We start from the raw sequence: 57,671 nt of genomic DNA, 5'->3' as shown, positions 1-57,671 counted from the left end.
CCGGCCGGGGCATTCCCGAAATGCCCGCAAAGCCCGGCGATTTGTACCTCAATTACGGTTCGCCCACTACGATCTACAACGGCATGGTCGCCCCGCTGGTTCCCTTCGGCGTCCGAGGCGCGCTCTGGTATCAGGGCGAATCCAATGGCTCCGAAGGCGTTGAATATTTCTACAAGATGAAGGCGCTCATCGAGGGATGGCGCACCGTCTTCGAGCAGCCCGCCGACTTCCCGCAGTATTTCTATTTCGTGCAGCTCGCCAACTTTCAGCAGCCGGTCGACTACCCCGCCGGCGGCGACGGATGGGCACGCATCCGGGAGGCCCAGCGACAGACGCTTACGCTGCCCAACACCGGCATGGCCGTCATCATCGACATCGGTGAAGCCAACGACATCCACCCCAAGGACAAACAGGACGTCGGCGATCGGCTCGCACGATGGGCCCTGCGCGACGTGTACAAGAAGGACGTCGTCGTCAGCGGCCCGCTGTATCGATCGATGAAAATCGAAGAGGGCAAAATCCGCATCGACTTCGACCACGTCGGCGCCGGTCTGATCGTCGGCGAAAAACACGGCCTGGAACCGACCAAGGAAATCACGGACGGCCAGCTCAAGCGCTTCGCCATCGCCGGCGAGGACAAGAAGTGGGTCTGGGCCAATGCGAAGATCGACGGTTCGAGCGTCCTCGTCTGGTCCGATCAGGTCGCCAAACCCGTCGCGGTGCGCTACGCCTATTCGATGAACCCCGAAGGCGCGAACCTCTACAATATAGAAGGCCTGCCCGCCTCGCCGTTCCGCACGGACGGCTGGTGAACATCAACCTTCGGAGCAACCGCCATGTTGAAAATATCAGCCGTTTTCTCGATGGTTTTGATCATCGCCATGTTGACCGTCGTGCGCGGCGATGTGGCGAAAATTCCCTCGCAGGAAGTGCCCGAGCGCGTCTTTGACGCCGGCAGCTTCTGGTATCAACCGCTTCCCAAGGACGCGCCGATCGACCCCAAGTCCGATGCGTACACGGCTGACATTCTTCGCCAGATCAAAAAGTATTACGGCACGACGACGATCAACATCAAAGAGTATTGCAGTCCGGTGTACATCGTCGGGCCGGAGGTGAAGACGGTGCGCGTTGAGCAGTGGGACGCGCAGAACAATGGATACATCGACAAGGCGCTGATCGAACAGTGGGCGGCGGTGCCGATTCCCGATTACGCACTGCCGTCGGCGGGGACGGACATGGAGATGACAATCTATCAGCCGTCGACGGACACGATGTGGGAATTCTGGAAGGCGCGGAAGATCGAGGGGAAGTGGCAGGCGGCATGGGGCGGGCGGATGGAGCACGTCTCCAAGAGCGACGGCATCTGGAAACATCCGCACGGCACGACGGCGACGGGACTGCCTTTCATGGGCGGACAGATCACGCCCGAGGAACTCGCCCGCGGCGAGATAAGGCACGTCATGGGCATCGCGCTCGTCGACACCGAGACATGGAAGATTCACCCCTGGCCTGCCAACCGGTCCGACGGCTACAACCCCGACAACGTCCCCAACCGCATCGCCGAGGGCACGCGTTTTCGGCTCGACCCGAGCATCGACGTCGATGCGCTGCCGATGCACCCGATGGGCAAAATCATCGCCAAGGCCGCCCAGCAGTACGGCTTCGTCGTCTGGGACAAGGCCGGGTCGATCAGTCTGCGTGCCAATAACGCTCTGGCATACACGCAGATCGGGCAGCCCGATCCGTACCCGGCCCTGTTCGGCGACACGCCCATTTATTTCATCCTCAAGGGCTTTCCATGGGACAAGCTCCAGTTCCTCCCGCCCGAGTACGGCAAGCCGCAGGACAAATGAAGCCGCTTGCGGCTTAGCACTTGCCTTTGAGACGGATGGCGTGGAATAATGTCTCCGTGATCGCAGGTGCAATCATGAGGCGGAGCGTCCGCCTCGCACCGGCGCGAAACCGGAATATTGCCGCAAGGAGTTTTCGTATGCTGCGTTCGCTTATGGCGGTCGTCGGGCTGTTGTGCATTGTCGGTATGGTGCACGCCGAAGACGGCAAGATGTCGATGGAGAACATCATGAAGAAGCTGCACAAGGGCAAGACCTCCGTCGCCGCCCGTGCGGTCAAGGGCGAGGCATCGGCCGAGGAACTCGCCACGCTCACCGCGGCGTACAAGGCGATGGCCGACATGAAGCCGCCCAAGGGCGACGTCGCCGACTGGAAGAAGCGCGTCGCCGCCGTGCAGACCGCGCTCGCCTCCGCCGCCCCCGGCAAGCCCAGCGAAGCGCTCAAGACGGCGATTGACTGCAAGGGCTGCCACGAAGCGCACCGCGAAGACTGATCGCATCACGATTCGATCTTCAAGGCGGGGTGACTTCAGTCACCCCGCTTTTCATTTGGACGCGCACCGCACAACAGCGGACCGATGCCGCCGCCCGAATGTCATGCGAACAGGCGGGTCGGATCAGATGTCTCCGACCAGTATTCTCGGAACGTACGGACATTCGAAGCGGGGGCGCCGAAAACGTGTGTGAACAGATGGGCCACGTCGTCGGGTTTTGGATCGACGATCACGATTTGCGGCGGAGCATGTCGTTTCAAAAATGCCTGCATGATCAGCTCATTGCTGCGCAGATCGGTTCTCGGAAATGAATAGCCGATGATGATCAGCCGGTCGCATCGCGTCAGCGCCGTTTCGGCAAGGCGCCACAGTTGCTCAAAGAGCGAGCCGAATAATGCATATTGTTTTTGCTTGACCGGCGGAATGATCAACGGCATGGATGTCAGGCCGCGAGCATCCGCTGTGCCGCGCGGCATCCAGGGAAATCGCGGCTTGGCACGCACGAATACATAACCCTCGCGCGCCGGTTTGCCGGGATCGCCCATGATGTTCGGCGGATAATATCCATACGAATACGGCTCGTATCCGGGCATGTAGCGCCCGTCATAGGTCGCATACGGCTGATCGGAGCATTCGTAGACATAGAACGTGCTCGGGTCGGCACGCTGCGTGAGCGTGATCGCGCCGTTTTGGTCGTTCGTGGGCGCGCTGGTGATCCAATTCGAGGATCCATGAAGCTTGAGAATAGGAATGTCACCAAGGTGTTCGCATGCCGGACTCACCCATCCGTTGCGAAAGACGCCGCGCGGCGTCACGCCATAGCCGGTATCAACGCACCACCGATGAACCTCGGCCAGTGCGCGATCCATGAGCGTGTCCCAGTTGAATGTGATGATCCGATCACCTTCCTGAACACATCGCGCCAGACGCATGTGCGTTTCGGAAATCGGGCCGTTCTGAATCTCATTGATGACACTCGCGAAAAGAAAGATCAGTTCAGAGTAGGCCTTCCAGTGTTCGTAGAGATTCTCATGAAGTTCGGGCGTCATCGATTCGCGGGGCATCTCCAATAATTGCAGCATCGTCTGCTCAATCATGGAATGAAATTCTTCAATATCGAAATCCGCATGGACAAAATCAATCGGCTCAATGCCCAGCCGCGCATGCGCGACATTGAGAATATTGCCGACAAGAACCCACGGATTCTCGGAGATTTTGAGTCGGTTGTACGTCTGGAAAAAATCACGCGCCAGCGGCATCCGGACACCGGTGGGGGAGGCGCTGTAGCTTTTTGAACAGCCGGCGCCAAGGAGAAGAACATTCATCGCAGTCTCACTTGCAGTCAAACCATGTCGGGCCCCATGCCGTCTGCACTTTCAGCGGGACGATCAACTTCATGGCGTTGGACATCTCCTCTGATACCATCGCCGCATGTCCGGGCGCGTCCGGGCCGTCGAGTTGGAAGAGGACTTCATCGTGGATTTGCACGAGCATTTTCAGCGGGCGATGCTCGCGTTCGATGCGCTGATGCAGATTCACCATCGCCATCTTGATCAGGTCCGCCGCGGAACCCTGCACGACCGTGTTGATCGCGATGCGCCGTCCGAACGCGGCGAGGTTCGGGTTGTTCGATTTCACTTCGGGGATCGGACGGCGGCGCTTGCAGATGGTTTCGACATACCCCTTCAGTTCCGCCTCCGCGACGCAGTCGGCGAGGAACTGGTTGATCTTGGGGTAGCGGTTCTTGTAGTCGTGAATGATCTTCTTGGCGACGTCGACGCTTGATCCCGCCGTGCCGGCGGGGAGACGGCGGGCGAGACCGAAGGGCGTGATGCCGTAGACGATGCCGAAGTTGACCATCTTCGCCACGCCGCGCTGCTCGCTGGTGACTTCTTCGACCGGGACGCCGAACACTTCGGCGGCGACGACCTTGTGAATGTCCATGTCATTCTCAAAGGCACTGATCAACGTCCGGTCCTGCGAGAGATGCGCCAGCAGGCGCAATTCGATCTGCGAGTAGTCGGCCGCGAGAAGCACCGACCCCGGCGGCGCGACGAAGGCCTTGCGAATCTGCCGGCCCAGGTCCGTGCGGATCGGAATGTTCTGCAGATTCGGATCGCTGCTCGACAACCGGCCCGTGGCGGCGACGACCTGATTGAAACTCGCGTGAATCCGATGTGTCTGCGGATTGATCGCATCGGCGAGAGACTGCAAATACGTCCCGCGCAGTTTCGTGAGCATGCGGTATTCGAGGATGAGTTCCGCCACGACCGACCCCGGCGGCGGCTGCTCGTCGGCGATGCGGGCCAGCACCTCGCTGTCCGTCGAAGGCCCCGTCTTGCGACGCTTGACGACCTTGCATCCGAGCTTGTTGAAAAGCACATCGGCAAGCTGCTTGGGCGAATCGGGATTAAAGTCGACGCCCGCCGTTTTGAGAATCTGATCGTGCAGTTCCGCGATGCGCTCATCGACCGTGACCTTCTGACGCGCCAGCTCATCGGGGTCGCACTGAATCCCGTTGTATTCGAGCTCCGCCAGCACTTCGACGAGCGGCATCTCCAGCTTCTCAAACAATTCCGTGATGCCCATGATCTTGATCTGCCGGGCGAACAACTGGCGCAGACGCAGGGCGATGTCGGCATCCTCCGCGCCGTAGGGGCAGACGGTGGACGCGGGCAGATCGACCATCGATCGCTGATGCTTCCCAGAACCGATCAGGTCGGTGATGGGGATCATCGTGTAGTTGAGAAACGCCAGGGCGAGGTTGTCGAGTTTGTGCGACGAGCGCGTGGCGTCGATGAGGTAGCTGGCGACGATGGTGTCGAAGCTTTTGGCCATGTTGAGCCGCACGCCCGCCCGGCGCAGGACGATCATGTCGTACTTGAGGTTCTGTCCGACCTTCTCGATCGCGGGGTCTTCGAGAATGGGCTTGATCGCCGCGATGACGGTGGGCTCGTCCAGATGTTCGGACGGATTGGCGGAGCGGACGGGGATGTACACGCCCTGTTCATTCGCCCATGAAAGGCACACGCCGACCATCTTGGCGCGCATCGGATCGAGCTGATCGGTTTCGGTGTCGACGCTGAGCGTTTGGACGGTCTTGAGCGTGGCGACGAGTTCATCAAGCTGCTCGCGCGTGGCGATCAGATCGTAATGGGCGAGCGTTTTGGGGGTGGACGGTGTGTGCTCTTCGTTGTGCAGCGCGGCGAAGAGATTGTCGGCGGGGAGGATTTCGGCGGCGGGTTTTTGCGGCGTGGTTTTGACGGGCGCGGCGGGAGGAGAAGATGCTAAGCCGCAAGCGGCTTCGAGTTCAGTGATGTGACGCGTGAAGCCCAGTTGTTTGAACATGGGGCGGAGGACATCGACGGGCGGGGGGCCGACGCGGGCGTCTTCGAGACTGAAGTCCACGGGGACATCGTGCTTGAGCGTGACAAGCTCGATGTTGAGGGGCAGGCGGTCGCGTGCGGCTTCGATGTTCTCCTTGAGTTTGCCGGAGAGGTCGTCGGTATGGGCGAGGAGGTTGTTGAGCGAGCCGTACTGGCTGATGAGTTTGGCGGCGGTCTTGGGTCCGACGCCGTGGACACCGGGGATGTTATCGACGTTGTCGCCCATGAGGGCGAGCATGTCGATGACCTGTGCGGGCGCGATGCCGAGGTTTGCATGAAGCGCCGCCACGTCGATCGTCTCGTCCTTGTGAATGTCATAGAGCGAGACGCGATCGGAAAGAAGCTGCTGAAGGTCCTTGTCGCGCGAGACGATGCGGATGCGCAGATTCGGATCGGCGGTGAGGCGGGTCACGAGCGTGGCGATCGTGTCGTCGGCCTCCACGCCTTCGATGCCCAGCACGGGGATGCGCCAGAGCTGACAGATTTCGACGATGCGCTGGACCTGCGGCTCCAGGTCCTCCGGCGGGGCGTCGCGATTGGCCTTGTACTGCGGGTCAAGCTGGGAGCGGAACGTGCCCTGATCGCCGGAGGCGTCGATGGCGACGACCACGTAATCGGGGTGACAATCGCGGAAAAGCTTCAGGAGCATGCCGACGAAGCCGAAGGTGGCGTTGGTGGGTTCGCCGGTGACGGGGGAGTTGAGTCCGCCGCGGATGGCGTGGTAGGCGCGGAAAATCTGCGCGTGGCCATCGATGAGATATAATGTCGGACCCGCACCTGAAACTTTTTCTGGAGACTGGCTCATGCGGATCAGATTGTATCAACTGGCGTGTGTGTGTCTGGCGATGGGATTTGTCGGCGCGCTGGCGCTGGCGGCCCAGATGCAGATCAAGGTCGGCGAGAAGGCCCCGGCCTTCACGCTGCCCAATCAGGATGACAAGGAGACGAGCTTGTCCGACTACGCGGGCAAGTGGGTCGTGCTCTACTTCTATCCGAAGGACGACACGCCCGGCTGCACTACTGAAGCGTGCGGGTTCACCGACGGGATCAAGGACCTCGAAGGCCTCAAGGCCGTCGTGCTCGGATGCAGCCCCGACTCGCCCGAGTCGCATCGCAAGTTCATCGAGAAGTACAAGCTCAAGTTCACGCTGCTGAGCGATCCGGACCGCAAGGTCATGGAGCCGTACGGCGGATCGGTGAGCGGTCACACCGTGCGTTCGACCGTGCTGATCAACCCCGACGGCGTGGTGGCGTATCACTGGCCGAAGGTGAACCCCAAGGGTCACATGGAAGAGGTCAAGGCCAAGCTCGAAGAGCTTCAGAAGTAACCTCGCCGCCGAATCCGATGCTCACGACCCGCTCGATCGCCGAGCGGGTTTTTTCATGGCGCGATCCGATCGAAGGGCACGGGGTCGATCTTCGACCAGTCATCGATGCCGATGATCGGCAGGGCGAAGTCGAAGGCGGCGCACCAGCGGGGCGTATCGGCGGCGCGGAAAACATCGTAGATCAGCCGGGCCTTGCCGGGGGCGGACACGGTGCCGGGCACATTTTCGCGCAGGCCCAGTCGCACGCCTTCTCCGACGTAATCGGCATGGCGATGGTAGATGAACGCATCGATGCCGGGCGTGCGGCTGATGCGATACCAGGCATAGGCGAAACCGGCGGCTTGAAGCTTTTCGCCATCGGGAGCATCGAGGCAGTTGAGTCCCTGCTCACTGAGAATGATGCGGCGGGGCTGGCCATCATAGAGCATCCGCGGCTGACGGAAATAAGCGGGCAACACCTCGATGTTGCGAAACGTGATGCGCGGCGTGTCGAAGCGAAGCGCCGCCGACCGATCGTTCCACGTCCGAGGATTCGTCAGGTCTTCCGGGTACGGGTGAAACGCGATGGCCCACGGAAAGTCGCCCTCGCCGGCGATCCGGTCGCGCAGATGATCGACGAAATAGCGCCCGCTCATGCATCGCTGCGGCGCGTCGGGGTCGTTCATGCGGGTCCAATTGTGGTCGAGCGAGATGTAGACGCGCAGATCGGGATGCACGCTTCGGGCCGCCAGATCGACGAGGCGCAGCGTGCGGGCGTAGTCGGCGATGAAGTCGTCTGGCTCGACGAGGCCCATGTTGCACCATTGCCAGTGCGACTGCACTTCATTGCCGATGATGAAACCGTCGATGAGCCCGTGCGCCCGATCCGGCTGCGTGTAGCGATCGGCGAGGAATCCGACGACGCCACGGAAGACGGCGGCGCCGCGGGGTGTGACGGTATTGAAGGCCCCGATGCGATTGGGCGCGGCGGCGGGATCGGTGCGCGGGTGAATCGTCGGATTGTTCGGGTCGGCCTGCCGCGGCAGATAGTTGAGCAGAATCAGCGTGACGCGCATGTTGAACTGCGTCATGCGGGCGACTTGCGCATCGAGTCGGGCGACCGCCGCCATGTTGATCGGCACGGACTGGCCATCGATAGGGACCATCGTGTCGGACCGGCCGGAGTGATCGTAAAGAGACCCGAGATCGACGTTCACCGCGGCGTGCTGAACGCCCAGCGCGGCGGCGTCATCGATGTCGACGATGCACTGAAGCCCTTTGATCGACGTCGACTCGATGAACGGCGTCTGGTGCCGCGACAAGCTGGAAAGATCCGTCACAAAATGCGGCGCCCCGATGGGCTGAGCAGCGGCGGCGTCGATGAGCGTGAACCGCATGAACAGACGATCCGGCGTCTCGGGGGCGGCGCGGCGAGGCGTCGTGATCGGCGCGGCGCCGAGACGACCTGCCCAGATGACCTGGCCCGCGGCGGCGTCCGTGACGGGTGCGGCCAGCAATTGCACATCGCGATCCGCCGGGCCGGCGAGCGTGATCGTGATCGTGTCATCCGAGGCGGCGATCCGCTGGATCTGCCCGGCGGCGACGGCGGCGAACACAACCACGCACGCCAGGCACTTGATTGACAGCAGCGATCGGGACAAGATGGCGCTCCGGCTGCGGGATGAGCAGCTCAGGCCCGCGGCGAAACCGCCCACAGACCAGGAGTGACATGCTATGCTCGACATCGGCGACAAAGCGCCCGCGTTCACGCTGCCCGATCAGGACGGCAACAAGATCAAACTCAGCGATCTGGCCGGTCAATGGGTCGTGCTCTATTTCTACCCCAAGGACGACACGCCCGGCTGCACGGTGCAGGCGTGCGAATTCACCGAGGGAATCAAGGATTTCCAGAAGCTCGACGCCCGCGTGCTCGGCTGCTCGGCCGACAGCCCCGAGTCGCATCGCAAGTTCATCGCCAAGCACAAGCTCAAGATCACGCTCTTGAGCGATGAAGATCACAAGGTGATGGAAAAGTACCAGGCGTGGGGCGAGAAGAACATGTACGGCAGGATTTCGATGGGCGTGATCCGTTCCACCGTGATCATCGACCCCAAGGGCCGCATCGCCCATCGCTGGCGGAAGGTCAGCGCGAAGGGACACGCCGCGAAGGCGGCGGAGAAGCTCGCGGAGTTGAAGAGCGCGTGACCGGAATGAAAATGGCGAAGCGGCGACGTGTTTTTCACGCGCCGCTTCGCCCCCACCGTTGAGCGGGTGCGTCGAGGGCTTGTTGAGCGATGCGCGGCGGCGGTCGGTCAGACGCGGCCGTAGAGGTATTCATGCATGTACTGAATGGTGACTTCGCCGTCGCGAATGGCGAAGGCGTTGAGGTCGCCGATCGAGAGCATGGCGTGAATGGACCCGTCCTCGTTGACGACGGGCAGATGGCGGATGCGCTGATTGCGCATGATGGCGCGGACGTCGTCGACGGGGTTGTCGGGCGTGCAGCAGACGACCTTGTCGGTCATGACCTGCCGCACGGTGGTTTGCGCGGGGTCGCGCTGCTCGGCGACGACGCGGCGGAGGACATCGCGCTCCGTGAACATGCCGACGACCTGATTGTCGTCCTCAACGACCACCGCCCCGATCTTGTGCCGGTTCATGAGCTGCGTCGCGGCGAGCACCGTCATGTTCGGGCGCACCGTGTACACAACCGAGGGCTTGCCGGTGAGCACTTCGCTGACCATGGGCATGGGAGAATCCTTTCGAGTTGAGTCGCGTGTTCGGTCACCCATATTGGCCGGCACACCTGGGCCAACGCACACACAAATGAACTGATACGTCTGACTCTAACGGGCGGGGGGAACTTCGGCAATATTGTGAAAAAGATATCGAAGTGCGGGCGGAGGGCCGATGCGATGCGATGGGAAACCTTGTTTTTTGGGCCTGACCGTGTATCGTGGCAGCGAAACACGACTTGGGGACCGACATGAGCGACAACGGCGGCAGCAAGGAAGCATGGGGATCACGCATCGGCGTCATCCTGGCGGTGACCGGCAGCGCGGTCGGACTGGGCAATTTCCTGCGCTTTCCCGGCAAGGCGGCCCAATACGAAGGCGGGGCGTTCATGATCCCGTACTTCATCGCGCTGCTTTTGCTGGGTCTGCCCATTGCCTGGGCGGAATGGACGCTCGGCCGCTACGGGGGGCGCAAGGGGTTCAATTCGCTGCCGGGCATCTTCCGCGCCGTCTGGCCGAAGAATCGCGTCGCGCCATATCTGGGGGCGTTCGCCGTGCTGATCCCCGTGGCGATCTACATGTATTACGTGTACATCGAAGCATGGTGCCTCGGGTACGCGGTGCGCTTCGCCACGGGCGAGATGAACCTCGGCACTGACCCGGCAAAATATGGCGCGGTGTTCGACGACTTCGTCGGTAAACTTGCCGATGGTTCCGCCTTCACTTACGCCGGCGGATTCCTTCACTCGGCCTTCTTCTATCTGCTCATCTGCTTCACGCTCAACTTTTTTCTGATCTACCGCGGGCTCAGTAAAGGCATCGAATGGTTCTGCCGATGGGCGATGCCGGCCCTGATCGTCTGTGCGCTGATCGTCCTTGTCCGTGTGCTCACGCTCGGCACGCCCAACCCCGAACATCCCGACCGTAGCGTCGCCAACGGCCTTGGCTATATGTGGAATCCGACCGTCGAAGCGTCCTGGCTTGCCCCGGCGGACAAGGGGCTTGAAGCACTGATCAAGTCCTACGACGAAGCGCTGCATCCGGCTCCGAAGTCGGAGAATGGCACGCCCGCCGAGCCCGCGCCGAAATTTGATCCTTCGACCACGCCCGAACACATCGCCGAACGGGCCGGTTGGTCGCTCGAACGGCGGGATCTTCTGACCGCCGCGCTCGCGGACACGGGCTGGGGTACGCATGGTGAGCACGAATATGCCAACCCTGATTCACGCCTCATTCTGACGGTCAACGAAACCGGCGGCGCGACGATCGTCGGCGTGCGCAACAAGACGTTCCTCGAATCGCTCCTCAACGCCAAAATGTGGCTCGAAGCGGCGGGGCAGATCTTCTTCTCGCTCTCCGTCGGCTTCGGCATCATCGCCTGTTACGCCAGCTATCTCAAGAAAGACGACGACATCGCACTGTCATCCCTGACGAGTTGCGCGGGCAACGAGTTCTGCGAAGTCGCGCTGGGCGGGCTCATTACGATCCCCGCCGCGTTCGTCTTCCTCGGCGCCGCCGGCACGACCGGAGGAACGTTCGGCCTCGGGTTCAATACTTTGCCGCTCATCTTCGCCACGATGCCGATGGGTCAGTTCATCGGCGTGGTCTTCTTCTTTCTGCTCTTCCTCGCCGCCGTGACCAGTTCGCTGTCGATGCTTCAGCCCGCCATCGCGCTTTTTGAAGAAGGGCTCGGTATCGAACGCAAAGCGTCCGTCGCGCTCCTCGGCATCATCACTGCGATCGGGTCGGGCTTCGTGGTCTATTTTTCCAAAGGTCGAGTCGCGCTCGAAACGATTGACTTCTGGGTCGGCTCATTCAGTCTGTACGTACTGGCGACGATCGAGGTATTCCTGTTTGGATGGGTGATGGGCATTGAGAAGGGCTATGAGGAACTGAGCCGCGGCTCGGAGATTCGCGTGCCACGGCTGATCATGCCGCTGATCAAGTATATTTCGCCGGTCTATTTGCTGGTTGTCTTTGCCGCATGGACCTATCAGTCCGCCGGGGGGGCGATACACGACGTAACTTCCAACTATGCGGCGGGCCTGAGCGTCGGCTTCATCGGCGTGCTGCTGATTTTTTTCGTGATTCTCGTGGCGCGATCCGTACGGCGGTGGGACAAGGCCGAGGCCGCAGCTAAGGAGACCAACTCATGACTCCCGGTGGCTGGCTCATCATGATTCTCTCCGTCGGATTCGTCACGACGCTCTTTATATGGTGCGTGTGGAAAGTGCTCGCGACGCCTGAAGCATCCAAGCGGGTGCACGACCTGGGCGAAACGGACACCGGCGATCTGCACGACTGACTGAGCGGCCCGCCGCGCTTGAGCGGGGCGGGGCCTTCAATCACTTCATCACAAACCGCGGGTAGCCGAGCTTCTGGCGCAGCAGGATTTGAATCTTGCGCAGAAGGTCATGCGTCGCCACGTCGTCGCGCTTGGCGGTCAGCGAGCCGGTGGCGACGGCGATGCCGAGTTTGTCATCGAACTTTTCGCTGGCGTCCAGGAGCCGGACGGACGTGTCGCGCACGGAGGCGCGGAAGGTTCCGCCGCCGGGCTTGTTGTTGGGGAAGAGGAAGCCCGCGCCGCTGTACACGCCGGCGGCGTCGCCGTTGAAGATGATGTAGTTGATGGTGGCGTTGGTGGAGCGTTCGTCGATGGGCGTGCGGCCGGCGCGGGGGCGCCAGTACATGCGGACGTGCACCGCCTGCGTCGGACTGGCCGGGTCGCCTTCGATGAGCAAGACGTCGAGGTTGTTTTTGTCGTCGAGGGCGTAGACGCCCGTCGTGAAATTGCCGGCGATCTCGGTGCGCGGTTCGAGACTGGAGCGGACGGCCAGCTTCCCGCCGCCGGCGCAGCCGGTGAGCATGCCCGCCAGCAGAACGATCACACACACCCGGCCGATCGACAGTTTCATGCACCCGCCTCGCGATTCGAATTGGACGCCGCCGTGACGCCGGGGCGGGGACCGGTGGCCGTGGTGATCGGCGGCATCGTCGTCGAAGCCGATGACTCCGACGCCGCGCCGCGCTTCAGGCCGAGCAAACTCAACGCATCACGCTCCACGATCGCCCGCAGCTTCTCACGCGGCACGGCCGGCAGGGCCGTGCCCTGTGCGAACTGGTTGATCGAGTAAATCGTCTCGACGACCTGTTGCGGCGACTGCTGCGGAAAGTCGGAGCCGAACAGCACGCGGTCGATGACGTCCATCTGATGCGCCTGCAGGAGCACCTGATAAAGCTGCCACGGCCGGGCCGCCACATCCGACACTTCCGCGTATACGTACCGATGTTTGCCCACCAGCGCCAGCGCCTGGTCCGTCCACGGATGCCCGCAGTGCGCGATGAGCAGGCGAAGCTGCGGAAAACTCCGCGCGACTTCGTCGAGCAGATACGGCTGGGCGTACTCCATGCGCGTGTCGCGCGTGTAGAAGCTGCCCTGATGCACGATGATCGGAAGCCCCAATGACTGAGCGCGGTCGTAAAGCTTCATCGCCCGGCTGTGGGTGGGGTGAAAGCCCTGGGCGGCGGGACTGATGACGATCCCGCTGAGCTTCAGCGCGCCCAGTTGATCCATCTGATCGGACCAGGCCGGGTCGAGCGGGTCGATGCCCGCGAAACCGATCAGCTTGTCGCGCTGCGTGTTGACGTAATGGCTGATGAGCGAAGGGGGGACGTCCGCTTCGAGGAGCACGCTGCGGAACCCGAGGACGAAGGCGACATTGACCGGGGCCATCGCCGCTTCATGCGCGGCGGTTCCGGCGTCGAGCCGCTCGTTGGGCACGGGAAAGCGCTGACGCAGCTTGGCGCTGATCTGCGGGCCGAGCTGATCGACGCTCTGCCACAGGTGCGTGTGGGTATCGACAATCATGCGCACATCGTAGCCGAACCATCGCGCGACGTGAAGCGCGCTCGTCCCGTTTAGCGAAGCCGCTCGCGGCGTGCCCCGCTCTTGTCAACCCCCGTCGAGATGACGAATCCGTTCCTCCAGAACCTTGCGCTGCTCCGCGGTGATCTGGCGCTTCGGATCGAGGTACAAGCCGTCGCTGAGTTCGATGGCCCGCCGGTACTGCGCCGCCGCGTCGGTCTTGTCGTTGGCCGCCCACGCCAGATCGCCCGCCAGCAGATGGCCGCTGATGTTGTAGGGATCGACGCTCAGCATCCGCTTCGCCGCGTCGATGGCTTTGGCCAGTTCGCCCGCATCGCCGGTCATGCGCCATGCCTGATGATGAATCAGCGCGATGTGGCGATGGAGCTGCGAGGCCATCTGTCCGATCGCCATCGCCTGCGTGAGCACATCGACGGCGCGCTTCAGGGCGGCGTCGCGCGATTTTGCATCGCCCGCCTGATGGGCATCGATGGCCGTCTCCAGTTCCAGGTCGCTGATGTCGATCGCGCGGCGTGCATCAGGCGGATAAACCAGCGGGGATTGCAATTCCGCGATGACCATCGGGCGATAGCGGTCGAGCCGATTGTATTTGGCGCCGGTGCGGAGCATCTGAGCCGCCTCGTGCAGATGCGACTGGTTGACGATCAGCGGCACGGTGGCGATGCTCGCGACGGCCGCCAGCACGGCAACGCCGGCGATGGCGATGATCCCGGCGGTTCGCCGACGCGCAGCGCCGGGCGCGGAATCGACCGGCGCGGCGGCGAGGCCCAGCAGGGCGAACATCGTCGGCGCGGCCATTGTGTTCGTGAGCGTCATTTCGATCTGGCTGTGCAGCGCCATCGCCAGCGCGCCGGCGAAGAGGCCAAGCCGGGCGAGCGGCGTGTCGAGACAGTCGCGCGTGCTCAGACCGGCGGTCACCGCGATGAACCCGACCATCGTCGCCGCCCACAGCAGCGAGGTGTCGATCCAATAGCGCATCCACTCGACCGCGTACTGCGACCCGAAGGCGAGCACCCCCGCCCCGACGGCGGCGTAGATCAGCACGTGCTTGGCCGTCTCGCCGGTCGGCTCGGGCGCGATCGACTTCGACGCCGCGGCGCCCATGTAAGCGAGCATCCACAGCAGCATCAGCGACCAGGCCCATCCGCCGACGCCCAGCGTGGCGATCCACGCGACGAACACATTGTGCGGGTCGGTGACGTCTTCGGGGCTGATGGGGTTCTTGTCGATGACGTAGGCGTCCTGAAAATCGCCCGGCCCGACGCCGCGCACGGGATGATCGACGATCATGCGGCCCGCGCCCTGCCAATAGTGATAGCGGAACAGCAGCGACCGCTCGCCGCTCGCCGACTCGGGCGGCCCGATCGCGCCGCGCCCGATCACCGCCACGATCCCCAGCAGCACCACACCGACCGCCATCGCGCCCCATATCCACGGCGCGATCTTTATCCATCGTGTCCCCAACCCCAGCGCCGCCGCCGAGGCGACGATCAGCGCGAGGATAGCGCCCTTGGAGAAGGTGAGCATCAGCGTCACGCCCCCGAGCAGGGCCGCGCCGGCGATGAGATAACCGGCCGGCGATTTGCGATCACGCTTCAGCAAGGCGAATGACGCTCCCGCCCCGAGCAGCGTCAGGGCGGCCATCACCGACCCGAACACGTTGGAGAACCCGAAGCGGCCCGTGGCCTCAAGCTGATTGAGCCGCTCTTCGTATTGCCGCTGCTCGCTGGAGCCCTCGGCCCATCCGCGCTCGCGCAGGTATATGTCCTTGTGCTGCTGATAGTCCTCGACGGTCTGGGCATGCTCGACGGTGACCTGATAGAGCGCTTCGCCGGCCAGCGGAAGCGTCAGACCGATCATCGCCGCGAACATCAGCCGGCGAAGCAACGCATTGGCGGCAAGATGCATCGCGGCGAGGCCCAACGCCGTCGCGCCGATCCAGTTCCCGGCGATGCGCAGCGACTCGGCGTCGTGCGAGCCCTGTAACAGGGCGAACACGACGCCGACGATCCAGAGCGCGACCAGCGTGCAGCGCAGACGATGACCGCGCCACACATGACTGACCAGCGTGAGCGCGAGCAACAGCACGGCGAGCAGGTCGCAGATCGCCGCGCCCGTCGGCCCGACTTCGACGCTCAATTCCGATTGCAGTCGCGGGTCCGTCATCCAATCCGTTTGCGGGCTGAACATGACGATGCAGTGCACCGCCGCCAGGCAGATGAGGCCGACCGTTGCGACCAGCCCGAGCCACGGCAGGCGGTCGGGCGAAGCGGGCGCCTCGGCGGCGGCGGGGGGGGCGTCGGTCATGGCTTGTTTCCCGTGCGTTCAAGCAGGGCGAGCACGAGCAGGATCGCGGCGGTCTGCGCGACGATCAGCGCCGCTTGCCATGACGCCACGCGCCCGATCATCACGCCGCCGAGTCCCGTCGCCAGCGTGCACGCCCAGACGACCATCACAGCGGCCGGCCGCGTCAGGCCCTTGCGGACGAGTCGATGGGAAAAGTGCTGCGTGTCGCCGACGAAGGGGCTCTTGCCCTGCGCGATGCGGAGGATCGTGACGGAAAGGAAGTCGTAGAGCGGAATCGCCAGCACGATCGCCGGCGTGAACACCGCCCACCACGCCGAGCCGAGCTGCGGGTCATAATACGTGACGCGCACGGCGCTGATGCCCATGAGGAAACCGACGACGAGCGACCCGCCGTCGCCCATGAAGATCTTCGCCGGCGGGAAGTTGAACACGAGGAAGCCCAGCAGCGCCCCGATGAGCAGCGCCAGCACGGCGGCGACGAACCACTGCCCGCTGATGAGCGCGGCGGCGAGCAGGATGGCGGCGCAGATCGTAGCCACGCCGGCGGACAGGCCGTCCATGTTGTCCAGGAAATTGAAGGCGTTGGTGATGACGATGAGCCAGACGATGGTGGCGAGAATGCTGGGCACCGGGCCGAGCAGTTCGAGCAGGCGGACGTCGAAAAAGATCGCCATCGTCGCCGCCGCGCCGGCCTGAATGCCGAGCTTGAGGAACGGCCCGAGATTCTTGCGGTCGTCGACAAGGCCCGTGATGTGCAGCACGGCCAGACAGGCCACCAGCGCGCCCGCCATCATCGTGCGATTCCCGATTCCCGGCAGATGTTTGACCAGCGCGGGCGCGATTTCGTCCCATACGCCGATCGGCACGACATGCACCAGCACCAACCCCGCCACGATCGGCCCGACCACGCCCCAGAACACCGCCACGCCCCCCGTCGCCGGAATCGGCGTCGTATGCAGCTTCCGCTCGCCCGGTGCGTCCATCTGCCCCAACTTCACGCCGACTTTCCGCATCACCCCCGTCAGCGGACAGGCGATGATGAAAGCGAGCACAATAAGTGAAAGGCAGATCACGATCATAAAGTGAGCGAACCTCGTGCGGAGCGTTCGGTCGACGCGTCGAAGCCGGGGCGCTCGCGTTGGTCTTTATCGCTGATTTGACGTATTTTCACAACCATATGTCCGAGTCGGCGACGCTTATCACGGCGGCGGTGGCGGCGGAGGTCGGGCCGCTGGTGAGGCGGCTGCGGCTGCGGCGCGACCGGTCGCTGCTGCGCGGCACGTTGACCTTTGTCGGTACGCATGATGGGCGGCGCGTGATCGTCGTGGTGACGGGGATCGGGCCGGACCGGGCGGGCAAGGTCACGCGGCGGATGATCCAGCTTGTCAGCCCGGCGGCGGTGCTGATCACGGGCACCGCCGGGGCGGCCAACCCGAATCTGCACACGGGCCACGTCATCGAGCCGGCCCAGATCATCGACGCCGCCCGCAATGTTCGGCTCCACCCGACGCTGCCGGGCCAATCCCGCGGCGTTCTGCGGACCAGCGATCTACTCATCGAGTCACCGGACGAAAAAGCCCGGCTGTTTGCCGATGGCGTCGACGCCATCGACATGGAATCGGCGGCGATCGCGGAAGTGTGCGATCACTTTGAAGTGCCCTGGCGATGTGCACGAGCCATCTTCGACGAAGCGGGCGAGCTGCTGCCCGGTTGGCTGATGGGGATGACGGGGCGCGACGGGCGCGTGAGCGTGCGCGGGGCGATGTGGAGCATCATGACCCGGCCGCATCAGATCGGGCGGCTCATGCGGCTGGGCAAACAGGCCCGACGGGCGGCGGAGGCGGCGGCGGAGCGGATCGCGGCGTTGCTCTAGCGGGCCGGCTTTGCGGAGCGAATGGCCCGGCGATATGCTGATCCGCGTTCGGTTTCGGGGAGGTGGCAAGATATGGATGAATCCATCAGCGATCCCGTTGGCGGCGATGTACGCGGGTCGATCGGAAAAGCCCTGGCGCGCCTTCCGCTGACTCAGTTCATTCTGACGGCGGCGCACGAGCATCGCATGCGCGCGGTGCTTGTCAGTTGGGTGCAGCAGGTGACGTTCGAGCCGCCGATGCTGATGCTGGCCATCGACAAGACGCTGGCGGTCGGGCCGTTCCTGCATGAAAGCCGCGGATTCGCGCTCAATCAGATTGCCGAGACGGATCGGCTGCTCCAGCGGAAATTCCGTTACGATACCGTCATCAAGCAGGACGGATTCGAGACGCTCGACCTCGTCCGCAAGCCGCGCGGCTCGCCGGTGCTCACGCGGGCGGCGGCGTACTTCGACTGCGAATTGGTACGGCACATCGACATCGAAGGCGATCACGATCTGTACATCGGCCGCATCCTCGACGCCGGCGTACTCAACGACGGCCCGTCGCTGATTCATCCGCGCCGGGACGGATTCGAATATTGAAGTCGCTCGAAGTTTCCCGCCGCCGGCCCGATCGCTCATGACGCAACACCGCTACAAGCTCACCATCGCCTACGACGGCACGGCGTTTCACGGTTGGCAGGCGCAGGACGCGCCGACCGGGTCGCTGCGGACCGTGCAGGCCGTCGTGCGCGAAGCGATCATGCACACGATCGGGCAGCCGGTGCATGTGCAGGGCGCCTCGCGCACGGATGCGGGCGTGCATGCATTGGGGAAGGTCGCGCACTTCGATGCGGACACGCGCATTCCCGTCGAGCGGTTGGCGATGGCGCTCAACAGCCGCCTGCCCGAAGACGTCGAGGTGCGCGACGCGTGCATCGTGCACGACACGTTCGATGCGACGAGCGACGCCATCGACAAACAGTACCGCTACCGCCTGTTCACCTCGCAGCATCGGCCGCTGTGGCTCCGGTCGGTGGTGTATCACTGCTGGACGCCGCTGTCGATCGAGGCGATGCGTGCGGCGGCCGCGCTGCTCGTCGGCGAGCACGATTTCGCCGCCTTCGCCGCCGCGGGGCACAACCGCGTCTCGACCGTCCGCCGGGTGCACGCCTGCACCGTCGAGCCGGCCGATCAGGAACTGCACATCGTCGTGTCGGGCAGCGGATTTCTCTACAACATGGTGCGGATCATCGCCGGGACGCTGGTGGAGGTCGGCCGGGGACGCTTCGAGCCGGGGCGAATTCTGACGATGCTCGCCGAGGCCCGGCGCGAACTGGCCGGCCCGACGCTCGGGCCGCAGGGTCTTTGCCTGGAATGGATTAAGTATCCCCCTTACGCGCCCTTGACACACACGGGCGGCGGCCTATGATTATCGTCCCTCGCCCGACCGAGGCCCCACATGGGGGTGTAGCTCAATTGGTTAGAGCACCGGACTGTCGATCCGGAGGTTGCGGGTTCGATCCCCGTCGCCCTCGCTTCACTGAAGCACCATCAAACACCGCATCACGCGGTGTTTTTTGTTGCGCCGCAGGCGCTTGCGCTTCTGCGCCTCGTGCACGTCCATGCCCACGCTGCTTCGCACCGGTTCGCATCGAGCGCGTGGAATCGTGCCCGTACTGTGGGTGCTGCTGTGGTGTCTGTAACCCCTTGAATTCGGCCACGGCGTTCGTGCCTGTTGCCGCCATCGGAATCGCCGGCAACGACTCCATCGCTCGACGCACTTGCTCCTGAGTTGAGCGGTGATAGTGCCGTTTGAGGATGCGTTCGCTGGAGTGGCCGGTGATCTTCGTAGCAATGCTTAGGGCAACACCTGCCTGGTCAAGCCAAGTACCCGTGGTCGTACGCTGAGCATGGAAGTCCACCCGCCGGCCCTGAGCGTCTACGTCCTTCAGGTAATCGCTGTCGGCTCGCCTGGCCCTCTCCTCGGGCGAGTTGCCCTCTGCGATCCAAGCTCTGCGGGCCTCGGCCAGGTCCGCACGGAACATGTCAGCCGTCTCGTCTTGTCGTGGAACGACAAACGCGGGTGCCGCCGGCAGCTTGCCAGCCAAATGGGTCTTTAGCAGATTAACGGTTGCTGCCCGGAGCGGGATGCTTTGGGATTTGCGGCTCTTTGTGTTGGCCTTTGGGCGAACCGTGACAGCGGGTTGATCCTCTAACTCAAAGTCGCCGGCGGCCAGACGCTCGATGGCACTGCGGCGCAGGCCCGTTTCGATTGTGAACCGATACAACAGGGCACGATCAGGGCCGGTCAAACGCCAGCGAATCTCATCAGGGTGATCGTGACCCGTTCGGCGGTGGTGTGCCACGCCCTTGCGAGTCCGTCCCACCATCTGCTCACCAATCTCTGCGGCAGCGATGAGGCAAGCTACCTCGTCGGGCTCAAGCGCCCTGCGGTACTCAACGTCTGGGACTGCAAGCTTGCGCACCGCTGCGACCGGGTTCGACCTGGCGCGACACTCCCGCACCATCCACGTAGCGAACGTATGTAGTGCCGTGCGATACTTGTTTCGGCGGGCGATCTGGAAGCCTTGCTCCTCCTGGAGCTTGGCCAACCCACGTTCGATCGCATCAGGCGTTGCCTGCTGCCAATTGCCAATACCTGCCGCCGTCACGAGCAGTCGAACCATCGCGACCGTCTCGGAGGCACTGCGCTCAGCATTGCGCCGGCGCTGGTGCTTATCGAAATCCTTAATCTGTTCCGCGATCGGGCGGCGAGCCTCGTTCGCGTATGCGTCGGCGTCAGGATCGATCAGCCCAGCCGGCGTACCTGTGGGAGGGGGTGTGGGAGCGGGCGAGCTGGCTGGAGATCCTGGGGCGGTACATGGTGGCGGTGCGGAACAAGAAGAAGCAGATCGAGAAGGTGATCTTCCCGCGGTATCACCAGCTCGACGCGACGCGGAAGCTCCAGGCGGTGGTGCTGGCCGACGGCCCGGGCGGGCGGTACTTGATCCAGCACTCGGCCGGGTCGGGCAAGACGAACTCGATCGCATGGTCGGCCCACTTCCTGGCGGACCTGCACGACGCCGAGCACGCGAAGCTGTTCGATTCGGTGCTGGTCGTGTCGGACCGCAACCTGATCGACACGCAGTTGCAGGAGGCGATCTTCGACTTCGAGCGGACGACGGGTGTGGTCGCGACGATCAAGGGCGAGGGCGGGTCCAAGAGCGGGGAACTGGCCGAGGCGCTGTCGGGGGATAAGAAGATCGTGGTGTGCACGATCCAGACGTTCCCGTTCGCTCTGGAGAAGGTGCGGGAGCTGGCGGCGACGCAGGGCAAGCGGTTCGCGGTGATCGCCGACGAGGCGCACAGCTCGCAATCGGGCGAGGCGGCGGCGAGTCTGAAGGCGGTGCTGTCGCCGGCGGAGCTCGAGGCGCTCAAGGACGGGGGTGAGGTGAGCACGGAGGACCTGCTGGCAGCGCAGATGGCGGGGCGGGCAGACGAGCGGGGTGTGACATTCGTGGCGTTCACGGCGACGCCGAAGACGAAGACGATTGAGCTGTTCGGCACCCGGCCGGACCCGACGCGGAAGCCGGCCAAGGACAACGTTCCGGCGCCGTTCGACGTGTACTCCATGCGGCAGGCGATCGAGGAGGGGTTCATCCTCGACGTGCTCCAGAACTACACGACTTACGCCTTGGCGTTCAAGCTGGCGAACGAGGGGCGGGAGATCGATGAGCGAGAGGTAGAACGAAACAAGGCGCTCAAGAAGATCATGGGGTGGGTGAAGCTGCACCCGTACAACATCGCGCAGAAGGTGGAGGTGGTGGTCGAGCATTTCCGCGAGTTTGTCGGCCCTCTGCTGGAGGGCAAGGGCAAGGCGATGGTGGTTGTGGGGAGCCGGCAGGAGGCGGTGCGGTGGAAGCTGGCGATCGACAAGTACATTAAGGAGCGCGGGTACAGAATCGGCACGCTGGTGGCGTTCTCGGGCGAGGTCAATGACAAGGAATCAGGCCCCGATCCGTTCAGCGAGAAGTCGCCGACGACGAACGCGAACCTGCGAGGGCGGAGCATCCGCGAGGCATTCGATACGGACGAGTACCAGATCCTGCTGGTCGCCAACAAGTTTCAGACGGGGTTTGATCAGCCGCTGTTGTGCGGGATGTACGTGGATAAGCGGCTGGCGGGGGTTCAGGCGGTGCAGACGCTGTCGCGGCTCAACCGGGCGTACGACGGCTAGGACACGACGTATGTGCTGGACTTTGTGAATAGCGCAGACGATGTGCTCGCGGCATTTAAGACGTACTACGAGACCGCGGAGCTGGCGGGCGTGTCGGACCCGAATCTGGTGCTGGACCTGCGGGCGAAGTTGGATGCGGCGGGGCACTATGACGATTTCGAGGTCGAGCGGGTGGTGGCCGTTGAGATAAAGCCCGGCGCCAAGCAGTCCGAACTGGTCGCGGCGCTAGAGCCCGTCGTGGACCGGCTGCTCAAACGATACAAGGCGGCCCAGGAGAATCTGGTCGCCGCCAGGGCGAAGAAGGACGAGGAAGCGACCAAGGAGGCGGAGGCAGAGCTGAACGCCTTGGTGCTGTTCAAGTCTGACATGGGTGCCTTCGTGCGGCTGTACACCTATCTGTCGCAGATCTTCGACTTCGGCAACACGGAGATCGAGAAGCGGTCGATGTTCTTCAAACGGCTGATCCCGCTGCTGGACTTCGGGCGGGAACGGGAAGGGATCGACCTGTCGAAGGTCGTGCTCACGCATCACAACCTGAAGAACCGCGGCAAGCGGTCGATGGTGCTGGGTGACGGCGAGGCGGAGCCGTTGCAGCCCATCACCGAGAGCGGCGGGGGGCAGGTACAGGAGAAGCAGAAGGCACTGCTCAACGAGATCATCCAGAAAGTCAACGAACTCTTCGAGGGTGAACTGACGGACCAGGACAAGCTGGTCTACGTCAACGACGTGATCAAGGGCAAGCTCATGGAGTCCAAGACGCTCAAGCAGCAGGCGGTAAACAATTCGAAGGAGCAGTTCGCCAATTCACCTGACCTGAAGAATGAGCTTATGAATGCGATTATCGCGGCACTTGATGCACATACGGCCATGAGTTCACAGGCCCTGGATTCAGAGAAAGTCCGCGATGGCTTGCGGGACGTACTTCTGGGCCCGGCGAAGCTTTACGAGGCCTTGCGCGAGCAGGCCGGCGACGATGCATTTGCGGTGTAGTATATGCTTCTTGAATAGGCATAGGAACTTCATAGTCGCGCCCATCGCAAGATCAAGCAGCTTGGAGAAATTGTGACACGGTAGGAACTGTTGGATGGCTGAAGGCATACGAATAATTTGTAGCGGGTGTGGCAAGACCATAGAAGCGTGGTCCGACGGCAATCCATATTACCTCGATGACAACGGACATAAGAAGTACGCATACCACCCAGATAATGAAGGATTGGCTCGGTGCATCGGCAATGATTTTCCACATATATGCCTTGCTTGTGGTGCAGAGTTCGTGATTGATTCGCGAGCGCCGATCGACAATTGTCAAAGGTGTGGTGCAGCGGCAGTCATAGTTACATTCGCCTTGGTTGGACGCCAGTGCCCGTACTGCAAAGCGGGCAAGTTTAAAATCGACCCGGACTATTTTGTTGTCTCGTGAAATGCTTCATTATCGGAAAGAGCTCGTAACCAAGAATCATTTATGGGTCAGATTATCTCATATCATCTGGTTCGGTTTTTGTCGCCAATTCTGCTATAATTATGGCGTGGAAACTCCTTTGGCCGGGCCACCAACAATTGACGATTTGCATGCTGTGACCGAAGTCGTGTACGAGTCGCTGGTGCCGTTGCTGTTTATCCGCATCAGGGGCTTGGGAAGATACTTAGTCGGCCCTGATCGCCGATCACATCTGATCACTGATCGAGAGTCGGAGTCGCTGGGCGGACCAATTCGGACAATTGATCGCAACGAGTTTGAGCGCCGACACGCCCTTCGATCATCCGGTGACAGAGAAGGCAACGTGGCACTGCTTGCGGCTCTGCGAGAGATTCGATCGGCGCTGCCGCTTCCGCAACCAACCGACTTGGCGAATGTCCAGGAAAGCGTGCTCGACGCAGCTCACGCGATCCTCCGTCGCGAGCGGTATGAACGTGAAGTGTTCAATAGGGCACGATATACATGAACGGCTTCTCTCAAACCGCGTTTGTTTCTGATGCCATCGGCATCGCAGTCAAAGCCCACGCCGGCGCCGTCGACAAAGCCGGATCACCATATATACTCCATCCCTTGCGTGTCATGCTCGCCCAGCAGGACGACAACGCACGAATTGCCGGCGTGCTCCACGATGTGGTCGAGGATACCGATGTTTCGTTCGATGACTTGGCCGCCGCGGGGATCCCGCCGGCGGTGCTTGACGCATTGCGTCTACTCACGCACGACGGTACACCCTACGAGCAATACATCGAGCGATTGAAATCGAATCCCATCGCCCGCGCGGTGAAGTTGGCTGATCTACAAGACAACATGGATGTTCGCCGGCTGCCGGAAGTCACTGAGCGTGATGCCAAACGACTGACGAAGTACATCAAGGCCTGGCGATTGTTAATGAGCTGATGCTTCATCCACTGGTACAGAAGTGCTGTGCGGCGAGCCTGTCGCCTCCAGGTGGGAGCAGATGGATAGCGTGTGGGGTTCCGTTGCGTCCTCTCGGATAAAAAACCGTCGAAAGTGCATTTGCAGCGAGTGTTCTTCCGGTGGCATGTATCGGTGGAGCTACTAATCATTTCAGCCGGTTAAGCTTTCAGGCCGCGATATTGACAGGCGACCAGCACGAGGCCTTTAGCGATGGTCGGATACGGTTACCTGATCGCTCTGATCGGACAGGTGCGTTATATCGATCTTGGCGTTCGTGAAGGCGCGGAGCAGATCGATCTGCGTCAGTGCGTGCCGACTGAGCGGACCGCTGCGGAAGCGGCTGATCCCTCCGGTGTGGGCCGCCAGAACCATGGGCAATAAAAGCTGGTCCGCCAGGTGTCTTCCAACCGGCGCTTGGGAAGCCATGTAGCGGCGCATTTCCCTCACCGTGCTTTCCGCGACGGACTCTGCCGGTACGCCTTCCATGCCGAACCCCGTGAACATTTCCGTGACCTGGCCGCATTCCAATTCGAGGATCAGCACATTGCCCGGCCCGTGCGAGTCCTTGACGAATTCGTATCGCATGCAGGTTTCGTCCCATCCCGTCAGCCGGCCCACGACCTTCAGCTCCCGGTTGGCGATGTGCCCCGGCAGATTGGCGACAAGCACCCGCGCCATGCGATTCGTCACCGGGCCGCGCTCCAGCATTTCGATGGGCTTCAGCTGCGCGCTGGGCGTGATCCGGACCGTCATCCGTCCGCCCCCCGCCGGGTAGAATCCGTGCCGCTCCAAATTCACCTCAACCCGCGGCCCCATTTGCTCGATGGCCGGCACGAACACCTTCGCCAGAAAATCGAACGTCGGCGCCATCGGATTGTGCGTTCCGCCTTCGAGCGTCAGTTCGCTGACCCCCTCCGCCGTCAAAAGCGCCGGCAGCACCGTCTGAAGCACCAGCGTCGCGCTGCCCGCCGTGCCGACCGCGAACTCGTACCGTCCCGCCGTCACCGCGCCCGGCATAAACGAAATCGCCGTCGATCCCACTTCGTCGCCCGTCACCTGCGCCCCGCACACCCGCGCCGCCGCCCGCACCGCCGTCAAATGCTGCCGCATCAGCCCCGGCTTCCCCCGCCCCGCACGAATCTTCTCCACGCGCACCCCCACCCCCAGTGCCGCAGCCATCCCCACCGCCGAACGCAACACCTGACCCCCGCCTTCACCAATGGAACCGTCAATCGTCAGCATGTGTCGTCCCATATGACGTCATGATCTCTGGTCCGGTCATCGGGCGAATGTCATTGATGCCGACCACCGTGTCCATAGTACAACTCGTTACACCGACTGAATGGTCCCAAGGCTGGACGAACGACGTTGTATCAATCGGGCGTACGAATTCGACGCGCTCGGGTGCGGTACCGTTAATTATCTTGAGAAACGCAATCACATTCTTGATGGACATGCCGATGAGATCTAGGCGCGCAGCAAGCGAAAGCGGATGCCAGTTTAATCCATGCGATTTAATCCTGAAATTTGGGTCACGCTTCGGAAGCGTTGACCCGCTGGGTGGTTCCGCTTGATAAAAAGAAGTGCCGTAGCTGCTACCTCCGATTAACTGCATTTTGTCCTGTGAACATGCAATACCGGGATTCTCTTCGATTCCGACTGCAATTGCGAAACCTCCTGAACCAACTCGAAATCCATGCTTGATGCTGTTGTACTCAGCAATTTGAATCGGATCGAGAAAATCATGAGCGAACCGCTCCCAAAGTGAACCAAATTCGCTTTTGGTCTCAGCGGTGCGGACGGGATTATCGTACTTCGCAGCAATTACCTTGGATGCAATTGACACCCAAGTAGTTTCCGGCAGGCCAAGGCGGTTATGAAGTGGGACACCGCGTGAGTGAATACGTTCGACGCAATCGCGCAACTCCGAGTTCTGATACTTTTGTAACCACGCAGGAATGCATCGCGGGGCCTGTATTGTTGCGCAGAGGAGAGCGAAAAGTGTTTCTAAGCCATGAAAATATGCGGCACGAATCGATATTGCTGCCCGGCGATCGTGTTCCCCTCCGAGTAACTCTCCATGTGCCTGAGCGACATATCTGAAGTAATCGACATCCACACGGTCAAGATATTGACGATTGCGATCATCGAGATCCCACTCCCAAACGCAATATGGAGTATCAGCAACGACAAATGGATATGCTTTCATATGTGGTCCCATCAATCATCCGCCTTGTCGGCGTCTTTGATGACGAAGCGGGCTTTGAGGCGGGCGACTTCGGTGGCGAGGCCGGCGGTTTTGACGCTGCGCAGGACCTCGTTGAAATCCTTGTAGGCATCGGGGGCTTCGTCGAGGGGGTATTGGCGGCAGTTGGTGAGGATGTCGTGGTCGGTGAAGGATTGATCGACGGCCTGCTGGTTGAGGACGCGCTTGGCGTTGCGGCGGCCGAGGACGCGGCCGGCGCCGTGGTTGACGGAGTAGAGCGACGCGGCGGCGCCGGGGTCGGCGACCATGACGGCGGAACCGGCCTGCGGGTTGCCCGGCAGGAGGATCGGGTGGCCGGTCTGGGCGAAGGGCGTGCCGGCGAGGGCGTGGTGAGCGGCGGGGAAGGCGCGCGTCGCGCCCTTACGCATGACCCACATGACGCGATTATCGACGACCTCCTTACGGGCGATATTGTGGCTGATGAAATACACGAGGCGGCCGGTGACACCCGGAAGGACTTCCTGGAACGCTTCGAGCACGAGGGCGTTGATGAGCATGTGATTGACGGTGGCGAAGTTCGCGCCCATGGCCATGTCGTCCAGGTACGCATCCGCTTCGTCCGTCCCGAGCGGCGCGTAGACCAGCTCGCGGTCCGAACCGGGGAACGGCGTCGCCCACATCTCGAACTTCTCCTGCAGCGAGCGGAACTGGCCCATCGCCAGATTGTGCCCGAAGCCGCGCGAACCGCAGTGCGAGAGGAACGCCACATGCCCGTCGCGCAGGCCGAACACTTCGGCGACGTGACGCTCGCCGGGTTCGACATGCACGATTTCGCATTCGCCGAAGTGATTGCCCCCGCCGTAGGAGCCGAGCTGACGCATCTTGTCGGCGAAGTTCGGGAAGCGGCCGGTCGAGATCATTTGATCGAGTCGATTGGCAAGCGCATCGGTGGTGTCATCGTGGCCGACATGGGCTGCGTCTTCGCAGCGCTGAGGCCAGTCGGCGGGAATGCCCAGCTCGTCGCACACGAGCGGCGAAGCGCCCTCGACGGCGACGATGCGGCCGAGCTCGGAGCTGACGCGGCGGGACTTGGTCGCATGACGCTGCCCCTTGCCGGCGCCGGTTGGCACGCGCTCGCAGATCGCGTCGATCAGAGCGCGGCGGGTGCGTCGATCGTTGATCGCATCGGCAGGCGCATCAAGCTGAAGCAGCGACATGGAGCACTTGATGTCGACGCCGACGGGGCCGGGGTAGATGTGCGATGCGGACGCCATGGTGCACCCGACCGGCGCGCCGTAGCCGCAGTGCGCATCGGGGTTGAGCACGAACGCATCGACGCCGGGGGCGCGGCTCGAGTTGACCGCCTGCTGAAGGCAAAGGTCGTCGAACGTGCGGCGGATCGCCTCGGTGCCGATGACGGGGATGGGCTTGTGCTTGCCGCCGGCGACGGGCAGCAGGGCGGTCGCTTCACCGGTCGGCACGAGTTGATGATGCGTCGGCTGAGTGCTCATGGTGCTGTTCTACCCGATCAAAAGGAAAGTGAAAATCAGACGGCGACAAGGGATTACCGAAACATTCCGATGCTCTGCCACTGAGCTACCGGCCTATTGGGCTCGGGCGGGAATCGAACCCGCGTCCACGGATCCATGTAGTTCCTGCGGCATTCGCCGTCGTGTGACGCCGGCGCCCGGTGCGTCGGCGGATTGAGCGAAAAAGGTGTGACGACAAGAGTCGATGAAACGCCTGCTCTACCGTTGAGCTACGGCCCCTTGAATGGGACCGACGGGATTCGAACCCGCAACCTGGATGGTGTGATCATGTAGTTTCATCTGCATTCGTCACACAGTTCCGTGCGGCCGGGGACAATTGTGAGCGAGAGTTCCGCTTTCGCGGGTGGATTCGAACCACCATTTGACCATGTACTCTCGCCGGCATTCCCCGGCCGCGCCTGCTGTCGATCAGCGACGAGTGATGTCGCGACATTGTTGACTGAGCTACGGTCGCGCTCTTGCGAGCACGCCGCCGGGTCTCGAACCCGGGACCTCCCCTTGCGGGGCGCTCTCCCATGGAGTCGCGTCGGCATTCGCCGATCGTTTTCAAAGGAGCCGACAAGGGGATGGCGGTGACATGTATGAGGTCGATCATGTAGTCAGCGCCGCATTCGGCTCCAAGTGCGGACGGCGCGGTCAGGCGTCGTCCGCGAAGTTGTTCAGACGTTGCGTGCATCAGATCGAGACCGCCTCGATCTGATTGACCCAGTAGCCAGTCGAAGCGTCGCCGCTCGACACGGCCGCGATGAGGTCGAAGACCTGATCGCTGAAGCCGGCGACGTTGAAGATGTCGTCGCGCTCCTGGGCCTGCGTGGTCGTGTACGGCTGAATGTCGATGCAGATCATCTTCGCCTGCGGATTACGCTGCTTGAAGATGCTCCACTCGTGCATCGTCGCCGTCGCCGACCCGCCCCAGTGCCCGTAGTGCGGGCTGTCCATCCACGACTCGTTGTCCGAGACGTAGATGACCAGATCGCCGCGGGCCTTGCGGGCATTGAGCAGGGCGAGCGGAGCCGAGCAGTTCGTTCCGCCGCACGGCAGCGACGTGAGCTTCCGGGCGTTGGTCATGATCGAATCGCGCGGGTTGAGCCCGACGTCTTCGGGCGCAATCGCCTTCGCCTCGAACGGCACGACCATCGCCGCCGGATTCGTCCGCAGCATCGCCGCCGCCACCAGCGCCGCGATGTCCACGCAGCGCACCGCGCTGGTCGACCCGTGTCGATGACCCGTAATCGGCGACTGCATCGACCCGGAAACGTCCGGGAAGACGAAGACCCGACCGTCCACACACGGCACGTTGGCGACGGCGATCTCCATCGCATCCTGCAGCGCCGCGCTGATGTCCCACGGCAGCAAACCCTGCGTCATGTTGAACGCGATCATCAACTGGTACGGCAGGACGCGCGACCGGGCGATGAGCTGCGGGTCGCGCAGCCGATCCGACACGATGCGGACGAGTTCGCCGTCCTCAAACACGCCATGCCGAGCGAACGTGTTGAGGTTCATTCGCGTCATCTGCCACGGCGCCAGTCGCGCGATGCCCTTCCACTCCCAAGTGTCGAGCCCCAGCGCGGTGAGCATCTGGAACGGGACGTCGGGCGTGTCGAGCTCGCGGCGATCGTCGGCCCGCTTGTACGCCTCGTAACGGCGGACAATTTCCGGAAGGGCATCGGTGTTGTACTCGCGGCCGAGCAGGTAGCCGTAGAGCGCTTCGCGCGCCGTGGACTTGGGCTTGGGATGGACCATCTTCAAGACGTCCGCCATCGACGGATCGTTGTCGATCGAGCCGACGAACAGTTGCTCGTCCGTTCGCGCGTCGAGCCACTGCACGATCAGGCGCTTGGGCAGCGAGCCGAGCGACTTGCGCCCGACCACGCCGCTGCGGATGATCTGCACGAAGTTGCGAAGCATCTTCGGCGAGTCGATCACGCGATCGAAGATCTCCGCCAGCAGGCCCGGCGACCGCACCGAAAGCGCCGCCGCCAGCAGTGCCGGCAGATCCTTCATGTGGTTCCGCTCACGCGTGAACAGCGCCACGCGAGCGATGAACTCCGGCTCGACCTTGGCGCACAGCGCCATGACGCGATCAAGCTGTACGTCCGCCGACGCGTAGAACGTGTCGTTGAGGCAACCCGTCGCGGCGTAGACCGCCAGGGCGTGGCGGGGGTCCGAACGGTACGCCGGCCCGCCCGCTTCGTTGACCGCGTTGGTCTTGGGAAGAAGCCGGCCGATCGTCGACTTGAACAGGTTCTTGTTGGCCATGACGGTTGCTCCTTGCGTTCGTCCGAGCGTCATCGCTCGTGATGCAACACTTAAAGCATGCGCCGTGCCAGCACACCAGGTCGGATGGGCACAGAAATATATCTATCTTTTCAAAAATGCTTTGTGATAAATATGTGAATAGGGTGTGTCACTGAACGAGTCCTTTGTGACGTCATAATTGTATAAAGTTGGATATAAGATTATACTTTATGATATGACCAAGCGTGTTGTCATCGGGTTTCTCGGGACGCAGTTGGATGCGGGTCCGGAGCGGGCGGAGCGATGGTCCAAGTGGCGGCCGAGCGTGTCCATTTGCCAACATGAGGAGTTGCTCATCGATCGCTTTGAACTGCTCTATGAGCAGAAGTTCGAGCGGATGATGCGCATGGTGGTCGCGGACATCGAAGCGGTTTCACCGGAGACGCGGGTCGTGCCGCGCCTCATCGACACGGGGGATCCATGGGACTTTGAGCGGGTGTATGCAGCCCTGCTCGACTTTGCTCAGGCCTATCCGTTCGAGCCCGATGCGGAGGAATACCTCGTTCACATCACCACCGGGACGCACGTGGCGCAGATCTGTCTTTTTCTGCTCACAGAATCGCGTCATCTGCCCGGGAAATTGATCCAGACCTCGCCGCCGCGGCGTCGGGGTCAACACAATGTGCCGGGCGAATATGCGGTCATCGATCTGGATCTGTCGCGATACGACCGGATTGCACAGCGATTCGCGCGCGAGCAGCGCGAGGGATTGTCATCCCTCAAGTCCGGCATCGATACCCGCAACTCGGCTTTCAACGCGCTCGTCGAGCAGATCGAGCACGTGGCGGCTCACTCGGCGGCGCCGGTCCTTTTGACGGGCCCAACGGGGGCTGGCAAATCGCAGATGGCCCGGCGGATATTCGAACTCAAGAAGCGGCGGCATCAATTGGCGGGTCCGTTCATCGAAGTCAACTGCGCCACGCTGCGCGGCGACACCGCCATGAGCACGCTCTTCGGTCACAAGCGCGGCGCATTCACCGGCGCCACCGCAGATCGCCCCGGCCTGCTTCGCGCCGCCAACGGCGGATTGTTGTTCCTCGACGAAATCGGCGAACTCGGCGTCGACGAACAGGCGATGCTCCTGCGTGCGTTGGAAGAGCGAAGGTTCCTGCCTGTGGGCAGCGATCGCGAAGTCGAGAGCAGCTTTCAACTCATCGCCGGCACCAATCGCGATCTGTCGGAGCGCGTGCGCGACGGACACTTTCGCGAAGACTTGCTGGCTCGAATCAATCTCTGGACTTTTCGCATGCCGGCGCTGATCGACCGGCGGGAGGACATCGAGCCGAATGTTCGTTTCGAGCTCGACCGATTTGCTGAGTCGGCTGGTTCGCTCGTGGCGTTCAGTCGAGAGGCGCATCATCATTTCATGAAGTTCGCCATGTCAAACGAAGCCGCATGGTCGGGCAACTTCCGCGATCTGAATGCGGCGATCACACGTATGGCGACGCTCGCCTCGGGGGGACGCATCACCCAAAAGAATGTTGACGACGAGATCGAGCGGCTTCGTGCGGCGTGGCGGCCGGTCATGCCGACGAACGCAGCCGACGCAATCGTCACTGAAGCGCTCGGCCCCGATCGCGCCGCTGATTTGGACCCGTTTGATCGGGTGCAACTGGCGGAGGTGCTGCGCGTCTGCCAGCACAGTCGTTCGCTCGCTGAGGCCGGGCGGGAATTGTTCGCTGTTTCTCGACAACGTCGGCGCAGCGTGAACGATGCGGATCGCGTGCGAAAATACTTGTTGAAATTCGGGCTCTCAGGCGACGGCATCACGCGATAGCTCAATGCGGCGATCAACTTCGCCCACACGCTGATTCATATCTACGACCCGTTCAAATTAGCGGACGTGGCACGTGGCGTGCGAAACAGACCGCAGGATGTATCTTTGCATTGCCGTGCCGCCACGTGCCTGGGATTGACCGCCGCAACTGGATGTGAATGTCAGTTCTGCGGCGCATCGGCACAGCGATCGATCATGATCGTTTTGAATCACGGCTTTGGTTGATTCGCACCATCCTGCACGCATTTGTCTAAGAATGCGCGAAGTTCGCCGGAGGGGATGGCGAAGCCGGTCCCCTCAAGGCTGGTTTTCATCACGGCAATGCCGATCACGAGGCCGTGTTCGTCAAAGACGGGTCCTCCGCTAGAGCCGGGATTCATGGCGGCGTTGGTCTGCACGTATGGTCGGTTCTTGATCATGCGACGCGAACTGGAGACGACGCCTGTGGTCAGCGTGTGATCGAGTATCTGGTCGCCGGCTCCCGGATTGCTGATCAGCGTCACCGCAGCGCCGAGTCCGGCGGGGGCGGCAGGGCCGATCGCGACCGTTGCCATTAAACCATCTGGCTTGATCTCAAGCAGCGCCAGATCGGCCTCGTCATCCAGATACACCATCTTCGACTTGGCCTCTCGGAAGTCGCGGTTGGGATCGTCGGTCCTGAGTCGATACAGTACCTTCGCTGCGCCTGAGCGTGGCACAACATGGGCACATGTCAGAACCAGTCCTTGGCCGACAACGCATCCGGTGCCGCTGTCGTCGTCTGTCTTGATCACGACGACCGCATTCTTGTATCGCTCCGCGATGACGGCGGGAGTCATCACTTCCGCAGCCGGCTGCCGATCGATCGCTGAGATCTGGTCACGCGTCACCGTCGGATGCGGAGTTTGCGGCTTGGGCTGTGGAACGACGGCAACGGGCGCATCGACTGCTTCGATTTTGATTGGCATGACGCGCAGATGATCGGGCTCGTTGGGCCCGACTTGGGTAACCTGACCGCGCAGGACAACGTGCGAACCATCCGGCGTGAACGCCGCCTGAAAACCTGAAAATCCGGCGGGCACTTCAACGTCATGCTTGACGGTGTTGCCGCTGGCGAGGTCAATCACTTTAAGCGTGCGCAGCTCTGTCAAAGCCACGGCCAGATCGCGCGTCGGATGCACATCAATTCGCATCGGCGTGTACCCGGCGTTCTGGAGCACAATTGAGAAGTGCGGCGTCATCTTGGTTGGGTCAAAACACGCCAGCTTCGTTTGAATACGGGCGAATCCGCCTGTCAGCACTGCACATACCAGATAGCGATCATCGTGTGTGAGATACAAACCGTTCAGAACGCGCCCCATGCAGTCTGCGTGATCGACCATGTTCAGTCGGGGTCCCCGCACTTCATATTTGAATAGCACGGAGTCTCCGCTGGTGACCGGCGACACGCGAGCCATTCCGCCGCCGACGCCCTCGGCGACGATCTCTGTGATTTTCAGATCGTCGTGAACGGCGTAGAGAATCTGGCCCGTTGAGTCGATCGCCAGATACTTGCCGAACGCGCCTTCGATCGGGTTCAGCTGCCCCGTGGATTCGTCAAAGAGGTAGATCGCACACACGCCCGCCTGACCTGTCACCGAAGCCACCTCGAGCGCGACATATGTTCGGCTAAGCGCTGGATTCAAAGCCATATCCATGACGCGACAGTCGGGCAAGTCCGCATGTTTGACGACCTTGAGCGTCTGCCGATCGACGACATCAATGCGAGCAGCCCCGAGACAGATAAGTTGATCGCCGCGTTGCGCGACGCGCATATAGCGGTAGGGCAGAACCAGATCCTCGAGCTTCTTCACGCCATCCGGGGAAGTGACCGTGAGTCGAGGCCCCTGTGAAATCAACATCGCATCGCGCTTCGGAGTCGATGCGACGGACCAGTCGGCGCCGAGGATCGGATAGCGGACAACATGTTCGTCGCCGGGCTGCTGGGCCACTTCAGCCGGTCGCTCGAAGGGCTCCGTCACCAGATGCAAGACTCGCTTTGTCACGGAACCGACGACGAACACATGCAATTTCCCGCCGCGGTGCACGGCGATTGGACCGCAATACACGTTGTTCAACGAATCACCGCGCCATGACTCGGTCACATTCATCGCGGGATAGCGGACCGACCGATCGGCGAGCGTCAACGCGGGAAGGCCGAGGCTGATCGCGCCCAAGTTTTCCGGCCCGAGCGTGTAGGCCATCGGCTCCGTCGCATCGGGCATGACGGTGCGTTTGAACGAATCGGCGACGGGGATCAACTTCCCCCCAACACTCAGCCGTTGGCCGATATACCAATGTGATCCGACACCTGCGAAGCAGGGCGGCATCAATTGCTGACTGAAGACGGGGCTGAGTTTTGGACTCGCGGAATCCGTCAGTGCCGGCAGATCGATCGTGATGATTTTGCCATCTCGCGGACCGGGAGCTGTTTGGACCGCTGCCATCAGACCATCGGTGCTGATTTCCAGCGCGCCGTCGGCTGCGACATCCAATGGTGCGATTGCGCCAGCTTGCGTATTGAAACGCAACCAGCGAAATCCGGTGCCATGGGTGGCGCTGACAAAGATCGTATTCTTCGCGTGATTCTCATCGGCGGCACTGAGATAGAAGGGATGCCCATTCGGCACATTGTAAGCATTACTGACGCGCCAATGGTCGCCCCGGCGATCGCATACAACGATCCGTCCCGGATCGTACTGCGCGACACACAGTCGGCCCTCGAAATAACGCATGCTGCGCGGCATCGGAACGTCGAGCGTAGCGTCAATTTTTGATTGCGCGATGTCCCAAATGGTGACTCGATCTTGTGCCTCGTGCGCCACAAAGAGCCAACGTCCATCCGGCGACGCGGCGATGGTCGTCGCGGACGACTCGATCGGCAGCGGTTCCAATGCAATGGCGTTTTCCGGCGTCGGCGCCAGCCAAAGCTGCTCGCCCTCACCCGCGGAAGCCTGCCGCAATTGACCTCGCTCCATATATGTGACGACGAGGCGTGATTTTGTGCTCATCGCACGCGAATGACCTGCGCTGATGCTCTGATTGACGAATACACCGATCGGCTCGGGCGTCTTGCTCGTGGTCGCGCGCTCTAGTTCAACTCGCCATCGATCGATGAACGATTGAGTCACATCGCCCCACGTGCGATCGTATCCGTAGCGTGCTTCGAGAATGGTGATGCCACGAAAAGCGTGGCCGGGCTCGCTGCTGAAACGTACCAGATCAGCGGGCGCCTGCGGCAAAATCATGACATAATCGGGCAATGTGAAAGTTTGTGTATCGACGTGGCCGTCAAATCGAGTCTGAATCGACAGCGTCGCATGGGCCGTTGGCGGGACAAATTCATTCGTCAGTTCGTGCGCTTCGATCGGGAACGCCATGCCGAATCGACCCGCCCGGTCTCGCACCGCTTCCGTGGCGTCGACTACACGGCCGTCGATGGTCAGATTGGCGGCAACCACTTCGAGCTTCGCTGTGGTGCTGTTGGCGGCTGTAGAGGCGACCGTGGTCATCTGCTGCTTGGAAATGTCCTGCCCGGGCTGAATCGGCGAGGCGACTTCAACCGACGGTCCGATCTTACGCGGCGCCGGCTGCAGCGGTCGACGGTCCGGCCCGGCCCAGGTCCAATCGGGCTGAGTCCTTTCATTGATCGCTTTGGCGATCAGCGCCTGCGCCCGCGCGTCATCGGGGTCGATCAAGGCGATCAGGTCGTTGAGGTAGCCTGCAGCCTGCCGAGCGGCATCGCTGTTCTGCGCGAGCAACTTGTCCCGCGCGTCACTGAGGGTTGTGTCGATTTCCTTGAGGCCGCCGTCTCTCAGAGGCTCGCGTGGTTCGAGTCTCCGCTGCGCTACGAACAATGCGTTTGTTAGAGTTGCCTCGCGATGTCCCGGCACCAGGTGGAGCGCCATCCCGATCGCCTCCGCGGCAACGCGAGCATCCTGATCTGACTGCATCTCCAAAGCATGATTCACCCATCGCATCAGTGCATCCGCTGCTGAATTCCGCTGCGTCTCGGGCAGCAAACCGGAGTAGTCCCGGGCGGCATAATCGATCTGCGGCTCGGCGTAACGTACCGCGAGGCGCAGCGACGGATCAATCAGCGATGCGACGGTTCCGTGATCGACGTGAAGTTGCGACGCATCGAATGTGAGTCGATCCAACTCGATCGGCCCAAAATCTCGTGCGCCGGCCGGGGCCCACGTCAGTTCAACATCACGCGTTCTCTGCGGCTTAAATATTTCAATCGGCACTAGCCCAGGCTTGAGTTCGACATTGAGTTCGCTGATGTTGGGGCCGCGTTTGAAATCACCGACCGCATCGCCGACGCGGATCACGCCGCCTTTGACACGGAAGTGGTGCATCCCTGCATCACGAATCTCCACTTTGCCGCGCAGACAGACATTGCGAAGTTCGGTCAGCGCCGTCTTTCCGTCTGCGTCGAAAGTGCCGTATTGCCGTATCGCCGGTGCGCCATTGATGAACGTGCGATTCGTCATCTCTTCCTTCGGGTTCACCGGTTCCAGTTGGCTCGTATACTCGTCGACGATCAATCCATAACGCCGTGCATCCGCAGGTCCCGCATTCGTGGGCCGCATCGCCGCCTCGAAGCTGCGAACCGTGGCGAACGCAACATTGAGTCCCGTGTCTTTGCCGTAGCCAACCGCGAAGTAGGCCGGTCGCGCCGGGTCGGCCGCCGGGTCGAGATCCGCAACAACTTCTTTGCCGTTGACCAGCACTGTGATCTTGTCGCCGGTGCGCGTCACGGTGATCGGTTCATACGACGAATACGGACCGCGCGCGACCCACGCGATAACGTGCGGCTTCGGCGTGTCGAGTCCGCTCATGAGGCCGAATCCCGCGGCTCCCCGAATCTCCGCTTGAATACGGAAGTCGCCGACGATGGGTGTGCGCCAATTGATCAGCCGGCCGTAGGGATGAGCCCCTTCGATCCAGACGGCCCCGTCGACCACGCCGCCGTCGGCAAGCGCCAGAGGCATCACATGGGTTCCCCACCCGTGCGAAATCGCGGTGTAGACCCACCAGTCGTCGGGGTTGATCGGATTTTTCCCTTCGTCGCTCGCTGACACATCCTGCTGCAGGCTGCCGCTTGTCACCGGCCAGAAAACCACATAGCGATCAAGGCGCAATCGCTCAATGTTGTAAAGCGCGTCCAGATCATCCGGCGACATCGCAAGACGCATCCGGTAGGCGAGCGCCGCCAAGAGGCGCTCCGCATCAGTCGATGATGCCGCCCATCGTTTCGCCAGAGGGATGAGAGCGTCCATGTTCGCGCGAGCGGTCGCCTCATCAATGGGCTCGGGCATTTCGCCGTGACGCAGTTGCCAGCCGAGAATCAATGCATCGCGATCTTCAGGCAACATCTGAAAGATCGCCGCTCGCAAGCTGTTGATGATGTCGCGTTCGCGATTCTTAATGAGCGAATTGGGAAGCAAATGATTCCGCAAGACGGTTACGATCGCCGCGGCAAGCGTCTTGCGGTCCGAATCATTCACACTCGCGAAATCGATCGGAAGAGGTCGAAGCGTGGGACTAGGATCGCCGAAGCTGCGCAGTCGGGTCGCGTCGACGACTTTGCGTTTGCCCTCGCGACTATCCGCATGGGCGGCGAAACCGAAGGGTTCTTTTGTGACCAGATCCGCCAGCGCAATCGGTGCGGCGGTGCGGTACATACGTTGCGCCGGGATTGGTTCGATCCGAGTCTCGCCCGGCAGTATCCATGTACCGACGACCATTCCTTTGCCCGGCGCCTTGGTCCACTCCAGTTTGATCATCCCCGGCGTCAATTCGGCGTCGACGTGCGTCACGCCTTGTGCCGTTGTCGACGACTTGGCGGACACGACATGCTCGCCGCTCACGACCAGCTTGTTGTCATCGGCGACAAATTGATACGTGCCTGCCTTGTCGATCCGGACCCATGACGTCACGACGATCTGACGCTCCGCTGATGCGGGTCGAAATCGTCCGTCGACTCCAAACTCGGCGATGTATTGATCCAGCGGCGGACCGCGGTCGCCGTTGGCGACAAGCGTCGGATCTGGATATTCATCAATCGTCACGCCATGTACGAATCCGTTCGCGCCTTCTCCGGCCAATCCGGTTGCGTGGACCACCTGAAAATTCTCCATGGAGATCCGATGCTCGCTCGACTTGAACGCAAGGCGCAACGGGCGCGTCAAATCGGTAAGCGCGAAGATATTGATCGGGCGATCATTGGATGTCACCGATAGCAGATTGTTCGCGCGGCGGATGATGATGTCGTAGCGACCATTCTTCGCCCGCTCTGGGGAAGCTTCCGAATCGTTCGAACTGCCGGCGTTCGAATCAAGGAAGAAGACTAGGCCGCACGGCGTGCGCAAGGTGAAGCGCACTTCAAAATCGCCGACAAATGGGTGCTCGCCGAAGATCAGCCACTGCTTGGCCGATGATTGCCGAAATTTCACATCGAGACGATTGCCCACCAGCTCGAAATCACCTTTGGTCAATGGTCGGACCTGATTGCCCTCGCGGATGAACCAATATTCGGCCGCCATTGCCGGCGGTGTTGCGACTTGCGGGTTGGCCACTTGGTTCGCGCCGGCATCCTCGCCCGGCGCCGCAGGCGGCATTGCACGCTCCGGTACGGGCGGCGCCCAGTTCTCTTGTGCAAAGTGTCCGTCTCGTCGAAGCGACTCGATCATGACGATCACATCGTCGCTCGGATCCTCCAGCAGCACGGTCAAATCCAGTAGGTAGGCCGCCAGATCGCGATCCGCATCGGCCTTGGACTCTGTCATCGCTTTGGCCTTGCCGATCAGGAACATCGTCAATTGGCGTGCACTGGCATTGCCGCCAACGCGCTGCGGCTTGAGTCCGCGAGCCATCTTTGTATGCGTCAGAAGCGCCTGCTGATTATTCGGATCGAGCCGCATCGCCATCGAAAGCAGCCGTCCCGCAATGGCGGCTTCATGTGGATCATTCGGGTCCAACTGATCCGCAGCGAAGTGCACCATCGCCTTAACGATCTCAATACGATCGGACGGCGTCATCGACAACTTGGCGACGTCAAACAGACGGCGACCCGGATCGGGCAGTTTGTAGGGCAAGTCGGTTGCATTGGACACGCCCACGAGCAACCCAACGAAAAGCAAAATGACGGGAAATCGTTTCATGGATTGAAATGATGATCGAGGATATGGATGTCGTCGAGGTCGACGGACACGCTGATCGCGATGCCGGGACGCGATTCGAAGAATCCGCCGAAAGTAATGTGACTGATTCTGGCGTCGATGGTAATCTCGTCACGGACGCTAATCGTTTTCCATGCCTGCAAGTCGTCCGTACCGAAGATTGCCCTCACCTTTTGAATGCATGCATCGTACGGACGCCCTTTGATCGTATCGATCTCGAATGAGCGGTCGGTGCGCTTGAAGCTCAAATCATTAGGCCTTAGATCGGCACCGTATGCTTCGTTCGGCGGCGGTTTGACCAGTCGCTGGTTAGATTTGAAGAAGTTGTGAGCCGGGCCTGAAGTGACCGTGAAAGTCGCCTTGATGCGAAGCTCACCACTTTGACAAAGCGTGTCGAAATAGCGGCCGACCGCGTCGCGAACCGCCGGCGTATAGGCCTTCACATTGCCTCGATCAGCGCGGATCGGCAGCGCCGAGTCGGGAATCAACGCCGACAGGTCACCGAGCGAACGTACGATCTGAATCTTTGGCGCGGCCGCCGGCTTGGGCGCCGCCTCAGCCGGCAATCCCGCTGCCGCCGCCACAGCCTGAAGGTCGGCCAGCTGCTTCTGCATCGCCTCAACCTTCTCCCGCAGTGCGGCCGCTTCCTCCTCGAGCTGCTTGTTTTCCTCTTCGATCTTTTCCGGTGCGTTTGCCTTTGCCTTCGCTTCCTGCAGCCGCCGTAGCGCCTCTTCGGACGAAATCTGGGCCAGAGAGTTCGGGCTGATCAGCCCAAGCAGAGCAACGCACGACAACACGGCGGAGGGGATGGTCAATGATCGCGCCATGGCTTATTTCTTCGCCTCGTGTTTGACGATGTGGATGTTGTTCAGCTCGATATTCAGGTCGATCACCACTTCGGCGCCGGCTTGCCGAAAGTAGTTGACGGATACTTTGCTGATTTCGCATTCGAGGGTGACCGTATCATGGTCCCTGACCTTGCGCCATTCGGGCAATCGATCCGCCGCAATAATCCCACGCACGTACCCAATGCGTATATCGCGCGGCTTTACATGATACGAATCAACTTGGGGCGATCCGGAGGAGAAGCGATATTCGACATCAGTCGGTAGAAGCATCACAAAATAGCGGTCCAGGAATTCCTTACCACTGGCATCACGATCAGTGGAGGGTGTGCTTGCTATCGTAAATGCGGACTCAAGCCGCAGGAGGTTGTTCTGCGCCATCGCGTCAAAGTGCTGTGTGACCAAATCGCAGTTGACGATCGAGTATGCTTGTGCGTTATTGCGGTTCTTCGGATCGGGCAGCGCGGAATCTGGAACGAGGGGTGAAAGCTCGCGCAGTGATTTGAGCGTGCGGACCGTCGCGTCACCTTCAAGCGCCGGTCCGGCAGGGGCCACCGCTTGCCCAGCCGGCGCACCCATGGCAAGTATGCGGGCCCGTAGACTTTCCAGTTGCTTTTCGAGTGCGTCAGCTTGGCGCTTCAGATCGTGTACTTCTCGCTTAAGTCGTTCGTTCGCCGCCTCTGGACTTTCCGGTAATTCGGCGGTGACCTTTGCTTCCTGCAATCGGCGCTGTGCCTCTGCCGGTGAAAGTTGTGCGATCGAGATGTTGGCCGTCGAGACGACAACGATCACGAATACCAAGGACTTCCACATAGCCCGGATCTCCAAAGTGCAACACTCTTGGTTATGGTATCCGACAATTGCCGCTTTGCTTAGCCTCGAGTGCAACAGTTGCCGAGGTTGCTTCGACATTCGTCTTCCCACTTTGCCTACGTTTGGCTCAGGATACACAAGTATTGTTGGCTTAATGAAATACAATGAAAGTTTGATTGAGATTTGGGATGGTCTGATTAGCGAGACCATAAGAGTGCCCCGAAGCCTTCCAATTACAAATCTTCTGATGGCAAGTTGTTGTGCGCGTCATTTTGGTCTCGTGGCGGAACGTGTTCAAGAATGATTCTCTTGATTGGGGTTGGTTCTGTCGGTTCTTGGTTCTGCTGAAACATTCCCAGATGCAATCCAATGAGTTTGAGGGCGGCGATGCTGTCGCGCATTCGTATGTGAACGCCGCCATCCTTTGATTTGGAGATGCCGGAAACAGCCGCGCGCTGATTCGGCGTTAGAGTTTCAGTATCTTTAATGATCATCTCGCCGTTTCGCACCTCGACAAAGTTGCCAAAGTCTGCGAACGCGATTGCCTCCAGCCGCTTGATTACCTGATCCGCATCAATCTTTACCTGCTTCGAGCGTTCTTGAATTGCCCGATCGATCTCGGCCTTGATTGCAGGTTTTTGCAGGTTCTCAGCTCCGATCCGATGGGCGGTACGGGTGCTGTAGCCAGCGCGCATTGCCGCTTGGGTCGCATTAAGGTCGATGAGGAATTCGTTGACGAACTGGCGTTGTTTTGCGGTCAGTCGATAATCGAGAGAAGATTTATTCATGGTGACTGCTCCGTGATGGTAAGAATTGCGTCCCGCTTCACGGGTGACATGGCAAGCAAGTTTTCGAGGTGTGCGATGATCGTGGCACGTTCTCCTTGCGGTAGACACGTAAGCGAGTCTATCAGCGTTCGTAGATCTGGAGAAATCTGCTGCTCACTGTGGGCAAGGCTGTTGACGCACATGGCGTTATCATCCGTAAGTCTATTGCCATCAGATTCTCATGTGTGGGTATCGCCGGACTGTCGATCCGGAGGTTGCGGGTTCGATCCCCGTCGCCCTCGCTTGTAAAAGCACCGTCAAACGCCGCGAATCGCGGCGTTTTTCGTTGCGCGACGGCTTGCGCAAAGACCTTACGCGAAGTCCAGACCGCTCATCGTTCCCGTGCCCGTTGAGAACCGGTCCGCCTCGATGCCCAGGTGCTGAAGGCATGACACGAACAGATTGCACAAGGGTGGCGACTTTTCGGGGTCGAACGCCAGATGCTGCCCGTGCTTGAATCGCCCGCCGGCGAAGACGATCGGCAGGTTCGTGTTGTTGTGGCTCGAGGCGTTGCCAAGGTTCGAGCCCATCACGATCGCCGTCTGATCCAAAAGCGTGTGCTCGCCTTCCTGCACGCTCTCGAGCTTCTTCAATAGCTCGCCGAACAGACGGAATTCCTCGTGCTCGATGATGGCGAGTTTGCTGATCTTGGTTTCGTCCTTGCCATGATGGCTCAGATTGTGCCACCCGTCGTCGACGCCCTGAAGGTTGACGACTTCGTTGCCGCCGGACCCGCCGAAGGTGATCAACCGCGTCGAATCCGTGCGGAACGCCAGATAGATCAGATGGTACATCAGCTCCATGCGCCCGGTCATGTTCTCGCGCGCTTCGATGTCCGTCGGCGGGGCTTCGTCAACTTTGGGTTTGGGCATGTTCGCCCACTGCTCCGCTTTGACAAGCCGCTGCTCCAGCTCGCGCACGCTGGTGAAGTATTCATCGAGCGTGTGCTGATCGCTGCGGCCGATTTTGTTCGTGATCGACTTCGTCTGCGCCTGCACGAGGTCCATGACGCTTTGCCCATCCTTGATCCGCTGCATCTGACGCGCCTTCTGCTCGCGCGTCCCTTCCAGAAACAGCCGGGCGAACACGGACGAGGGATGCTCGTCCGACGGAATGCGCACCCCGGCCCGGGTGTACGAGAGCGGCGTGCTTCCCGTCGAAAGCGACAGCGATGCGACACGCGTCTTGTGACCGATCAATTCCGCCGCATATTGGTCGACGGAGATCGTGTTCTTGAAGCTCGGCTGGCTCGGGTGAATCGCGCCGGTCAGGAAGCTCTGATCCGCCGAGTGCCCGCCGTCCACATCCGGATGCATCAGCCCGCTCATCACCGTGAACTTGCCGCGCAGTTCCTGAAGCGGTTCCAGATACGGCGTCACCTCGTAATCCTTGCCCGCCGTCTTGGGAAACAGAAACGGCGTATGAATCCCCAGCGGCGCACAAATCGCCACGAACCGACGCACATCCCCCGTCACGCCGTCCGCCCCGCGCGCTAGCGCCCCCAGCCCCGGCGTCATCGCCTCGAGCATCGGCAGCGCCATCGCCACGCCCGTGCTGCGCAGAAAGGTTCGTCGGTCCATGCGAAGTCGTGACATATATGTTGCTCCAATGCGTTGCGATTCAAGTCGGGACTACGGACGCGTGAACAAGTCGCTGTGCACGACGCCGTGAATCATCGAGCGGAGGCCCAGATTGTTTTTCCCGGCGTACTCGACGACGCCGTCGATCGCCGGGCGGTCCAGCACGCCGACCGGACGGCCGGTGCCGTACACGAGGAGCTTCTGCGCCAGCGAGCGCGCGACCTGCATCTTGTCGTCCATCATGCACGTGCGGAATTCCTGGAACGTCGTGAAGCTCCGCCCATCGCTCATCTCCGCATCCGTCTGCACGGGTTTGCCGATCTTGTACGACTTGCCCACGTTTTTGCCCTCGCCCAGCGAGCGGTAGCTGTCGCGCTCCAGCCCGATCGGGTCGAAGTGCTCCAGCGCGAACCCGGGCGGGTCGATGCGGGCGTGACAGCGGGCGCACGAGGGGTTGGCCCGGTGCTTGTCGAGCTGCTCGCGGATCGTCGTCGCGCCGCGGATGTCCGGTTCGATCGCCGGAACACCGGCCGGCGGAGGCGGCGGGGGCTGACCGAGCATGCGATCGAGAATCCACACGCCGCGCAAGACCGGCGACGTGTTCGTCCCGTTGGCGGTCACCTTCAGCACGCTCGCCTGCGCCATCACGCCGCCGCGCGCGCTGTCCGCCGGCAGCTTGACGATCTGAAACTTCTCGTTGCCCTTGACGCCGTCGATCTTGTAGTGACCGGCCATGCGCTCATTGAGCACGGCGAAGTCCGAGTCGATGAAATTCGTCACGCTCAGATCATTTTCGAGAATATGCCGGAAAAACCCGCGGGTTTCGCCCAGCATGGAGGTTTCGAGGAGGTCGTCGAACTCGGGGTAGAGCTTGGCGTCGGGCGTGGTGAACTTGATCTGGGCCAGGTCGAGCCATTGGTCGGTGAAGTGCGTGACGAACTGCTGGCTGCGCGGGTCTTTGAGCATGCGCTCCACCTGCTGATCGCGCACCGCCGGATCGCGCAGCTTGCCCGTCGCCGCCAGTTGCATCAATTCGTCATCCGGCATCGAGGACCAGAGGAAATACGAGAGCCGGGAGGCGAGCGTGTAGTCGTCGACGCGGGTGTCGCTGTTGATCAGAAGGAACTGCGGCGAGCAGAGCACGGCCGTGATCCCCGCACGCATGGCCTGCTCGAACGTCCGTCCATTGTCGAGCAGATTGTCCACGAGCGCGACATAGGGTTCAATCCCCGCCGCATCGACCGGGCGACGGAACGCCTTGGGGATGAACGCCGATAGAATCCGCTGCGCATCTTCCTTCGGATGCTCCGAGTTGACCTCATGCCGGCGGACATTCTTGCGGTAGCGCATCCAAAGGTGATCCGTCTCGATCATGGGCAGGTCGCCGAAGAGCGCCTTCTGCGCTTTGCTCGGGAAGTCCTGATCGAGCGGGCCTTCGGTTTCGACCCATTTGACGGCGATGCCGGGCTTGGGGTCCTTCGACCAGCCGGGCACTTCGGGGTAGATCCACGGCACCAGGTGCATCGAGTCGCCTTCCTTCATGCGCGTGGTGAATTCGATGATACGCGGTTCCTGCGAAGTGCCGGTGACGTCGAACATGCCGACGAAGCGGTTCTCGCCCGGGCCGAACAACGGGCCGACGAATACCGCGAGGACCGGCGTGTGATCGGGCGACTGGTAGGGCCAGATGGCGATGCGGCAGTGGTAGACGCCCGTCTCATGCGGGTGCGCGTCATCGATGCGAATCGGCGGCCAGCCGGGGCGGAACTTCACGAACGACCCGTCGACCTCCATGACACCGGCGCGTTTTTCCTCGATCGACTTCTTGTTTTCCTTTTCCTCAATGGTGATGGAGCGGCGGGTGGCGACGGGTTCGGGTTCGATGCGACGGATCACGCCGTCGAACGCCGCGTCGGCGGCCTCCATGTACCGTTCGAGCAGCACGCTGGAGATGCTCAGCCCGTCCGACACGTTGTCGAATCCCTGCACGCTCGAATCCTCGGGCAGCAGCGCGGCGAGCGGCGTGTCGATGCCGAGCAGGTCATGCACCGTGTTCTCATATTCGAGCCGGTTCATGCGACGGACCGCCAGCGGATGCTCCGATGCGGTCTTCCACATCGTCTTGCCGATCCAGCACACGACCGTATCGATCGCCGCGGCGTCGGGGCGGGCTTCCTTCTTGGGCGGCATATCGCCGTGATCGATCATCTGCGCGATCTTGGTCCATGTCTCGCGCAGCTCCGGGTCAGCAAAGTTGTCCGAGAGCGTGTCGAGGCGCACATCGCCCTTCTGCTTGTCGGGCCCGTGGCACTTGACGCAGTGATCGTCGAAAAATTTTGCGATGGAGGCGTCGACGGCGGCGCGCGCGACGGAGGCGCAGCCGATGACGCAGAGAAAAAGCAGCGGGGCGAAGCGATTGAATTTCATGGCGGCGGGTATTCCTGGCAAGGCCCTATACTGTATCGCCGATCCGCGCGGAATCCAAAGGATTTCTCGCGTTATGTCGACGACGCACGTTCCGGGACAACGCTCTGGGCGACCCCCTATTGCGAAGGTGACGTTCATGAAGTTTCCGGCCGGTTTTTGGCTTATCGCGGGTTTGTTCACGCTGTTCATTTTTCTCGCCGCCCGTCCCGCCGCCGCCGACCCGATCTGGATCGAAGGCGAACAGCCGACGCATGCGGACGTGCTCACCAACGGGTGGTACGACGATGTGAAAAAGGAAGGCATGTCGGGCAATGACTGGCTGACGCATTACGGTGATCGGCCCGGCACGGCGACGTACGACTTTCAGGTCGCCAAGCCCGGACCGTACACGTTCTGGTGGCGCGGCAACGTGCTGCTCGCGGCGGTCGACTACCGGCTCGGCGGCGGCGAATGGACGCCGATCCAGTTCACCGACAAGCGCGGCGAATACATGATCAGCCCCAAACCCGACCACCGATCCCTCGCATGGGTCAAAGTCGGCACGGTGACATTGCCCCAAGGCCCCAACCGCATCACCTTCAAGTTCCACAGCAAAATCTCCAACCACGGCGGCATCGACTGCTTCCTCTTCGACGATAGCGGCTTCGTCCCTTCCGGCGCGACCAGGCCGACCGCGACACAGGCGCCCGCCGGTCCGGCGGATTGGTTCCCCGTCGTGTATGACACCGATGCGTTTTCCGAAAAATCCGTCATCGACATGAGCGCAACCATCGACGCTCCCGCCGGTCAGCACGGCTTTCTCAAAACCGCCGGCGAGCATCTGCTATTCGAGCACGACACGGAGCCGACGAAGTTCTGGGGCTGCGGTGCGAATCTGAATTTCGGCCACATGAGCCGCGACCAGCTCACGCAACGCATCCGCTACCTCCGCAAGTACGGCGTCAACATGGTGCGCGAACATCCCGTGCAGAGCGACCTGGGCCCGCTCGTCAACGGGCAATTCGACGCGAAACGCATGGACGATCTGGACTGGTGGTTCGCCGAGCTGAAAAAGCAGGGCATCTACTCCACATGGTCCGTCTTCTACGGCGTGATCGTGAGCCCCGACGACGACTATCCGCCCGTGCTCTTTAACGAACTGCCCGTCACGCACAAGGACAAAAATCTCCGCAGTGGCTACGGGCTCACCAACACCGAGCGCGGCCTGCAGGACATCGAGCTCAAGTACCTCACGGCGCTCCTCAATCATGTCAATCCCTACACCGGCCTGCGATACGCCGATGACCCGGCGCTGGCGGTGCTCGAATTTCAGAATGAAGACTGCGTGTTCTTCCACTTCCCGCTCAACGAACTTTACAAGGGCGAGAAGTTCCCGCGGCATACCCAGCGGGTGCGCCATGCGTTTTTCGATTGGGCCCTGAAGAAATACGGCGATGAAAAGTCGCTGCGCGACGCATGGGGCGGGCTGCGGAAGGGCGATTCCTTCGCGCAGCAGGAGCTGGAGCTGATGGGCGCTTATCATCTCGGCGGCGACGGCCCGCTGTACGAATTCGCCGGACAGAAGCAGCGGGCCGGCGATCTGATCGCCTTTCTGACCGAGCAGCAGCGCGGCTACTACCAGCGGCGCGAGAAGGAAGTGCGCGAGCTGGGTTTCAAGGCCGTGACCGTCACGACGGCCTGGCGCGCCGGCGGGGCGGCGGCGGACCCGGCGAATCTCTACTGTGACACCGCCGCCGACATGATCGATCGTCACAACTACTTCGGCGGCGGTGCGGGCGGACACGGCATCGCGCCCGGCGAGGTCGACAATGCAAGCATGCTCGCACTGCCGGGGTCGGGGCTCTTGAGCATGGGCATGTATCAGGTCGCAGGCAAACCGTTCTGCTCGACGGAGTGGTCGTCGATGCCTCCCAACGAATGGAAGGCGGAGGCGGCGCCGCTGATGGCGTTTTACGGGATGGGGCTTCAGGGCTGGGACGCGTCGTATCACTTTCTCAACAGCCGCGCCTACCCCGGCGACGGCTGGCCGGAGCTGAGCAAATACGTGACCGACACCCCGCATTACATCGGTCAGTTTCCCGCGCTGTCGCTGGCGGTGCGACGCGGGGACATCGCCCAAGCCCCCGCCGCCGCGGCGCGACAAGTGACGATCCCCGATCTGTTCGCCGGCACCGATCCGCTCCACCAGGACTTCACCGGCGGCGGGCACGATGTCAAATCGCTTCAAGGCCAGCTCGCCACGCCCATGCCCGTCCTGGCCATCGGTAAAGTCACCGTCGGCTTCGGCGATGACCAGCCCTCGACCGTCGATTGGGCCAAGTACTGGGATTCCTCAGCAAAGCTCGTTTGTTCGATGACGGGCGAACTGGCATGGAACTACGGTCGGCAGGTCGTGACCGTCGACACGCCGCGCACGCAGGCCGTCGTCGGCCGGGCGGGCGGTCAGATGTTCAAGCTGGGGGCGATGGATGTCGCCGTGACGACGCCGTTCGTCTCGCTGCTGTTCACCGCGCTCGACGGCAAGCCCATCGACGAGTCGAAGCATGTGCTCATCACGGCGATGGCGCGCGATCGGCAGACGAATGCCAAGTACAGTGACGATGGCACGAAGTTGCTGGCGGTCGGCGGGCCGCCGCTTTTGATGGAGCCGGTGCAGGCGCTGATTCGCATGAAGGGGCTGCCGCCGACGAGCGTCAACGCGCTGGACATCTACGGCGTGCCGACCGGCCAATCCGTCCCCCTCAGCCCCGACGGGACGTTCGAGCTGAGCGGCCGCTACCGCACGTTCTACTACGAAATCCTGCGATAACGGCCGCTGGTCAATTTCAAATCCAGACCTATGATCAATCAAGGGCGACTGCCGTGGCACGCCCCTATCCGGCCTGTTCGGTCGTCGGTGATTGACCCCAAAGGATGGGCCTTATGAGTGTGACGCTCATTTCTCCAAAGCATCTGTCGGACCTGTGCGGCAAGAATCGGGCGGTGGATCTTTTTGATGTGCGACCCGCGGGCGACTACGCCGCGGTGCACATTCCGCAGGCACGGAGTCTGCCGTTCGATCAACTTGACGCGGCCGGGGTGCGAAGTCAGCGGATGGCGCCGGCGGATGAACCGGTGTATCTGGTCTGCAACGCCGGCGTCATGAGCCGGCGCGCCGGCGAGAAACTCACCGCGCAGGGGATGACGAATGTTATCAGCGTCGACGGCGGGACGCAGGCGTGGGTCGCGGCGGGACTGCCCGTCGTGCATGGCGCGAGCAAAGCGATATCACTCGAACGCCAGGTCCGCATCGTCGCCGGAATGCTCGTACTCGTCGGCGTCGCGCTCGGGTATTTCCTGCACCCCGGTTTTCTGGGGATCGCGGCGTTCGTCGGCGCGGGGCTCATCTTCGCCGGCGTGACCAACCGCTGCGGCATGGCGATGCTGCTTCTGAAAATGCCTTGGAATCGACCCCGATCCGGCACCTGAAGTTGCCGGCCGAAATATTTTATTTCGCGCGATGCGGCGATCATCCCAATACGGAGTATCACGGATGGTCATGCGTTAAGTGTGTCGGCCCACATTGCTTTTTGAAGTCGTCGCACCGCGCGACCGAACCGCCGCGTCTCCGCCGCCGGTCGGTGGCGCGATTTCGCGTCGCATTCCTGTCGGATTTTGATCGACAGGCCCGCCTCCGGCGGATAGCATGAACGGTGTCAGGGTGGTTTGTAATTCAGTTCTTTCGCCACGGGGGTTTGACATCATGCACGTCCGTATCCAGTGCCCAGGGTGCTTCAAGCGTTGGCTCGTTCCTCTGACCGCCAGTGGAGGCGTCGGGCGTTGCCGCGTCTGCGGATCGCGCTTTCGTCTGCCGACGATCGCGTCGCAGGTCGACGAGACGGTGATCGGCTGGCTCGTCCATTCGGATCACGACGATGAGGACGATGATGCGATGGCCACGGCGACCGAAGCGCCGGTGCGTCAGATCACTCACGAACCCGCGGCTGCGCCGTCGCTCCCGCCTCCGGAGCCGGCGGAGTCCCCGGCGCCTCAGCCCGTCGCCGTCGCGCCGGAGCCGGCGACGTACGATGTCGCCGATCCGCCGGTGGCGGTGGACCTCAGTTCGAGGGCGACGCTTTGCGTGCGATCGGTGAACACGGCGGGGGTGAAACTGACGTTCAGCGCGAAAATGCTCAAAAACGATGTGTTTCGCGCCTCCATGCCGCTGCGCTGCCTGTCGTGCGGCACGGAGGATCGGGACAAGCTCACCGCCCGGCCGATTGTCTGGATCGACCGGTCGATGAATCACGTGCCGCCGGTCGGCGAGATCGAGCAGACGCACAAGCTGCACGTGCGCGACCGGGGTAATGCGACGGAAGTCATGGCGCTGATGCTGCCGATCGACGAGTTGTCGCCGCCGTTCAATCTGCCGATGCCGTACTTTGTCTGCACGGATTGCGCCGCTCATGTGCATGTGCATGGCGCGGTGCACACGACGCCGACGGGCGTCGACTGCGAGGTGATGATTCCCTCATCCGCCTACGCGCTGCGCTGGATCGAGCGGGTCAATGGATTCATGGACGGGTCCGCCGCCTCATTGCGCGCCGCGGTGCAGAAGCTCGACACGCCGGGCTGGCGCGCCGTGCCGCAGAATGTCCGCGAGCGGCTCGCCGCATGGTTCAGCTTCGCGGACCAGGAGCAATTCCTCGCCTATCTGCCCGACAGCGAATTCACCGCGCGCGACGCCGGCTACGCGGGTATCATCGTGACGAATCAGCGGCTTGTGTATCACAAATATTCGCACAGCGGGGCGCTGCCGCTCGACGCGCCCGGTGAACTGCAACTGGCGTGCGACGGCGTGTTCTGCGATGTGACCTACACCGGCGGGCGCGTGCCCAAAACGCTGGTGCGCCTCCGCGCGCCGTGCGCCGGCGAACTGGCTCAAACGCTGGCGCAGCTCAAATGTCCGCTTCAGGTCGCCGAGACGGACGCCCGGCTGGTGCGCCGGTAGAATGTGCGCATGGTCGATCGGTCGCACGAGCATCCGCCGCGCGAACTGACGCTCACGCCGCAGTTGCTTGTCGCGGCGTACTGTCAGGGCGTGTTCCCCATGGCGCGTTCCCGCCACGCGCCGGGCGTCGAATGGTTCAGCCCCGATCCCCGGGCGGTGTTGCCGCTGGATCGCTTCAAGTGTCCGCGCACGCTGCGGCAGGCCGTCGAGCGGCGCCTCTTCGACATCCGTCACGACACCGCTTTCGCCGACGTCATCACCGCCTGTTCGCACAAGCGGCCGGGGCATCCGGAGACGTGGATCAACCGGCAGATCATCGAGTCGTTCATCGAACTGCACGAGCTGGGCGTCGCGCACAGCGTCGAAGCGTGGCGCGACGGGCAGCTCGTCGGCGGACTTTACGGCGTGGCGATCGGCGGGGCGTTCTGCGGCGAATCCATGTTCCACCGCCCCGACCTGGGCGGCACCAACGCCTCCAAAGTCTGCCTCGCCCATCTCGTGGCCCACATGAAGTCCCGCGGATTCATCCTGCTCGACGTGCAGATGAACAGCGACCACATGCGCCGCTTCGGCACCGTCGAAATCCCGCGCAAGGAATATCTCCGCCGCCTGACGGACGCGATCGCGATGGATGTGAGTTTCTGAAAAGCGGCGAATCGCTCAGCGGAGTTTCATCGCGAACGTCAGGACGGTCAGGTCGGCGGGGTTGATGCCGGCGAGGCGGCGGGCCTGGCCGAGCGTGGCGGGGCGGAAGCGGTTTAAGACATGGATCGCTTCATTGCGCAGGCCGCGCACTTTCGTGTAGTCATAATCGACGGGCAGCGGGCGCGACTCGACTTTTTCAAGCCGCTGATGATCGCGGCGATGGCGCTCGATGAACGGCTCGTATTTGGCATCGCTGAGCAGCGCGGCGACGAGGCGCGGGTCGGCGCTCTCGCCGAGGATCGCCAAGGCGGCGGGCTCGTCGAAGTCGGGGCGCTTGAGGGCTGCTAACCCGCAAGCGGCCTGGAGCGTTTGGCGCATCTGCGCGAGTGTCGCGCGGCGGTTTTCGTAGACGGACCAGCGCTCATCATCGACGAGCCCCAGCTCGCGGCCCAGCGGCGTGAGACGATCGGCGGCGTTATCCGATCGCAGAATCAGCCGATGCTCCGCCCGGCTGGTGAACATCCGATACGGCTCGCGCGGGACTTTGGTGACCAGATCGTCCATCAGCACGCCGATGTACGCCTGATCGCGGCCGAGGCGGACGAGGTCCTGTTGGCGGGCGTACCGCACGGCGTTGAGTCCGGCGACGAGGCCCTGACCGGCGGCTTCCTCATAGCCGGTCGTCCCATTGATCTGCCCGGCGAGGAAGAGGCCCGGCAGCCGCTTGGTCATGCACGTCGCGTCAATCTGATGCGGCAGGACCATGTCATATTCGACGGCGTATCCGTATTTGAGAATCTTCGCGCGCTCGCAGCCGGGCATGTTCGCCACGATGAAATCCTGCACATCATGCGGCAGCGACGTCGAGATGCCGTTGCAGTAGATTTCATTCGTTTCGAGCGACTCGGGCTCGAGGAACACATGATGAGCGGATTTGTCGGCGAAACGGACGACCTTGTCCTCGATGGACGGGCAATAGCGCGGGCCGGTCGTTTTGACCTGGCCGTTGTACATCGGGGCGCGGTGAAGATTGGCTCGGATGAGGTCGTGGATCTTTTCGTGGGTCTGGGTGATCCAGCAGGGGCGCTGCTCAAGGACCGGGAAGACGGGGGGACTGAAGTCCCCCCGCCTCATGGGCGTGAGATCGCTGAAGGGGATGGGCGGGTTGTCGCCGGGTTGGATTTCGAGGGCGGCGAAGTCGATCGACTCGGCGGCAAGGCGCGGGGGGGTGCCGGTCTTGAGGCGGCCGAGTTCGAAGCCCAGCGCGCGGAGCGCATCGCTGATCGAGACGGCGGGGGCTTCGCCGATGCGTCCGCCGGGGGTTTGCGATTCGCCGGAGTGGAGGAGGCCGCGCATGAAGGTGCCGGTGGTCAATACGACGGATGAAGCGGTGAGCGAGGGCCCCGACTCGCTGAAGCGAGTCGGGCCGGGGGCGAGGCGGATGCCGGCGACGTGACCCTCGGTGGTGAGGATTTCGTCGACGGTTCCTTCGAGGATGGTGAGGTTGGTGCGCGAGCGGAGGAGTTGTTGGACCTCACGTGCGTAGGCGTATTTGTCGGCTTGAGCGCGGGGGCCACGGACGGCGGGGCCCTTGGATTGGTTGAGCATGCGGAACTGGATGCCGGTGGCGTCGATGGCGAGGGCCATGAGTCCGCCGAGGGCGTCGATCTCGCGGACCATCTGGCCCTTGGCGAGTCCGCCGATGGCGGGGTTGCAGGACATCTGCCCGATACGGTCGGCGCGCATGGTCACCAGCGCGGTGCGCATGCCCAGATTCGCCGCGGCCCATGCGGCCTCGGCTCCGGCGTGACCGCCGCCGATGACGATGATGTCGTAGTCGTTTTGCATCGAGGGAGATTATAGGAGGCGCTAAGCCGCAAGCGGCGGGGGGGGTCAGCCGATGAACCCATCGGACACGGGGGCGTGGCCAAGGATGCGGACGGGTTCGATTTCGCCTTCGATGGTGGCGTTGCCGGCGGTGTCGACGACGCAGACGGGGATTTTGCCGGCGGCCCAGTCGGCGAGCGGGAGCAGGGGCCAGCGCTGAGCGGCGTGGCGCGGGGGATTGACGGCGATGTACTCGCCGTCCATGCGATCAATCTGAATCCGCGGCCCGGCGAGGAAGTAGCCGAACGACGTGGCCCCGCGCGGGTAGAACGCCAGTTCATTGCCGATGTACGTATCGCAGAATCCGAAGCTCTGGCCATTGGTGTTGGAGAACACGAGCATGTCCCAGTAGCGGCTGTCGAGCGTGATGGATTCGACGTGCAGGTAGTGGCTCACGAAATCGCGCCAGAGATTGGAGCTGATCCAGATATTGGTGTTGTCGCTGGACGTGTGCCCGCAGCCGTAGGACCGCAGGGCTTCGCGCTGCGAGTTGAACAGGTCGGTGTGCAGGCGTTCGGAGTCGAAGGCGAGCGGCTGAGCGATCATGATCGGCAGGAGCAGGCCGTTGGTCGTGTAGATCGAGTAGTCGTCCCACCCGGCCAGCTCGCGCGTCGGCAAGGGTTCGCCGGTCCACGTGTCGATCAACCCCTGCGCATCACGATCGACGCTCACGGCGTAGTGGTCATCGAGCCAGGCGGCTTCCTCGATGAGCGGAACATCACGCGCCGCGGCGAGGCGGCATCGCTCCGCCGGCTCGGATTGTCCGCCTCGCTCGAGCAGATCGGCGGCGGCGGACAGCGCGGCGTTGCGCTTGATGGCGAGATACGTCTGCTTACGGGCGAACTGCACGGCGTCGGACCCGTCGAGCGTATTAGCCGTCCCCTCCGAGGGAAACCCGCTGCCGTCGCGATCGGTCCAGAGCAGATAGTCGGCGAGGCGGCGGACGATCGGGCTGTGCTTTTTGAGCGGGGCCTGATCGCCGGTCCAGTGCGTGTACATCTGAAGCAGCAGGAGGAAATTGGCGTTTTCCTCGACGGGCATCGAGTGGTCGTACGCCTGCTTGCCGACCGTCACGCCCGCGCCCATGTCGTGATTGAGGATCATGCCGCCGGAGCGCTTGTGCTCGGTGCAGTTGCGGGACCATTCTTCGAAGATGAGCGTGAGCAGGCGCGGCCAGAGGGCGAAGTAGAACAGCGCGATGTTGTATTCGACATCGACCGTGCCGTGGAACATGCTCGTGCCTTCCACGACGCTGAACCACTCGCGCCCGTCCGCCCGCCGGCACCAGAACGTGTTGGACAGGTAGCTCTGAAACGCCAGCACGAGCAGATGCCATTGGCTTCGGCTCAGCGGCGCCTGTTCGAGCAGCTTCTCGAACCGCCGCGACTTGGCCAGATTGTCGTCGCGGTGCGTGATGGCTTTGTGCATGACCGTGTCGAGGTCGGGCCAGTGCGTCAGGTACATGAACGTGGCGGGATCGCCGTTGAGATCGAGCACGGGATCGCTGGTGTGCGCGCCCCAGACGAGTCGCCATTTGATGCCGCTGCCTTCGCTGGTGACGGGCAGTTCGAGCGACAGGCCGGCGCCGCCGTGTTCGCCGGTCGAGGGCACCGCGCCGTCGTTGAGACTTTGAAGCCGCTCCACCACATGCGCCGTCGCCGAAGGCGTATTGAGCTTCTTGAGGTCGGGCTTGGTCTGCCGGATGTCCGACCCGCAGGCGGGCGTGTACTGCGGATCGAGCTTCACGTCGTAGCGCAGGTCGATGCGTCCCTCGCGCACGTCGATCTGCGTCTCGGGCCGCGCGAGACGGATGAACAGACGCACGTTCTTGGGCGTCTTGACGAAGCGGCGGCGGCGCACGCGCGGAGCGGCGGCGACGCGCAGCTCCACATAGAAGGCGGGCATCTGGCTCAGCAGTTCGTCCTGCGGGTAGAACGTGCTGTGCAGGTTCAGCTCGAAGCGCAGGCCGCAGGTATCCGAATGACCGCGGAAGGTGACGGAATTGATGCGCTCAAACTGCTCGCATCCGTACAGGAGTTTGCCGTGCTGGGTGAACGGCAGGACGCGCTCCGTGCCGTCGGGCTCAACGATGCCGACGGCCAGATCGAGCGGCTGATCGAGAAAGCGGCCCAGCGCCGAGTGCATCACCCGCCGGCGCCACGGCTCAAACAGCAGCGAAAATCGGCTCCCCAGCCGCGAAAGTGGCCACGTCATCGTCTGCACGGCACAAACTCCTTCGACAGAAAGATACGCTCGATGCGGCGATTTGGCCAGTCTTATCCCCCTCCCTTTGAGGGAGGGGTTAGGGGAGGGTGAGGCGCATCAGTCGTTGTGTCTTACTTTTCGTGGTGCATCGTTGCGTTGCATCATTTGACTGATGCGCTTCACCCCCGCCCAACCCTCCCCCTCGGAGGGGGAGGGCTTTGAGAACCGCGCAACAAAAAACCCCCGCCACTTGGACGGGGGTTTGTGTGCATTCGCGGAGGGGTTACTTCGTGCCCTGGCCGGCGACGATCTGCTCGGCGATGTTGCGGGGCACTTCGCGGTAGGTGGACGGCTCCATCGAGTAGTTGGCGCGGCCCTGGCTCATCCCGCGCAGCGACGTCGAGTACCCGAACATTTCCGAGAGCGGGGCCTCGGCTTCGAGGATGATGGCGTTGCCGCGCTTCTCCTGACCGAGGATCATGCCGCGCCGGCTGGAGATGTCGCCCGTCACGTTGCCCAGGAATTCCTCGGGCGTGGTCACGACGACCTTCATGATCGGCTCCAGCAGCACGGGCTTGGCCTTCTTGGCCGCTTCCTTGAGCGCCAGCGAGCCGGCCATCTCGAACGCCACCTGCGACGAGTCGACGTCGTGGTACGAGCCGTCGATGAGCGTGATCTTGACGTTCTGCATCGGATACCCGGCCACGACGCCGCTCTTGGCGGTCTGCCGGGCGCCGTATTCGACGCTGGGGATGTATTCCTTGGGAATCGAGCCGCCGACGACCTTGTTCTCGAAGGCGATCTGGTCGGTGAACTTCAGTTCATCCTCGATGGCCTGCGCTTCGGTGTAGGGTTCGATCGTGATGATGGCGTCGCCGAACTGGCCGCGGCCGCCCGACTGCTTCTTGTGCAGGCCGCGGGCCTCGGCCTTGGCCGTGATCGTCTCGCGGTACGACACGCGCGGCTTGCCGACGTGCACGGGAATCTTCATGTCCCGCTGAAGCTTCGTCACCACGATGTCCAGGTGAAGCTCGCCCATGCCCGCGATGATCGTCTCGCCCGTTTCCTCGTTGACGTGGTAGCGGAAGCTGGGGTCTTCGCGGTTGATCGTCGAAAGCGCGTTGCCGAGCTTTTCCTGATCGCCGGCGGACTGCGGCTCGATCGACATGGAAATCACCGGCTCTGGGAAGTCCATGCGCTCCAGCAGAATCGGGTGGTCCGGATCGCAGAGCGTATCGCCGGTCGACGAGTTCTTGATGCCGATGAGCGCGACGATGTCGCCGGCCTTGGCTTCTTCGAGGGCGATGCGGTTCTGGGCGTGCATCTGGAAGATGCGGCTGACGTTTTCCTTCTTGCCGTTGCCGGGGTTGATGACGCGCGAGCCCTTGGAGAGCGTACCGGAGTAGACGCGCGTGTAGGTCAGGTCGCCATGCTGGTCGGACACGACCTTGAACACCAGCCCGCTGAACGGGGCGCTGGAGTCGTGCGGGCGGCTGAGCTTGACGTCCGAGTCCTTGGGATCGACGCCCTGCACTTCGGGCACTTCGTTGGGATTGGGCAGGTAGTCGATGACGCCGTCGAGCAGCTTCTGCACGCCGATGTACTTCAGGGCCGACCCGCAGAAGACGGGGTGACAGGCGATGGCGAGCGTGCCCTTACGCAGAGCGGCGCGGATTTCTTCGGAGGTGATCGTGCTTTCGTCCTCGATGAACTTCTCGGTCAGCGCGTCGTCGAGTTCAGCGGCCTTCTCGACGAGCATGTGATGCCAGAACTGCGCGTTGTCCATCAGATCATCGGGAATGTCGCGCTCTTCGACCTTGGAGCCCAGCTCCGAGGCGTCGTAGTAGTACGCCCGCATGGTCAGCAGATCGATGATGCCCTGGAACTCGTGGCCATGCCCGATGGGAATCTGCACGGGGATGGCGTTGGCGCCGAGGCGTTCGCCGATCGAGTTGAAGCTG

Annotated in this window: 36 protein-coding genes, 1 tRNA gene and 2 pseudogenes (2 of these 39 cut by a window edge); 17 read left to right on the top strand and 22 right to left on the bottom strand. The window is 62.2% G+C overall.

Annotated features, from left to right (window positions below; genetic code table 11):
* The 3 genes from GC162_03310 to GC162_03300 form a co-directional block, all read left to right on the top strand.
* Positions 1-812: the 3' portion of a sialate O-acetylesterase gene (locus GC162_03310; protein ID MBI1367662.1), read on the top strand. Its footprint begins 772 nt before the window's first position; the window shows 812 of its 1,584 coding nt (coding positions 773-1,584); the start codon falls outside the window, past its left edge; it ends in the stop codon at positions 810-812.
* Positions 813-863: 51 nt separating this feature from the next.
* A complete protein-coding gene (locus tag GC162_03305; protein ID MBI1367661.1) occupies positions 864-1,853 on the top strand; it encodes a DUF4124 domain-containing protein in 990 nt (329 codons plus the stop codon).
* A gap of 137 nt (positions 1,854-1,990) precedes the next feature.
* Positions 1,991-2,344: a hypothetical protein gene (locus GC162_03300; protein MBI1367660.1), complete on the top strand. Its 354-nt coding sequence runs from the start codon at positions 1,991-1,993 to the stop codon at positions 2,342-2,344.
* Positions 2,345-2,445: 101 nt separating this feature from the next.
* Here GC162_03300 and GC162_03295 read toward each other — a convergent pair whose 3' ends face one another.
* Both GC162_03295 and polA read right to left on the bottom strand, forming a co-directional pair.
* A complete protein-coding gene (locus tag GC162_03295; GenBank protein ID MBI1367659.1) occupies positions 2,446-3,669 on the bottom strand; it encodes a hypothetical protein in 1,224 nt (407 codons plus the stop codon).
* A 7-nt stretch (positions 3,670-3,676) separates the two neighbouring features.
* Entirely contained in the window at positions 3,677-6,535 is a 2,859-nt protein-coding gene (gene polA, locus GC162_03290) for a DNA polymerase I (GenBank protein MBI1367658.1), read from the bottom strand.
* A gap of 76 nt (positions 6,536-6,611) precedes the next feature.
* On the opposite strand from polA, the gene GC162_03285 reads away from it, so the two are divergent.
* Positions 6,612-7,058: a redoxin domain-containing protein gene (locus GC162_03285; protein ID MBI1367657.1), complete on the top strand. Its 447-nt coding sequence runs from the start codon at positions 6,612-6,614 to the stop codon at positions 7,056-7,058.
* A 53-nt stretch (positions 7,059-7,111) separates the two neighbouring features.
* On the opposite strand, the gene GC162_03280 is transcribed toward GC162_03285, so the two are convergent.
* Positions 7,112-8,698, bottom strand: coding sequence for a hypothetical protein (locus tag GC162_03280; GenBank protein MBI1367656.1), 1,587 nt, complete (start codon positions 8,696-8,698; stop codon positions 7,112-7,114).
* Between the two features lie 73 nt (positions 8,699-8,771).
* On the opposite strand from GC162_03280, the gene GC162_03275 reads away from it, so the two are divergent.
* Positions 8,772-9,242, top strand: a complete 471-nt coding sequence (locus GC162_03275; GenBank protein ID MBI1367655.1) for a thioredoxin-dependent thiol peroxidase — start codon at positions 8,772-8,774, stop codon at positions 9,240-9,242.
* 107 nt (positions 9,243-9,349) lie between these two features.
* Here the strand turns inward: GC162_03275 and GC162_03270 are convergent, their stop codons facing one another.
* A complete protein-coding gene (locus tag GC162_03270; GenBank protein ID MBI1367654.1) occupies positions 9,350-9,829 on the bottom strand; it encodes a CBS domain-containing protein in 480 nt (159 codons plus the stop codon).
* An 893-nt stretch (positions 9,830-10,722) separates the two neighbouring features.
* On the opposite strand from GC162_03270, the gene GC162_03265 reads away from it, so the two are divergent.
* Positions 10,723-11,928 carry a hypothetical protein gene (locus GC162_03265; protein MBI1367653.1) on the top strand — a complete coding sequence of 402 codons (1,206 nt, stop codon included), beginning with the start codon at positions 10,723-10,725 and terminating at the stop codon, positions 11,926-11,928.
* A gap of 189 nt (positions 11,929-12,117) precedes the next feature.
* Here GC162_03265 and GC162_03260 read toward each other — a convergent pair whose 3' ends face one another.
* The 4 genes from GC162_03260 to GC162_03245 all read right to left on the bottom strand — a co-directional run bounded on the left by GC162_03260 (position 12,118) and on the right by GC162_03245 (position 17,044).
* Positions 12,118-12,687: a hypothetical protein gene (locus GC162_03260; protein ID MBI1367652.1), complete on the bottom strand. Its 570-nt coding sequence runs from the start codon at positions 12,685-12,687 to the stop codon at positions 12,118-12,120.
* On the bottom strand, positions 12,684-13,640 hold the full coding sequence (locus GC162_03255; protein ID MBI1367651.1) for an amidohydrolase family protein: 957 nt from the start codon (positions 13,638-13,640) through the stop codon (positions 12,684-12,686). The genes GC162_03260 and GC162_03255 overlap by 4 nt, the downstream gene beginning before the upstream one ends.
* 84 nt (positions 13,641-13,724) lie before the next feature.
* Positions 13,725-15,965 carry a hypothetical protein gene (locus GC162_03250; protein MBI1367650.1) on the bottom strand — a complete coding sequence of 747 codons (2,241 nt, stop codon included), beginning with the start codon at positions 15,963-15,965 and terminating at the stop codon, positions 13,725-13,727.
* Positions 15,962-17,044, bottom strand: coding sequence for a hypothetical protein (locus GC162_03245; GenBank protein ID MBI1367649.1), 1,083 nt, complete (start codon positions 17,042-17,044; stop codon positions 15,962-15,964). The genes GC162_03250 and GC162_03245 overlap by 4 nt, the downstream gene beginning before the upstream one ends.
* Positions 17,045-17,142: 98 nt before the next feature.
* Between GC162_03245 and GC162_03240 the strand changes: the two genes are divergently transcribed.
* The 4 genes from GC162_03240 to GC162_03225 all read left to right on the top strand — a co-directional run bounded on the left by GC162_03240 (position 17,143) and on the right by GC162_03225 (position 19,355).
* A complete protein-coding gene (locus GC162_03240) occupies positions 17,143-17,838 on the top strand; it encodes a hypothetical protein (GenBank protein ID MBI1367648.1) in 696 nt (231 codons plus the stop codon).
* Between the two features lie 21 nt (positions 17,839-17,859).
* Positions 17,860-18,420 (top strand): hypothetical protein, encoded by a 561-nt coding sequence (locus GC162_03235; GenBank protein ID MBI1367647.1) that lies wholly within the window; start codon positions 17,860-17,862, stop codon positions 18,418-18,420.
* A gap of 37 nt (positions 18,421-18,457) precedes the next feature.
* On the top strand, positions 18,458-19,249 hold the full coding sequence (truA, locus tag GC162_03230; GenBank protein MBI1367646.1) for a tRNA pseudouridine(38-40) synthase TruA: 792 nt from the start codon (positions 18,458-18,460) through the stop codon (positions 19,247-19,249).
* A gap of 32 nt (positions 19,250-19,281) precedes the next feature.
* Positions 19,282-19,355 (top strand) — tRNA-Asp (locus GC162_03225).
* Positions 19,356-19,610: 255 nt separating this feature from the next.
* Here the strand turns inward: GC162_03225 and GC162_03220 are convergent.
* Positions 19,611-20,507 (bottom strand): annotated as a pseudogene (locus GC162_03220) (tyrosine-type recombinase/integrase).
* A 101-nt stretch (positions 20,508-20,608) separates the two neighbouring features.
* Here GC162_03220 and GC162_03215 point away from each other — a divergent pair.
* The 3 genes and pseudogenes from GC162_03215 (at position 20,609) to GC162_03205 (ending at position 24,431) form a co-directional block, all read left to right on the top strand.
* Positions 20,609-23,047: pseudogene (locus GC162_03215) on the top strand (DEAD/DEAH box helicase).
* Positions 23,048-23,406: 359 nt separating this feature from the next.
* Complete coding sequence (locus GC162_03210) at positions 23,407-24,000, top strand: hypothetical protein (GenBank protein MBI1367645.1); 594 nt, start codon at positions 23,407-23,409, stop codon at positions 23,998-24,000.
* Positions 23,997-24,431, top strand: a complete 435-nt coding sequence (locus tag GC162_03205; protein MBI1367644.1) for an HD domain-containing protein — start codon at positions 23,997-23,999, stop codon at positions 24,429-24,431. The genes GC162_03210 and GC162_03205 overlap by 4 nt, the downstream gene beginning before the upstream one ends.
* 225 nt (positions 24,432-24,656) lie before the next feature.
* On the opposite strand, the gene GC162_03200 is transcribed toward GC162_03205, so the two are convergent.
* The 4 genes from GC162_03200 to GC162_03185 form a co-directional block, all read right to left on the bottom strand.
* Positions 24,657-25,694 carry an RNA 3'-terminal phosphate cyclase gene (locus GC162_03200; GenBank protein ID MBI1367643.1) on the bottom strand — a complete coding sequence of 346 codons (1,038 nt, stop codon included), beginning with the start codon at positions 25,692-25,694 and terminating at the stop codon, positions 24,657-24,659.
* Positions 25,681-26,661, bottom strand: coding sequence for a hypothetical protein (locus GC162_03195; protein ID MBI1367642.1), 981 nt, complete (start codon positions 26,659-26,661; stop codon positions 25,681-25,683). Before GC162_03195 ends, GC162_03200 begins: the two co-directional genes overlap by 14 nt.
* A gap of 11 nt (positions 26,662-26,672) precedes the next feature.
* Positions 26,673-28,169: an RtcB family protein gene (locus GC162_03190; GenBank protein ID MBI1367641.1), complete on the bottom strand. Its 1,497-nt coding sequence runs from the start codon at positions 28,167-28,169 to the stop codon at positions 26,673-26,675.
* A gap of 714 nt (positions 28,170-28,883) precedes the next feature.
* The gene (locus GC162_03185) at positions 28,884-30,470 is read right to left on the bottom strand and encodes a TROVE domain-containing protein (protein ID MBI1367640.1); all 1,587 of its coding nucleotides are present in this window, start codon (positions 30,468-30,470) and stop codon (positions 28,884-28,886) included.
* Positions 30,471-30,684: 214 nt separating this feature from the next.
* Here GC162_03185 and GC162_03180 point away from each other — a divergent pair, with 214 nt between their 5' ends.
* A complete protein-coding gene (locus GC162_03180; GenBank protein ID MBI1367639.1) occupies positions 30,685-32,286 on the top strand; it encodes an AAA domain-containing protein in 1,602 nt (533 codons plus the stop codon).
* Positions 32,287-32,495: 209 nt separating this feature from the next.
* Here GC162_03180 and GC162_03175 read toward each other — a convergent pair whose 3' ends face one another.
* The 6 genes from GC162_03175 to GC162_03150 form a co-directional block, all read right to left on the bottom strand.
* On the bottom strand, positions 32,496-39,473 hold the full coding sequence (locus GC162_03175) for a trypsin-like serine protease (GenBank protein ID MBI1367638.1): 6,978 nt from the start codon (positions 39,471-39,473) through the stop codon (positions 32,496-32,498).
* Positions 39,470-40,318, bottom strand: coding sequence for a hypothetical protein (locus GC162_03170; GenBank protein MBI1367637.1), 849 nt, complete (start codon positions 40,316-40,318; stop codon positions 39,470-39,472). The genes GC162_03175 and GC162_03170 overlap by 4 nt, the downstream gene beginning before the upstream one ends.
* A gap of 3 nt (positions 40,319-40,321) precedes the next feature.
* On the bottom strand, positions 40,322-41,149 hold the full coding sequence (locus GC162_03165) for a hypothetical protein (protein ID MBI1367636.1): 828 nt from the start codon (positions 41,147-41,149) through the stop codon (positions 40,322-40,324).
* A gap of 233 nt (positions 41,150-41,382) precedes the next feature.
* Positions 41,383-41,937 carry a terminase small subunit gene (locus GC162_03160; GenBank protein MBI1367635.1) on the bottom strand — a complete coding sequence of 185 codons (555 nt, stop codon included), beginning with the start codon at positions 41,935-41,937 and terminating at the stop codon, positions 41,383-41,385.
* Positions 41,938-42,287: 350 nt separating this feature from the next.
* On the bottom strand, positions 42,288-43,571 hold the full coding sequence (locus GC162_03155) for a DUF1552 domain-containing protein (GenBank protein MBI1367634.1): 1,284 nt from the start codon (positions 43,569-43,571) through the stop codon (positions 42,288-42,290).
* 36 nt (positions 43,572-43,607) lie between these two features.
* Positions 43,608-46,286, bottom strand: a complete 2,679-nt coding sequence (locus GC162_03150) for a DUF1592 domain-containing protein (protein ID MBI1367633.1) — start codon at positions 46,284-46,286, stop codon at positions 43,608-43,610.
* A gap of 2,619 nt (positions 46,287-48,905) precedes the next feature.
* Here GC162_03150 and GC162_03145 point away from each other — a divergent pair.
* The 3 genes from GC162_03145 to GC162_03135 all read left to right on the top strand — a co-directional run bounded on the left by GC162_03145 (position 48,906) and on the right by GC162_03135 (position 51,618).
* Positions 48,906-49,451: a DUF2892 domain-containing protein gene (locus tag GC162_03145; protein ID MBI1367632.1), complete on the top strand. Its 546-nt coding sequence runs from the start codon at positions 48,906-48,908 to the stop codon at positions 49,449-49,451.
* A gap of 274 nt (positions 49,452-49,725) precedes the next feature.
* Complete coding sequence (locus tag GC162_03140; protein MBI1367631.1) at positions 49,726-50,973, top strand: hypothetical protein; 1,248 nt, start codon at positions 49,726-49,728, stop codon at positions 50,971-50,973.
* Positions 50,974-50,982: 9 nt separating this feature from the next.
* Positions 50,983-51,618, top strand: coding sequence for a leucyl/phenylalanyl-tRNA--protein transferase (locus GC162_03135; protein ID MBI1367630.1), 636 nt, complete (start codon positions 50,983-50,985; stop codon positions 51,616-51,618).
* Positions 51,619-51,633: 15 nt separating this feature from the next.
* Here the strand turns inward: GC162_03135 and mnmG are convergent, their stop codons facing one another.
* From mnmG to fusA, 3 genes are all read right to left on the bottom strand, one after another.
* Entirely contained in the window at positions 51,634-53,466 is a 1,833-nt protein-coding gene (gene mnmG / locus GC162_03130; protein ID MBI1367629.1) for a tRNA uridine-5-carboxymethylaminomethyl(34) synthesis enzyme MnmG, read from the bottom strand.
* Positions 53,467-53,511: 45 nt separating this feature from the next.
* Entirely contained in the window at positions 53,512-55,728 is a 2,217-nt protein-coding gene (locus GC162_03125) for a DUF4965 domain-containing protein (GenBank protein ID MBI1367628.1), read from the bottom strand.
* A gap of 265 nt (positions 55,729-55,993) precedes the next feature.
* Positions 55,994-57,671 carry the 3' portion of an elongation factor G gene (gene fusA / locus GC162_03120; protein ID MBI1367627.1) on the bottom strand. 479 nt of this gene lie beyond the right edge of the window, so only the last 1,678 of its 2,157 coding nucleotides appear in the window; its start codon lies off the right edge, out of view; it ends in the stop codon at positions 55,994-55,996.

Source organism: Planctomycetota bacterium (assembly GCA_016125255.1).
Classification (GTDB): Bacteria; Planctomycetota; Phycisphaerae; order Phycisphaerales; family Zrk34; genus RI-421.
The sequence above is the reverse complement of the archived record's forward strand: the minus strand, read 5'-3'. Positions and strand labels throughout refer to the sequence as shown.

Excerpts from the sequence above, each read along its gene's own strand:
- GC162_03305 (MBI1367661.1), top strand. The coding sequence starts at position 864 with ATGGTTTTGATCATCGCCATGTTGACCGTCGTGCGCGGCGATGTGGCG.
- GC162_03250 (MBI1367650.1), bottom strand. The coding sequence starts at position 15,965 with ATGACCGACGCCCCCCCCGCCGCCGCCGAGGCGCCCGCTTCGCCCGAC.
- GC162_03175 (MBI1367638.1), bottom strand. The coding sequence starts at position 39,473 with ATGAAACGATTTCCCGTCATTTTGCTTTTCGTTGGGTTGCTCGTGGGC.
- GC162_03285 (MBI1367657.1), top strand. The coding sequence starts at position 6,612 with ATGCAGATCAAGGTCGGCGAGAAGGCCCCGGCCTTCACGCTGCCCAAT.
- GC162_03205 (MBI1367644.1), top strand. The coding sequence starts at position 23,997 with ATGAACGGCTTCTCTCAAACCGCGTTTGTTTCTGATGCCATCGGCATC.
- GC162_03295 (MBI1367659.1), bottom strand. The coding sequence starts at position 3,669 with ATGAATGTTCTTCTCCTTGGCGCCGGCTGTTCAAAAAGCTACAGCGCC.
- GC162_03155 (MBI1367634.1), bottom strand. The coding sequence starts at position 43,571 with ATGTCACGACTTCGCATGGACCGACGAACCTTTCTGCGCAGCACGGGC.
- GC162_03190 (MBI1367641.1), bottom strand. The coding sequence starts at position 28,169 with ATGAGCACTCAGCCGACGCATCATCAACTCGTGCCGACCGGTGAAGCG.
- GC162_03185 (MBI1367640.1), bottom strand. The coding sequence starts at position 30,470 with ATGGCCAACAAGAACCTGTTCAAGTCGACGATCGGCCGGCTTCTTCCC.
- GC162_03165 (MBI1367636.1), bottom strand. The coding sequence starts at position 41,149 with ATGTGGAAGTCCTTGGTATTCGTGATCGTTGTCGTCTCGACGGCCAAC.
- GC162_03270 (MBI1367654.1), bottom strand. The coding sequence starts at position 9,829 with ATGGGTGACCGAACACGCGACTCAACTCGAAAGGATTCTCCCATGCCC.
- GC162_03195 (MBI1367642.1), bottom strand. The coding sequence starts at position 26,661 with ATGAAAGCATATCCATTTGTCGTTGCTGATACTCCATATTGCGTTTGG.
- polA (MBI1367658.1), bottom strand. The coding sequence starts at position 6,535 with ATGAGCCAGTCTCCAGAAAAAGTTTCAGGTGCGGGTCCGACATTATAT.
- GC162_03235 (MBI1367647.1), top strand. The coding sequence starts at position 17,860 with ATGGCCCGGCGATATGCTGATCCGCGTTCGGTTTCGGGGAGGTGGCAA.
- mnmG (MBI1367629.1), bottom strand. The coding sequence starts at position 53,466 with ATGCAAAACGACTACGACATCATCGTCATCGGCGGCGGTCACGCCGGA.
- GC162_03145 (MBI1367632.1), top strand. The coding sequence starts at position 48,906 with ATGAGTGTGACGCTCATTTCTCCAAAGCATCTGTCGGACCTGTGCGGC.
- GC162_03160 (MBI1367635.1), bottom strand. The coding sequence starts at position 41,937 with ATGAATAAATCTTCTCTCGATTATCGACTGACCGCAAAACAACGCCAG.
- GC162_03170 (MBI1367637.1), bottom strand. The coding sequence starts at position 40,318 with ATGGCGCGATCATTGACCATCCCCTCCGCCGTGTTGTCGTGCGTTGCT.
- GC162_03255 (MBI1367651.1), bottom strand. The coding sequence starts at position 13,640 with ATGATTGTCGATACCCACACGCACCTGTGGCAGAGCGTCGATCAGCTC.
- GC162_03140 (MBI1367631.1), top strand. The coding sequence starts at position 49,726 with ATGCACGTCCGTATCCAGTGCCCAGGGTGCTTCAAGCGTTGGCTCGTT.
- GC162_03240 (MBI1367648.1), top strand. The coding sequence starts at position 17,143 with ATGTCCGAGTCGGCGACGCTTATCACGGCGGCGGTGGCGGCGGAGGTC.
- GC162_03260 (MBI1367652.1), bottom strand. The coding sequence starts at position 12,687 with ATGAAACTGTCGATCGGCCGGGTGTGTGTGATCGTTCTGCTGGCGGGC.
- truA (MBI1367646.1), top strand. The coding sequence starts at position 18,458 with ATGACGCAACACCGCTACAAGCTCACCATCGCCTACGACGGCACGGCG.
- GC162_03300 (MBI1367660.1), top strand. The coding sequence starts at position 1,991 with ATGCTGCGTTCGCTTATGGCGGTCGTCGGGCTGTTGTGCATTGTCGGT.
- GC162_03135 (MBI1367630.1), top strand. The coding sequence starts at position 50,983 with ATGGTCGATCGGTCGCACGAGCATCCGCCGCGCGAACTGACGCTCACG.
- GC162_03180 (MBI1367639.1), top strand. The coding sequence starts at position 30,685 with ATGACCAAGCGTGTTGTCATCGGGTTTCTCGGGACGCAGTTGGATGCG.
- GC162_03265 (MBI1367653.1), top strand. The coding sequence starts at position 10,723 with ATGTGGAATCCGACCGTCGAAGCGTCCTGGCTTGCCCCGGCGGACAAG.
- GC162_03200 (MBI1367643.1), bottom strand. The coding sequence starts at position 25,694 with ATGCTGACGATTGACGGTTCCATTGGTGAAGGCGGGGGTCAGGTGTTG.
- GC162_03275 (MBI1367655.1), top strand. The coding sequence starts at position 8,772 with ATGCTCGACATCGGCGACAAAGCGCCCGCGTTCACGCTGCCCGATCAG.
- GC162_03150 (MBI1367633.1), bottom strand. The coding sequence starts at position 46,286 with ATGCCTTCCTTTTTCACATCGTCGTACCACCCGTTGGTGAGCACGTCC.
- GC162_03245 (MBI1367649.1), bottom strand. The coding sequence starts at position 17,044 with ATGATCGTGATCTGCCTTTCACTTATTGTGCTCGCTTTCATCATCGCC.